The organism is Agromyces sp. NPDC056389, from assembly GCF_042262385.1.
Lineage (GTDB): Bacteria > Actinomycetota > Actinomycetes > Actinomycetales > Microbacteriaceae > Agromyces.
This window is the reverse complement of sequence record NZ_JBHJPN010000001.1, coordinates 506374-563430: the sequence shown is the minus strand read 5'-3', so window position 1 is coordinate 563430 and position 57057 is coordinate 506374. Positions and strand designations below refer to the sequence as shown.

Here is a 57057-nt window from a genome sequence, read left to right as displayed (position 1 = left end):
GGGGTCGAGGCCGTTGACGGGCTCGTCGAGGATGAGCGTCGACGGGTCGCCGAGCATGGCCGCGGCGATGCCGAGGCGCTGGCCCATGCCGAGCGAGAAGCCGCCGACGCGCTTGCGCGCCACGGACTCGAGTCCGGTGAGCTCGATGACCTCGCGCACCCGGCTCGCACCGATGCCGTGCGTCGCCGCCATCGCCAAGAGGTGGTTGTAGGCGCTCCGGCCCGTGTGCACGGCCTTGGCGTCGAGGAGGGCGCCGACCTCGTGCAGGGGTGCGCGGTGCGCGGCGTAGGGCTTGCCGTTGACCGTCACGTGACCGGCACTCGGACGATCGAGCCCGACGATCATGCGCATCGTGGTCGACTTGCCCGCGCCGTTCGGCCCGAGGAATCCGGTGACCTGACCGGGCCGGACGGTGAAACTGATGTCGTTGACGGCGGTCTTCGCGCCGTAGCGCTTGACGAGCCCTTCTGCCGTGATCATGCTTCAAGGCTAGGGATCGGGCGAGCGCGGGACATCCGTCTTGAGAATGGTTCAGGGCGGGCCGAGGTGGTACCGAAGTACCACTCGACCCGCCCTGAGCGGTCGTGCGGAGGTGCTACTGCGCGTCGCGCGCCTGCGCGGCGAGTGCGCGCTCGACGCCGGCGACATTCTCGACGACGAGACGGCGCAGCGCGGGCGCGGCGTCGGCGTTCGCGGCGAGCCAGGCGTGGCTCGCGTCGACGAGCTCGCGGTTGGCGAGCGGCGCCGGGTAGAGCAGGTCGACGAGCTTCTCGGCGATCGCGTAGCTGCGGCTCTTCCAGATGCCGTCGAGCATGCCGAAGTACCGCTCGATGAACGGCGCCAGCAGCGACTGGTCGTCGGCGCGCACGAAGCCGGTCGCCGTGGTGCGCACGACCGAGTTCGTCGCCGTGTCGACGTCGATGACCGACGCCCACGCACGCTGCTTGCCCTCGGCGGTCGGCGTCGCAGCGCGGGCGTGCGCGGCCGACTCCTGACCCGTGGCGGTCTTGTCCGACTCGAGGCGTGCGTCGATCTCCGCATCGCCCGCGCGGCCTGCGGCGACGAGCGCGATGAGCAGCTCCCAGCCGAGGTCGGTGTCGATGTCGAGGCCGTCGAGCGTGATCGAGCCGTCGAAGAGCCCCGCGAGGGCGTCGACGTGCGACCCGGCTTCGGCGACCGAGGCGAACGCCTTCACGAACTGGAACTGGGCGTCACTGCCGGCCGCGGCCTGCTGTGCGAGCTGCCAGAACCCGTCGGCGAGCGCACGGCGCGCGTCGGAGCGGTGCTCGGGGGCCACGTACGAGCTCGCCGCGAGCTGCGCGTTCGCGAGGATGATGCGCAGCGTCGTCGACTCGGTCTCGCTCGCGATGTTGCCGAGCACGAGCTCGAGGTAGTCGCTCGCGCTCGTCTCGGCGTCGCGCACGGCGTCCCACACCGAGCTCCAGACGAGGGCGCGTGCGAGCGGGTCCTCGATCTTCGACAGGTTGGCGATCGCGACCTGCTGCGAGGCCTCGTCGAGACGGATCTTCGCGTAGGCGAGGTCGTCGTCGTTCAGGAGCACGAGGTCGGGGCGTGCGAGGCCGACGAGCTCCGCGACATCCGTGCGTTCGCCGTCGATGTCGAGCTCGACCCGGTGCTCGCGCACGAGCGCGCCGTCGACGAGGTTGTAGAAGCCGATCGCGGCGCGGTGCGGGCGGATCGTCGGGTAGTCGGGGTGCGCCGACTGCAGCACGGTGAACGAGGTGATCGTGCCCGAATCATCCGCCCCGATCTCGGGGCGCAGGGTGTTGACGCCCGCGGTCTCGAGCCAGAGCTTCGACCAGGCCGACAGGTCGCGGCCGCTCGCGACCTCGAGTTCGCCGAGGAGGTCGGCGAGGGTCGTGTTGCCCCAGGCGTGCTTCTTGAAGTACGCCGAGACGCCGGTGAAGAACGCCTCGATGCCGACCCAGGCGGCCAGCTGCTTCAGCACCGACCCGCCCTTGGCGTAGGTGATGCCGTCGAAGTTGACGAGCACGTCTTCGAGGTCGCGGATCTCGGCGACGATCGGGTGGGTCGACGGCAGCTGGTCCTGACGGTACGCCCAGCTCTTCTCCATCGAGTTGAAGGTCGTCCACGCGTGGTGCCACTCGGTGGCCTCGGCGGTGGCGATCGTCGACGCCCACTCGGCGAACGACTCGTTCAGCCACAGGTCGTTCCACCACTTCATGGTGACGAGGTCGCCGAACCACATGTGGGCGAGCTCGTGCAGGATCGTGACGACCCGGCGCTCCTTGATCGCGTCGGTGACCTTCGAGCGGAAGACGTAGACCTCGGTGAAGGTCACCGCGCCCGCGTTCTCCATCGCACCGGCGTTGTACTCGGGCACGAAGAGCTGGTCGTACTTCGTGAACGGGTAGGGCACGTCGAACTTGCCCTCGAAGTACTCGAAGCCCTGCTTCGTCTTCTCGAAGATGTAGCCGGCGTCGAGGTACTGCGAGAGGCTCTTGCGGCTGAACACGCCGAGGGGGATGACCCGCCCGTCGGAGCTCGTGAGCTCGTCGCGTACGACGTCGTAGGGGCCGGCGATGAGCGCGGTGATGTAGCTCGACATGCGCGGGGTGGGCTCGAAGGCCCACGTGGCCGTCGAGACGTCGTCGGCGCGGCGGCCCGAGGGGTGCAGCTCGGGCTCGGGGGTCGGCTGGTTCGACACGACCTGCCAGTGCGACGGCGCGGTGACGGTGAACTTGAACGCGGCCTTCAGGTCGGGCTGCTCGAACACGGCGAACATGCGGCGCGAGTCGGGCACCTCGAACTGGGTGTAGAGGTAGACCTCGCCGTCGGCGGGGTCGACGAAGCGGTGCAGGCCCTCGCCGGTGTTCATGTAGCGGCCGTCGGCGACGACGACGAGTTCGTTCTCGGTGGCGAGGTTCGGCAGCTGGATGCGCACGCCGTCGCTCACCTCGGCGGGGTCGAGTTCGACGCCGTTCAGGGTGACCGAGTGCACGGTCGCCGTGATGGCGTCGATGAACGTCGACGCACCAGCGGTGGCGGTGAATCGCACGGTCGTCTGGCTGCGGAACACCTCCGGCCCTGTGGTGACATCGAGCACGACGTCATAGTCGCGCACCGAGACGAGCGCAGCACGCTCCTCGGCTTCGATTCGGGTGAGGTTCTCTCCGGGCACGTCTGCTCCTTCGGCAGTCATCGACGCGGCTCGTGGCCGCAGGCAACGTGCATCAGCCTAGCTCTCGGGCGGCCCGCGGTCACGGACGTGCGGCGATCGCGCGGTGATCGCGCGGTGATCACGCGGCGAACGGATGCCGCGGCTCAGCGCGTGACGATGGAGACGACCGCCGTGAGGAAGAACGGCAGTGAGGCGACCACCGCGACGGCGAGGAGGATCCGGCCCGTGATGACGCCCTGCCGCGAGGCGCGGACGGCGAGGAACCACGGCAGTGCCCGCGGGATCGCGAAGGCGACGAGCGCACCGGCGGCGATGACGACGCCGATGGGGAAGAGCACGACGGCCGGGGCGAGTGGCGCCGAGGGGCCGACCCACCGCTCGCGGGTGACGAGCGGAAGGCTGCGGCTGAGGCGGCCGGCGAACGCGGCGAGGAACGCGCCCTGCAGCAGGGCGAGCAGCGAGAAGGCGAGCACTGCGAGCCATCCGGGGCCGACGAAGTTGAAATCGAAGTTGTCGGCGCGGAGCGGATCGAGGAACGGCGCGAGCGTGACGAGCAGCACCGCGCCGAAGCTCGGCCCCGCGAGGCGACCGCGCGGCAGCCACGGCGCGACGAGCAGGAACAGGGCGGCCGAGAGCACCGAGGCGGGCAGCGCGCCGAAGAGGAGGTACGAGATCGTGCCATCGACGGTGATCTCGCCGACATCCGCTTGCGCCTCGGTGATGCCCCCGGTCGCATCAGGAGAAGCTGCGGCGAGGAGTCGCATGATCAGGCGCCCGCCCGCTCCCGTGATGAGCAGTCCCGATGCCGTGCCGATCGCCGTGAACACGGCCGCCCACCAGAGGAAGAGGCGAACGCCGTCGGTGTGCACCGCGAGGCGCGGATGCCGCTGGGTCGACCCGCTGTTCGCGGAGGCGAGCGTGTGCGGGATCGGCGGTGGCTGGAGACGCTCGCCCGACCAGATCACGGAGAGCACGATGCCGCAGAGCAGCAGGATGCCGCACACGACCATGACCAGCATGCGCCCTCGCCTCCCCGGTAGGTGCTCGCGAGCCTACTGTCGGCGTCGTCGGGCCCGCCGCCCCCAGAACGCGGCGCGACGGAACGCTGGCCGGCGTGCGGGTGGCGTCACCAGTCGGCGCGCGCGTAGTCCTTCAGGAACACGCCGGTGACGTCTTCGCCGGCCTCGCCGCGCACGATCGGGTCGTACACCCGCGCGGCGCCGTCGACGAGGTCGAGCGGGGCGTGGAAGCCCTCCTCGGCGAGCCGGACCTTCGTGGGGTGCGGCCGCTCGTCGGTGATCCAGCCCGTGTCGACGCTCGTCATGAGGATGCCGTCGGCGAGCATCTCCTTCGCGCTCGTGCGCGTGAGCATGTTCATGGCCGCCTTCGCCATGTTGGTGTGCGGATGCCCCGGGCCCTTGTAGCCGCGACTGAACACGCCCTCCATAGCCGAGACGTTGACGACGTAGGTGCGACGGGCCTCGGAAGCGGCCAGCGACGCCCGCAGGCGGCTCACGAGGATGAACGGGGCCGTCGTGTTGCAGAGCTGCACCTCGAGCATCTCGAGCGGATCCACGTCTTGCACGACCGCGCTCCAGCTGTTCTCGTGGTGGAGGTCGGGCACGAGGCCGCCGGCGTCGATCGCGGTGCGGTCGGCGAGCTTCGCGAGCGAGCTCGAACCGGGGGCGAGGGCGAGCGCGGTGAGGTCGTCGGCCGTCATCGTGCCCGCGAAGAGGCCCGAGGTGAGCACCGGGTGGCTCGACACGGAGTCGGCGAGCGCGAGCGGGTGCGCGTCGTTCGTGTGGCCGAAGCTCACGAGCTCGGGCATCGGGCCGTCGGGCAGCGGCGAGGACTCGGCCTCGACGAGGGGCGAGTACGAACCGGGGGAGCGGCGCACGGTCTGCGCCGCGTTGTTGATGAGGATGTCGAGGGAGCCCTGCGCAGCGACGTCGTCGGCGAGCGCGATGACCTGTGCGGGGTCGCGCAGGTCGATGCCGACGATCTTCAGGCGGTGCAGCCAGTCGCCGGCGTCGGGCATCGCGGCGAACCGTCGGGCGGCATCGCGCGGGAACCGGGTCGTGATCGTGGTGTGCGCACCGTCGCGCAGCAGGCGCAGCGCGATGTACATGCCGATCTTCGCTCGGCCGCCGGTGAGCAGGGCGCGCTTGCCCGTGAGGTCGGTGCGTGCGTCGCGCTTGGCGTGGCTCATGGCCGCGCAGCTCGGGCAGAGCTGGTGGTAGAACGCGTCGACGAGCGTGTAACGCTGCTTGCAGATGTAGCAGGGGCGCGCGACCTGCAGCTCGCCGGCGGTGCGCGCGTCGGTGCCGCTCACGAGGTCGGCGCCGCGGGTCTCGTCGTCGATGCGGGTCGGTGCGCCCGTCGCCGTCGCGGCGATCACGGCGCGGTCGGCGTCCTGGATGACGCGGCGCTTCTCGAGCCGGCGGGCGACCTTGACCGCCTTGAACATCTTCGCCGTCGCGTGGCGCACGGTCTCGAAGTCGGGGTCGTCCTGGTCGAGCTCGCTGAGCATGGCCAGCACCCGCAGCGTCGTCTCGAGATCGCGCGCGTCGATCGTGGGCGCGCTGACGGAGGCGGAGGCGTCGGAGGGCATCCGGCGATTCTACGGGCCGGAACCCCCGATCACCTGTGTGCCGCTGTGCGACGGGTGCGCTCGCCGCCGGAGTAGCGTGACGCCATGAGCACCAGCACCGACGCCTCGGCACCGACCGCCGACCGGTACCGTTCGTTCGCCGAGGTCGAGGCGCGCGGCATGTCCGCCATCTACGAGGCGTGGGCATCAGGCGTGGCGACGGATGCCGCGGTGCTCGCCCTCATCGACGAGCTGCCGCCGCAGAAGCGGCAGCCGAACCTCGTCTTCTCGGCCGCACGACTGCTCGGCGCCCCGAGCGGCGCCTATCCGGTGTTCGCCGAGTGGCTCGCCGAACATTGGAACGAGGTGCGCGACGTCGCGCTCACGCACGCGACCCAGACCAACGAGGCCGCTCGGTGCGCGCTGCACCTGCCCGTGCTGGGCGGCATCGAGGGCCCGATCGCGCTGCTCGAGGTCGGGGCATCCGCCGGGCTCTGCCTCTACCCAGACCAGTACAGCTACCGCTTTTCGGGGCATCGGCAGCTCGACCCCGTCGACGGACCGAGCGAGGTCGTGCTCGACTGCACGCTCCGCGGTGACGTGCCCGCGCCCGTTCCCGCAGCCGTGCCCGAGGTCGTGTGGCGCGCGGGCATCGACCTGCACCCGCTCGACGTGCGCTCGCCCGCCGACGTCGACTGGCTCGACGCGCTCGTGTGGCCCGAGCACGACGATCGCCGAGCCCGGCTCCGTGCCGCCGCCCGGATCGCCGCCCGAACCCCGCCGACGCTCGTCGGCGGCGACCTCAACGAACGACTCGTGGCGCTCGCCGCAGCCGCACCCTCCGATGCCACGCTCGTCGTCTTCCACACGGCGGTGCTCATGTACCTCGACGAGGCCGGCCGCGAGGCCTTCGTCCGGCGGGTGGGTGAGCTGCCCGGCCACTGGCTCTCGGTCGAGGGGCGGAGCGTGGTCCGCGGCATCCGTGTGCGCGACGACGTGCCGAACGAGAGCAGCGATCTCGTGCTCGCCCTCGACGGTGTGCAGCAGGCCTGGGCGCAGCCCCACGGGCGTGCGCTCACCTGGGCGCCGAATCCCTAGACTTGGCGCATGCGCATCCACATCGCGACCGACCACGCCGGCCTCGAATTCAGCCGCACGCTCGTCGATCACCTGACCAACGGCGGTCACGAGGTCGTCGACCACGGCCCGGCGGAGTACGACGCACTCGACGACTACCCGGCGTTCTGCATCAACGCGGCGCTCGGCGTCGCCCGTGACCAGGCGGCCGGCGTTCGCGCGCTCGGCGTCGTGTTCGGCGGCTCGGGCAACGGCGAGCAGATCGCGGCCAACAAGGTCCGCGGCATCCGCGCAGCGCTCGTGTGGAGCATGGACACCGCGATCCTCGCGCGCGAGCACAACGACGCCAACGTCATCTCGATCGGTGCGCGCCAGCACACGGTCGAAGAGGCGATCCGCTACATCGACGCCTTCATCGCCGAGCCGTTCTCCGGCGACGAGCGACACGTGCGCCGCATCGCCCAGCTCGCCGAGTACGAGACGACGGGCGACATCGCGGGCAAGGGCGTCGACGTCGAGGCACCGGCGGAGTAGTCGGGTGCCCGAGGGTCACTCCGTCCACCGCATCACCCGGCAGTTCGAACGCAACTTCGTCGGGCACGTCGTGCGCGCCTCGAGCCCGCAGGGCCGCTTCGCCGCCGGGGCCGCCGAGATCGACGGTCGGCGCATGACCGACGCCCGGGCCGTCGGCAAGCAGATGTTCCTCGGCTTCGAGGGCGACGTCTGGCTGCGCGTGCACCTCGGCATGTACGGCGCATGGGACTTCGCGGGCGAGATCCTGATGGATGCGACGATCGCCTCGGCGAACGGACGCATGGGCCAGACGAACCAGGCGGGCACGTTCCTCGACCGTCCGAACCCCGACGCGGTCGTCTTCGACTCGGCCGGCGAGAACTCGCTGCAGTCGATCGGCGCGCCCCGCAAGACCCGCCTGCGCATGTCGGAGTCCGAGAAGGAGAAGGACGCCAACGGCCTCGACACCTTCCCGCCCGAGCCCATCGGACAGGTGCGGGTGCGCCTCCTCACCGACACGATCTGCGCCGACCTGCGCGGCCCCACCGCGTGCGAGGTGCTCGACCCCGCCCAGGTCGAGGCCGTGGTCGGCCGTCTCGGCCCCGATCCGCTGCTCGACGACGGGCCCGAGGCCGAAGAGCGCTTCACCCGCACGATCCTGAAGAAGGCCACGCCGATCGGCCTGCTCCTCATGGACCAGAACGTGGTGGCGGGCATCGGCAACGTCTACCGGGCCGAGCTGCTGTTCCGGGCGAAGCAGAATCCGCACACGCCGGGCAAGCTCGTGCCCGAGGAGCACGTGCGCCACCTGTGGCGCGACTGGGCGAAGCTGCTGCGCGTCGGCGTCGAGACCGGGCAGATGATGACCATGGACGACCTCGACCCCGAGGCGTACCGCGCTGCGATGGCCAGCCGCGACGACCGCCACTGGGTGTACAAGCGCGAGGGCCTGCCCTGCCGGGTGTGCGGCACCAACATCGTGCTCGAGGAGATGGGCGCCCGCAAGCTCTACTGGTGCCCCTACTGCCAGGCCTGACCGAGCCCCGGCGGGCCTGACCGAGATCTGCCGGGCCCGACCGAGACATCCGCCGAAGGAGCCGCGATGCGCCAGAACCCCAGCTTCACCCTTGCGAGCGACGACGGGGTGAAACGCCTCGTGCGCGAGCACCCGTGGATGACGATCGTCAGCATGACGGATGCCTCGGGCCTCGTGGCCTCGCACTACCCGGTGCTGCTCGACGAGACGGCCGACGGCATCGCGCTGCTCACCCATGTCGGCCGGCCCGACGAGGTCGTGCACGAGCTCGGTCGCCACGAGGTCATGTTCATCGTGCAGGGGCCCCACGGCTACATCTCCCCGGGGTGGTACGACGCGAAGCCCGCCGTACCGACCTGGAACTTCGTCTCCGCCCACCTGTACGGCACGCCCGAGCTTCTCTCGGACGACGAGAACCTGCGTGTGCTGGAGGCGCTCGTCGACCACTTCGAAGATGCCATGCCCGAGCCGCGGCGCATGCGCGGCACGGCCGAGAACTCCGCGTACGCCGATCGCATCGCCGCGGGCACCGTGGGCCTCCGCATTCCCATCACCCGGTACGTCGCGAAGAACAAGATGAGCCAGAACCGGCCCGTCGAGACCGTGGAGCGCATCATCGCCGAACTCGAGGGCGACGGCCCCTACGCGAGCGCCGCGCTCGCCGCCGAGATGCGGCGTACGCACGAGGCGATGCGGGCGGCGCAGGCATGAGCGGGGCGAATCCTCTCGGTGCGACTGCGGGCGCAGCGGATGCCGTCGAGCCCGTGCTCCTCGCCGGTGCTCGGCTGCCCGGCACCGACGGGGTCGTCGACCTCCACCTCGCCGAAGGCCGGGTCCTCGCGGTGACGCCGACGGGGGAGGCCTCGCCCGGCGGCATCCGCCGTCTCGAACTCGACGGGCGCTTCGTCGTGCCGGGCCTCCACGACCGGCACGTGCACTTCTCCCAGTGGGCCATGGTCTCGCGCCGACTCGATCTCGCCGGTGCCGAGTCGGCCGCGGCGGTCGCATCGCTCGTCGGGGCATCCGTCGCCCGTGGCGACCGCGAAGTGATCGGCTTCGGCTATCGCGACGGGCTCTGGGCCGATGCGCCGACGCGCGACGTGCTCGACGCCGTCTCTGGCGAGGTGCCGGTGGTGCTCGTCTCGGCCGACCTGCACGCCTGCTGGCTGAACTCGGCGGCGCTCCGACGGTACGGCGTGAGCGACGACCTCGCCGGCTCCAGCGGCGTGCTCCGCGAAGACGACTGCTTCCGGCTCGTGCGCGAGATCGACGACGTGGCCGATGCCGTGCTCGACCGCTGGGTCGCCGATGCCTCGCTCCAGGCGGCGCGCCGCGGCGTGGTGGGCGTCACGGAGTACGAGATGCGCTGGAACCGCGACGACTGGGTGCGCCGGGTCGCCGGGGGCGTCGACGCCCTGCGCGTGTCGTTCGGCATCTACACGCAGCACCTCGATCGTGCGATCGCCGAGGAGCTGCGCACCGGCGACGACGTGCCGGGCACGGGCGGACTCGTCGCGGTGGGCGGCTACAAGGTCATCACCGACGGCTCGCTCAACACGCGCACCGCGTGGTGCTTCGACCCGTATCCCGGGCTGGGGCCGGGCGAACACCCCTACGGGCTCGCGACCGTGCCGTACGAGGAGCTCGTGCCCCTCATGCGCCGTGCCCATGGTGCGGGCATCACCCCGGCGGTGCACGCCATCGGCGACCAGGCGAATTCCCGGGTGCTCGACGCGTTCGAGGCCGTCGGATGCCGCGGCTCGATCGAGCACGCGCAGCTGCTGCGCCGCGACGATCTCGCCCGTTTCGCGCGGCTCGGCATCGTCGCGAGCGTGCAGCCCGAACACGCCATGGACGACCGCGACGTCGCCGAACGCTACTGGGCGGGGCGCACCGACCGGGCCTTCATGCTCGCCGACCTCGCGGCGGCAGGCGTCGAACTCGCACTCGGCTCCGATGCACCGGTCGCACCGCTCGACCCGTGGGTCGCGATCGCCGCAGCGGTGGGTCGCGCCCGCGACGGTCGCGAGCCGTGGCATCCCGAGCAGGCGATCGAGGTGCGCGCCGCGCTCGCCGCTTCGACCGGAGGGCAGGGCGCCGTGGTGCGCGCCGGCGGCCGCGCCGACCTCGCGGTGATCGAGCTCGACCCGTACGCGGCATCCGTCGACGAACTGCGAGCCATGCCGGTCGCGACCACGCTGCTCGCCGGACGCGTCACCCACTCGTCGGAGTAGCGATCTCATAAAATACTCGTCGGCTCTTATGAATTCCGCCAACTTCTCATAAAATGGGACGAGCGGTGTATGAAACCGCGCGAGGAGAGCCATGAGTGCGAACGACGACACCTGGCCGGCCATCGGTGCCGAGACGCTCGACTGGGAGAGCCGCTACGCCGAGTCGTCCGCGCTCGAGCGCTACAGCCTCCAGCCGCGAACCTACGATGCCGCGGTGCCGCCGATGATCGCCGAGCGTGCGCTCCGACCGAGCTCGCAGACCGCCGCGCTCGCGCGCGCGGCCGAGAGCGAGCTGATCCGCTTCGACGCGTCGCTGAACGACGAGATGACGGGGTTCGCGCCGTTGCTGCTGCGCTCCGAAGCTGCCGCGTCATCGCAGATCGAACACCTCTCCGCCAGCGCCCGGGCCATCCTGACCGCGGAGATCGGCGACACGAGCAAGCGGAACGCCACCGAGATCGTGGGGAACACCCGGGCGATGCAATCCGCGCTCGCCCTCGCCGACGAGCTCACCCCGGAGTCCGTGCGCAAGATGCACCGAGTCCTCATGGACGGCACGAACCACACACCGGGCGAGTGGCGTACCGAGCCCGTGTGGATCGGCACGAGCGCACGCAGCCCCGTCGGCGCCGCGTTCGTCGGCCCGCGGCACGAGCGGGTGCCCGGACTCATGGATGACGTCATGGCGTTCGCCCGGCGGAACGACCTCCCCGTTCTCGCCCAGGTCGCCGTCGCGCACGCCCAGTTCGAGACCATCCACCCCTTCACCGACGGCAACGGCCGCACCGGCCGCGCACTCGTGCAATCGATGCTCCGCGGCAAGGACATCACCCGTTCCGTCACCGTTCCGGTCTCCGCCGGGCTCCTCACCGACGTGAACGCGTACCACGACGCGCTCATCGCCTACCGAGCCGGCGACATCGGGCCGATCATCGAGCAGATGGCCATCGCCAGCGGCGATGCGATCGGCAACGCCCGGTCCCTCATCACCCGGCTGCGCGAGACGACCGCCGGGTGGCGCGAGACGGCGAAGCCGCGCAGCGGCTCCCAACTCGAGCGGGTGCTCGACTACGCAGCCCGGCAACCCGTCTTCACCGCGGCCACGGCGTCGGCGGGACTCGGCATCGGCACGACGAACGTCTACCCCCATCTGCGGAGGCTCGCAGAACTCGGCATCCTGAAGCAGAAGACCGAGTACAAGATGGGCCAGGTCTGGCGTGCCGACGAGGTGCTCGTCGCGCTCGACCAGTTCGCGGAGCGCGCCGCGCGGCGCCGGGGCTGACCGCGCGGCGAGGTCCCGGCGTGGTCGGCGGCGCCAGTACCCGGGGGAAAACCCCCGGCCCGATTCGGCTGCGCACCGGCTGTGACGGATCCGCGCCCCTCGCGAGGCTTGAACCATGCCAGCAACACGCCTTCGCCCCCCTCCACTCCGCCGCCCCCGCGCCGTGCTCGGCACCGCGCTCGCCGCAGTCGCCGCGGGCGGCCTCGTGGCGATCGCCTTCGCCGGATGCGGCGTCGTCGGACCCGGTCCGATCTCGACCGTGGGCAAGGTCGACTTCGGCACGCCGCTCGCGATCCCGCCGCTCGCGGAGTCCACCGTCGACGCCGACGGTACCCGCGTGTTCGCACTCGACGCGCGGGCGGGCACGACCGAGTTCACACCGGGGCAGCCGAGCGCCACCTGGGGGTTCAACGGCAGCTACCTCGGCCCGACCCTCGTCGCCGAGCGCGGCGAGCACGTGCGCGTCGACGTGACGAACTCCCTCGACGAGCCGACGACCGTGCACTGGCACGGCATGCACCTCCCTGCCGAGATGGACGGCGGCCCGCACCAGATGGTGGCAGCGGATGCCTCGTGGTCGCCCGAGTGGGATATCGACCAGCAGGCCGCGACGCTCTGGTACCACCCGCACCCGCACGGCGAGACCGAAGACCACGTCGCGAGAGGGCTCGCGGGCATGTTCATCCTGCACGACGAGCACGAGCGCTCCCTCGGCCTGCCGTCGGAGTACGGCGTCGACGACGTGCCCGTCATCGTGCAGGACTCGGGCTTCTCCGCCGACGGCGAGCAGGAGTCGAAGCAACGCGGCTACGCCGGAGGGCTCGGCGACGAGCTCATCGTGAACGGCACCCGCGGCCCGTACCTCGACGCCTCCGACGAACTCGTGCGCCTGCGGCTGCTGAACGCCTCGACCGCGCGCACGTATGCCTTCACGTGGAGCGATGCGCGCCCCGTGGAGCTGATCGCGACCGATGGCGGACTGCTCGAGGCATCCGTCTCGCTCGACCACGTGCGGCTCTCGCCCGGCGAACGCGCCGAGGTGCTGCTGCGCGTCTCGCCCGGCGAGCGCGTCGTGCTGCAGTCGAAGATGACTCCTGAGATCGCGGGACTCGTCGGACCGGTCGCCGACACCAACGGCGGCAGCGACGCCTTCGATGTGCTCGAGGTGCGCGCCGCGGAGACGCTCGACCCGGCCCCGACGGTGCCGGCGGTCCTCAACGCGATCGACGACGACGAGGCGGACGACGTCGCGATGACCCGCACCTTCACGCTCAACGACAGCTTCGAGATCAACGGCGAGGCGATGGACATGGGGCGCATCGACGAGACCGTGACCGTCGACACGCTCGAACGATGGATCGTCGACAATGCGACCCAGGTGCCGCACAGCTTCCACGTGCACGACGTGCAGTTCCGCATCGCGTCGATCGACGGCGGCGCACCGCCGCCCGAGCTCGCGGGCTGGAAGGACACGATCTTCACCGAACCCGAGAAGAAGTACGAACTGCTGATGCGGTTCGAGGACTACGCAGACCCCGACACGCCGTACATGTACCACTGCCACCTGCTGTGGCACGAGGACCAGGGGATGATGGGCCAATTCGCCGTCGTCGACCCCGGTCAGCGTGCAACGATGACTGAAGGAACCCACCATGAGCACTGACACCACGATCGCCGCAACGCCACCGGCGTCCGCCGCGACCACGGAAACCGCGCCGAAGCGCCGCGGCTACTGGTCGCTGTGGGCGAAGGTGCCCCGCGAGTTCGCCTTCCTGATCCTCACGATGCCGATCGCGATCACCGGGCTCGTCGTGCTCGCCACGACGTTCTTCACCGGTCTCGGCCTGATCGCACTCGTCTTCGGCATCTTCATCGTCGTCGCCTCGCTCTTCATCGCCCGCGGCTTCGGCACCCTCGAGCTCGTGCGGCTGCGCTGGGCCGGCCGCGCCGAGATCACCCGACCGGTCTGGGAGCGCCAGAACCGCGAGCAGGGCTTCTGGCGCACGATGTTCGCACCGTTCATCGACGGCCACTACTGGCTGTACATGCTGCACGGCATCGTCATCAACCCGATCATCAGCATCGTCTCGTGGAGCCTCACGGTCGCGTGGACCTCTGCGGCCCTCGGCGGCACGACGGGGTGGATCTGGCAGCGCTACATCCCCGACGGCCGCGGCGACCAGGACTTCTGGCTCTACGACGTCGTCATCGACTGGATGTTCCCGGGCAACACGCTGAACGTCGACCCCCGCGTCGGCGAAGCGGCGTTCGAGTTCATCCTCGGGCTGATCTTCCTCGCCACGCTGCCGTTCGTGTTCCGCGGCCTCACCCTGCTGCACGACGTCATCGCGCGGGGCGTGCTCGGCGCCTGGCGCTCGGAGGCGCTCGAGCGCGAGGTCGCACAGCTCGACGCGTCGCGCGGCGCCGCAGTGCAGGCTGAAGACGCGTCGCTCCGCCGCCTCGAGCGCGACATCCACGACGGTCCGCAGCAGCGCCTCGTGCGACTGCAGATGGACCTCGCCGCGATCGAGCGCAAGCTCGAGCGCGATCCCGATTCGGCGCGCGAACTGCTCGGCGAGGCCCGCGATCAGGCCCGCGAGACTCTCGACGAGCTGCGTGCGCTCTCGCGCGGATTCGCCCCGCCGATCCTGCAGGACCGCGGGCTCGCCGTCGCCCTGCAGTCGGTCGCGGCGCGCAGCCCGATTCCGGTCACGGTTGAGATCGACCTGCCGGCGGATGCCACGCTGCCCGCGTCGATCGAGCGCAACGCGTACTTCCTGGCCGCCGAGCTGCTCACGAACGCCGTGAAGCACGCCGAGGCGAGCAGCATCCGTCTGACCGTCTCGACGCGCGACACCGGCGCGACCGGGCACTGGCTCGACCTCTGGGTGACCGACAACGGGCGCGGCGGCGCCGCGCTCACCGCCGGGCACGGCCTCGCCGGCCTCCAGGAGCGCGTGCAGGGCCTCCGCGGCATGCTCGTCGTCGACAGCCCCGTCGGCGGCCCCACGACGATCGGCGCGCACATCCCGTTCGCGCCGCTCGCTGCGGGGGAGACGGCGATCCAGAGCTGACCCCGAGCAGCGGATGCCTCGTGGCCCACGCGGCCACGAGGCATCCGCTCGCCCGCCGATAGTGTGGGGGCATGACCGATCGCGCCCCACTCCGCATCGTGCTCGCCGAGGATTCGATGCTGCTCCGCGAGGGGCTCGTGCGACTCTTCGACGAGGCCGGATTCGAGACGGTGGCGGCATACGGTGAGGCCGATTCGCTGCTCGGAGCGCTTGACGAGACCCGGCCCGACCTGGCGATCCTCGACGTGCGCATGCCGCCGACGTTCCGCGACGAAGGGGTGCGGGCCGCCATCGAACTGCGGCGGCGCATGCCGAAGGTCGGAGTGCTGCTGCTCAGCCAGTACGTCGAGGGCACGTACGCGCACGAACTGCTCTCGTCGGGCGAGGGCGGCATGGGCTATCTGCTCAAAGACCGCGTCGCCTCGCTCGACGAGCTCGAAGACGCCGTCGAGCGGGTGAGCCAGGGCGGCACGGTGCTCGACCCGCAGGTCGTGCGCGAGCTGATCGCGCGCCGCAGCGACCCCCTCGAGACCCTGACACCGCGCGAAGGCGAGGTCATGACGCTCATGGCCGAGGGGCGCACGAACGCCGGCATCGCGAAGCAGCTCTTCATCGGCGTCGGCGCGGTCGAGAAGAACGTCACGTCGATCTTCCAGAAGCTCGGCCTCGAAGACTCGGGCTCTGATCACCGGCGCGTGCTCGCCGTGCTCACCTGGCTGCAGCGCTGACGCAACAGGTCGCCTCGGTCACGTCTTCGGGCTGCGCCGAAGCGGCACATGCGTACGGAACGACGCGATGTAGGAACGATAGCCCCGGCGCGTCCACGCGGCGAGCACGATGAGACCGGCGACGACGCCGAGGGTGAGTGCCAGCCAGATCGGTCCGCTGAGGGCCGCAACGAGGGCCCCGACGAAGAGCCCCACGACCGCGGCCTCCACGAGCGCGATGAGCATCATGCTGCTCGCGATCACCTGGCTGCCGCTGCCGCGATCACCGAAGTAGTGGTACGTGCGTCTGCTGCCCTCCATGTCGTCGTTCGGCGACATCAGCAGGTACGGTTCGAGGCCCGGGTCCAGATCGACGTAGGCGCCGCGCAGCCGGTTCATGGCGACGACGTACATGAGGTCCTCGGTCGCCGTGTTGAACACCCGCAGCGTCGTGATGAAGCCGAGCAGCACGAGCAGCAGCAAGACGCCGAGTGCGGCGACGCCGAACCAGCCGCGGAAGCCCGTGGCGTTGCCGAGCACGCCGAGCGTCACGAGGCCGGCCGAGACGAGCGTGAGGAAGATCGCGATGCGGGTGAGCACCTCGCTCTGCGTGGTCGATCGCGAGGCGAGCAGGCTCCAGTGCTCGGTGGCCAGCATCTGCGCGCGCAGGGACTTCTGCGCGTCGGTCAGTGGTGGGTCGGATGCCGCGCGCGAACCCGCGCCGGCGGCATCCGCCGAAGACGAAACGGGCCCGGGTGCATCGGCCGTCATACCGGCATTCTGCACCCGGGCCCGTCAGCCCGCCATCGTGCGTTACTTCACGGCGACGTGCGAGAAGAGGAACCAGCGGTCCTTGTCGAGACCGCGGCGGATCTCGATCACGACGTCCTGGCTCACGGGGTCGAGCTCGTCGAGACCCTCGATCGCCTCGGCGACCTTCTCGGCCGCGAGGTCGATCTGCGCGACGACATCGGCGATCGCCTCGTCGTAGGGCTGGAAGCCGAGCTTGGGGTTCACGGCACCGCTCTTGTCGGCGACGGACTTGAGGCGGCCGTCGACGGGCAGGCCCAGTGCCACGACGCGCTCGGCGGCGAGGTCGGCCCACTCCTGCGCGTGCGCCACGACCTCGTCGAGCAGCTCGTGCACCGCGATGAAGTTCACGCCGCGCACGTGCCAGTGCGCCTGCTTGCCGTTGACGGCGAGGGCGACGAGCTCCTGCACGACGGGAGTGAGGAACTGGGCGACGCCCGATGCCACGTCGGCGTTCGCGCCGGCCTTCGGGGTCTTGGGAGCGATCTTCGTGTCGGTCATGTGGTCCACCTTCCCTGAACGTATGTCGTGTTCAACGCTACGCGGGTGCTCGCATATTTCAAGGAAGGAGAGGCTGGGCTGATCTGGGGTTGACACGGGGCGTCATGTGCTGAGACATCAGCTGATGTCGATGGTGATGGGGTCGGTCGCGACCGGGCCCGGGCACTGCCCGGTGTCGGCGGTGCGGTGCCACTCGAGCTGTTCTGCAGCCGAGGCCAGCGTTGCGCCGGCAGCGTCGAGCACCTCGATCGTCACATTCTCGGGCGTGGAGTCGCTGACGTCGATGCGCCAGTGCCCCGCGCCGAGGTCGGTCGCGATCCAGAACGGCCCCTCCGTCGGCGGGGCCGTGAGCGCAGCATCGGCAGACGTCGAGCATCCGAGATCCGAGCACATCACGACGAGGTCGGCGTCGGCCGCGTGCGGTCCCGACAACACGACGTCGACCTGCGAAAGGTAGCCGATGGTGGGACACGCGTTGGGGAAGAAGCATCCCGACCCGCCGAGCGTCACGGCAGCGGTCAGCAACACGGCCGCGACCACGCGACCCATGAGGCGGCGGCGCCTGTTCACCGCGCGCATGGCGCCTCCCCGAGATCGCCCACGGGTCGATCTTCGCGTCGACGCGGAGCAGGCGGTGGAGATCGCGCAGTTCGTTGCCGAACCGTTGCCGGTCGTCGGGCTCGGCGAACCCGGGCGCGGAGCGGGTGAGGTCGGCCCGCCCCGGGGGGGGCGGGCCGGCGGCGGGCCTTGCCCCGATGCGCCGAGTGCCGCTGATTCGTTCGCGTGCGCGAGCGCCCACTCGAGCGCGTGGTCGGCGACCTCCTCCCAGCCGGGCTCGGCGCAGATCCAGTGCGAGCGGCCCGGGAACTCGACGTACTCCGTGAGCGCCGGCGACTTCGCGTAGTGCTTCGCGTTCGACTTGTTCACGCTCGGAGGCATGATGTGATCCTGCTCGCCGCCGATGAACAGCAGCGGAGCGCGGTCCTTCGCATAGTCGACCCATGTCTCCTGGTGGCCGGGCTTGAAGTTGGCGATGAGCCCGTACGCCCAGATCCAGTTGCCGGGTGCTGGGATCGCGAACTCCTCCCAGACCGCGTCGGAGTCCTCGCGCGAGAGCGTGTTGGCGAACGCGTAATGGAACTCCTCGGGCGTGAACGCGACCGCCCGGTGGAGGTTCGCGGGGTTCTTCAGCGCCGGGAACAGCGACTTCGCCTGCGAGAGCGGGGTCATCCGCACCCCCTCGGTCGGGGCCGAGTCGACGACGACGGCCGCAGCTCCGAGCCCGCGCGCGAGCAGCAGCTGCGTGAGCGTGCCGCCGAACGAGTGCCCCATGATGATCGGCGGCTTCGGCAGCGCCTCGATCTGGGCGGCGATGTGGTCGACCGTCTCGGGCACCGTGAGGTTCGCGATGAGGTCGGGGTTCTCGCGCAGCCCCTCGACCTCGATCTCGAATCCGGGATATCCGGGCGTGAGCACGGTGAAGCCCTTGGCCTCGAAGCGCTCCTTCCAGCCCCGCCAACTGCGCGGAGTCATCCAGAGGCCGTGCACGAGCACGATGGTGTCGGGAGCGTTGGAGCCGGTCTGGTCGGTCATGGCGGGGTCCTTTCGAGGTGGTGATCCGGTTCAGGAATCGATGAACGCGAGCAGGTCGGCGTGCAGCCGGTCGCGATCGGTGTCGGGCAGGCCGTGGGCGCCGCCCTCGTAGACGAGCAGGGTCGCCCCGTCGATGAGCTCGGCCGACCGCTCGCCGCCGACCTGGAAGGGAACGATCTGATCGTCGTCGCCGTGGATCACGAGCGTGGGCACGTCGATCCTCGCCAGGTCGGGCCGGAAATCGGTGGCCGAGAAGGCGGCGATGCACTCGTAGGCCGCCCGGTGCCCGCAGGCCATGCTCTGCAGCCAGAACGCGTCGCGCACGCCCTGGGAGACGTCGGTGTTGCGGTTGTGACCGAAGAACGGCCCGTCGGCGAGGTCGCGGTACAGCTGCGAGCGATCGGATGCCTCGTCGGCACGGATCCCGTCGAAGACGGCGATCGGCAGCCCGCCCGGGTTGTCGGCGGTTGCGAGCATGAGCGGCGGTACGGCCGAGACGAGCACGAGCTTCGCGACCCGCGCCGAGCCATGCCGGCCGACGTAGTGCGCGATCTCGCCGCCCCCGGTCGAATGCCCGACGAGCGTCAGGTCGGTGAGGTCGAGGTGCTCGATGAGGCACGCGAGGTCGTCGGCGTAGGTGTCCATCTCGTTGCCGTTCCACGTCTGGCTCGATCGGCCGTGGCCGCGCCGGTCGTGGGCGATCGCACGGTGCCCGTGCTCGGCGAGAAAGAGCGCCGCGGCCTCCCACGCATCGGCGTTCAACGGCCAGCCATGGCTCAGGAGCACCGGCGTGCCGTCCGACCCCCAATCCTTGTAGAAGATCTGCGCGCCGTCATCGGCGGTGACGTAGGGCATGGGCGCCTCCCGGATTCGGGGCGAGTCGCGCAGCTCGCGATTCGCGGATGCCTCGATGCTCGCGCGCACTGCTGCACCGGCGCACCACGTGGTGCGCGTAGTCGCGAGCATCGCGCGGGGGTCAGCTCGCGGGCATCCGTTCGGTCAGCTGCTTCCGCGAGGTGATGCCGAGCTTCCGGAACACCTTGCGCAGGTGGTAGTCGACGGTGTTCGCGCTGATGAAGAGCTCTGCGCCGATCTCGGCGTTCGTGCGGCCGACGGACGCGAGGCGTGCAACTGCATCCTCCTGGGGCGTGAGCCGGTCGAGGCCGTCACCCGTCTCGTGGGCGAGCACGTGCTCGCCGGTCGCCTCGAGTTCCCGGCGGGCCCGCGCCGCGAACGCCGGTGCACCGACGCGCTCGAAGATCGCGAGCGCTGAGCGGAGTTCGTCGCGGGCCTCGCGGCGGCGCTTCACGCGGCGCAACCACTCGCCGTACAGGAGGTGCGCGCGAGCGAGCTCGCCGGATGCCGTGGTCAGGGCGAAATGCTCGATCGCCTCGACGTATCGGGCCTCCGCCTCTTCAGGCTCGGCGAGCAGGGCCTCGGCTCTCGCCGATATGCCGCGGATCCATGGCGCGCCGCTCACCGCCGCGAACTCGGCGAGCCGATCGGCCGCGGCGCGCGCCGCCCGGACATTGCCGCTGCGCACGCCGGCCTCGACCAGATCCGGCAGCTGCTGGTACGTCACCTGCAGGAACTCGCGCTCGACCATCGGGCGGAGGCGCTCGTAGGCGTCACGGTAGTGGCCGTCGGCGATCTCGCGGATGCTGAGACCGGTCATCGTGATCGTCCAGACGCCGTCGAATCCGGTGAGGAGCGTCGCCTCGGCGATCTGCTCGACGAGTTCGGGAGGTGCCCCCGACCAGGCGAGGTAGGACGCGTTCACGACCTGCTCCGCGTCGTAGCCGATGGCCCGTCGCAACTCGCGCACCTGCTCCACGTACCGACCGGATGCCGCGGGGTCACCGCGGACGAGCTCGAGGAGCCCGAGCATCCACAGCGTGGTGTCGAGCACACGGAGGTTCCCGGCTTCCGTGGCGGCACGCACCGTGCGTTCGAGCAGCTCGACGCACGTGCGTTCGTCCCACAGGGCCATCGTCAGCGCGACGGCCTCGGAGCCGAGCTCGAGCAACTGCGCGTCGTTCGAGTCCTGGAGCATCGCAACCGCTGCACGCATGATCGGCACCGCCTCGCGGTACGGCCGCAGGATGTGCGCACCGAGGGCACGCAACGCGAGCGCCCGGCGCCCGTCGGCGACGCCCGCGCCGGTTGCGAGCCGCCGCCCGAGCTCCTGCAGGGTCCCGCCGCGCACGCCCGACTCGGATGTGAGTTCCGAATTGAAGGCGCCGAGCAGAGCTCGCTGCTCGAGCTCGGGCGCTCGCCCGTGGAACAGGCCGGCCGCTCGCAGCAACTGCGCGGTGCCGCCCCTCACGCCGTCGGGATCGGCGACGAACAGGGCGAGCATGGCGCGCAGCATGAGCACCCGCCCCTCGGTCACCGGATCGAGTGCAGTCGGGTCGATCCGGTCGAGCAGTTCGGTCGCGAAGCGTGCCGCGCCGGCGATCGCGGCGGCCTCCGCCGCGGCGATCAACCTCGCCTCCCGCTCCGTCCCAGGGCTCGACAGGTCGGCCGAGCGCGCCATCAGTCGAGCACGCGACACCGTGCCGCCACGCCCGCCCGCGGCATCCGCTGCCAGTTCGAGGCGGTCGGCGACCCCGTCGTCGATGCCGAGCGTGGCCTCTGCCGCGTGCCAGACCGCGAGATCAGGACGACCACGTGCCACCGCAACCGATTCGAGTGCCTCGTGCACGCGGCGACGCTCCGCCGCGGGCATCGCGTTGTACACGGCGGCGCGAACGAGCGGATGCCGGAACCGCACGCGGTCGCGCGAGGTGGCGAGTCCTGCGCTCTCGGCGGCGCCGGAGGCATCGAGCGACACGCCGAGCAGCCGTGCAGCATCGTCGATGAGCGTGGCATCCCCGGTCGATTCCGCCGCAACGATGCCGAGCCATCGGCGAGCGTCGGCCGGAAGGGCCTCGACCGCTCGAAGGTAGGTGGACTCGAGGCGCAGGCCGATCGGAACCGGTCCGAGCCCGAGTGAGGATTCCGTGAGCTGCTGTGCGGTGAACTCCCGCGCGAGGTCGGTGAGGGCGAGCGGATTGCCACCCGTCTCCTCGGCGAAGCGCATCGCGAGGTAGGGGTCGACCTGATCGGTCGCCGAGCGATTCAGCAAGTGCACGGCGGTCGGTGCGTCGAGCCCCGCGAGCTCCAGCGTGGCGATGCCGGCGGCCGCGCGATCGACCCTCGGGTCGGGGCGGGCGCTGAGGATGATCGCCACAGCCTCCGCCTTCAGTCGCCGTGCGACGAATGCGAGCACCTCGAGCGACTCGGGATCGGAGAGGTGGGCGTCGTCGACGACGCACACGAGAGGTTCGTGCTCTGCGGCGACCGCGAGCAGCGACAGCATGCCGAGGCCGACGAGGTATCGGTCGGGCGGCGGCCCTTCGTCGACGCCCGCTGCGATCCGCAATGCCGACGCCTGGCGACGCGGCAGGGCCGGTACGAGGTGCGTGAACGGCGTCCCGAGCCGCTGGAGCACCGCGTACGGCATGGCCGACTCGGCCTCGAATCCGTCGGAACGAACGACCCGCATGCCTGCGAGGTCTCGCGTGACCTCCTCGAGCAGGGTCGTCTTGCCGATACCGGGCTCTCCACGCACCAAGAGGGCCGAGCCGCGCCCGTTGCGCGCCGAACCGACGAGCATGGCGAGACGCTCCAGTTCTTCGCCACGGCCGAGGAACGAGGGCTGGATGTTGTCGATGGATACACGGTAGTAGAGCGCTCTCAGCGAGCGCCAGACCGAAGATCGCGAATCCGAACCTGTCGCGAGCCCGCTACCGCCGTCGCCGAGCGGCCTACCAGATCGTGCCGGCGCCGAAGAAGATCGAGAGGAACGCGAGCGAACCGAGGACGAGTCCGACGACCGCGAGGGGCAAGCCTCTGCCGCCCATCTGGTTCGCGCGAACGATGCCGATGATGCCGAAGACGATCGCCAGGATGTCGGAGGCGCCGCCGAGGAAGAGACCGATGAACAGCGGGATGGCGGTCGTGAGGAAGCCCCAGATGCCGAGGATGAGCGCAGCGATCGCGAAGCCGTTCTGTGGCGCGCTCTGCACCACGACGACGGAGGGTGCGGCCTGCTGCTGAGAGGGGCCCCAATTCGTGCCATCCCACCAGCGGAGGAGTCCCGTCGTGGGCTCGACGTGCCACCCGGGCGGTACGGCGGTCTGGTTGGTGTCGCTCATCGGGTGCCTCTCTTCTGGGGTGCGTCGCAACGTTAGTGGTTGCCGGCCTCCCGGCGCGATGGGCAGCGCTGTGCGCCCCCGATCGGGGGCATCGAGGCCGCCGTGACGGATGGCTTCGATGGAGTCGTTGGCGCGCGGCCGGCATGAACGGCCGCCGGCGAACTCGGGGGCTCGTCGCGCAGATACGACGAAACCCCCGGCTGGGCGGGGGTGTCGAGAGAGGGGATGACGGGAATCGAACCCGCGTGATCAGTTTGGAAGACTGAGGCTCTACCATTGAGCTACATCCCCGCGTACCCGCTGAGGGCACTGGATCATCGTAGTACACGATGACCCCCACCTCGTGACGCGCGCGGGCCCGCCGCCTCCTGCATGACTATCGCAGGGCTGCGATCGAGCGGATGGTCCCGCGCGCGAGCCGCAATTGGCGCTCGTAGGTCGCAGCGAGCACGACGAGCAGCACGCCGGCGATGCCGAGCCACAGCCACCACCAGACCGCCTCGTAGAGATCGGTGATCCACGGCCAGAGCTGCACGATCGCATGCACCAGCAGTACAGCTCCGCCGAGCAGCAGGGGCGCCTGCAGGCGGCGGACGGCGCCGACGACGAGCACGACCACGGCGACGATGCCGAGGGTCACGATGCGCCAGAGCTGGGGATCGGTGAAGTCGGCGAACAGCGGCGGCACGAGCAGCACGGCGAGTCCGGGGCCGAGTGCCGGCCAGCTGCCGAGTCCGGGTGAGCGGCGCATGCGGAGCCATCCGGCGCCGACGAGTGCGATGCCGATCGCGCCGGTGACGAGGTCGAACGGGTCGACCTGCCCCGATGCGAGCGCGATCACGCCGCCGATGACGAGGGCACCCAGCGTCGTCCACCCGAACACCGGGCCCGCCACTGGCCGAGCGGCGGTTGCAGCGGAGGCGATGTGCGCGAGCGCGAGCACGGCGAACAGCACTGCTGCGCGCAACACGGCCGACCGGCCGTCGACGATCTCGAGCAGCGTCGGCACGGTTGCGAGAGCGACGGATGCCGCGAGCAGCGCCTCGGCCAACCACGCCGGGTGAGACGCGGTGCGCGCCCACATCACCGCGATCGCCACACCTGCCGCGAGGGCGATGAGCGGCCAGAACTCGACGATGAGCACGCTGTCGGCGTTGCCGGTGGCGACGGCGGCACCGCGCACGAGCCCGGCTCCGGTGAAGGCGACCCACCCGGTGAGCACGCCGAGCAGCCGCACGGGCACGCCGCGTGCGACCTCGGGCAGGAACACCGCGGCGATCGCCACGACGATGCCGATCGAGACGAGCAGCAGGGCCCGCAGCTCGGCATCGCCCGCGGTGCCGATGCTCGGGAGCACCGCGATCGCCGCAGCCGTCGCGAACAGGGCGGTGCGGCCCTGCGCGGGGGCCTCTCCGCTCGTGCGTCGCCACGTGATCAAGAGTCCGGCGAGGGCGAGCGCCGCGGCGAGCGGCAGCGTGTACGCCTCGACATCGGTCGCTCCATCGCTCGAGCGCCACGCCCACACCGTCGCGACGCCGAGCGCGAGGCTCAGCCAGCCGAGATGCCGGCTCTGTGCTGCGCCGCCGATCGGATCACCCTCGAGCGCGGCGAGCACGATGGGCACCGGGGTCAGCAGCAGGAGCACGAGCCAGAGCTCGGCGGAGCCGAAGGATCCGGTGATACCGGAGACGAGTGCGACCAGGCCGACGACGCCGGTGGCGACCGCCCAGATGACGTGGGCACGGCTCGAGCGCGCGGGAACGACGTGGGCGAGCGCTGCAGCGAGCAGCGCCGCGCCGGCGATGCCGATGACCGCGAACTCCGCCCCGAACGCCTCGTCGACGACGACGGCGGAGACGAAGGCGAGCGCGAGCGGGGTCACCGCCGCGAACGCGATCCGCAGCGCTTCGGGCGCCCCGAGCCGCACCCACAGCACCCCGGCGATGACGAGGGCGCCTGCGGGCACCCATCGCCACGAGGCATCCGTCTCGAAGGCGAGGGCCCAGATCGAGATCACGGATGCCGCGAGCAGCGGCAGCACCGCGCAGAGGCGATCACCCGACCTGCCGAGCCGCACGACGGCGGCGACCACGAGCAGCGTGGAGGAGACGACGGCGAGCCACATCCACGGCTCGATCACCTGCACATCGTCGGGAGCCAGCCAGAGCGGGATCGAGAACACGGCGAAGACGAAGAGGCTCGACGCGATCGCGAGGTGCGCCGCTCCGACCGCGGGTGCAGCACCCGCAGGCCAGGCCCGGCGCGCGAGGACGCGCCCCGCGACAGTGAGCAGGATCACGAGTGCAGCGGCCCACGGCCACACCGGGGCGCTGGAGTAGCCCACCCACCACGCGAATCCGGCGCTGGCGACACCGCCGACAGCGAGGACCGCGAGGAGCCCGGGAACGGCGAGGCGACCCCGCAGCGGCGCGAGCGCGAGCGCGACGCCGGCCAGCACGAGGAGGATGACGGCGGCGATCGCGGGACCGGGGGAGACGCAGGCGACGGCGACGCCGCTCGCGAACGCTGCCGCGCTCGGGATCGCGGCCAGTGCGCGGCCGCGGCGCAGCAGAACGGAGACGACGAGTGCGCCGACCGCGACGACGACCGGCACGAGCACCGTGGCGAGGTCGTGATCGGGGGTGGTGGGCCGCAGCTGCTCGTCGAACGCGAGGTTCCACGGCGGCACGCTGCCGGCGAGCCTCGTCCAGACGGCGCCGATGCCGAGGAACACGCCGGGAAGCGCCGAGCAGGCCGCCACGGCGATCGCCGCGAAGCACGCCGCGAGCGAATCCCGTGCCGTCGTGCCCGCCAGCCGCGTGCCGGCGGCGAAGACGACCGCGACGACACCCGCCGCAGCAGGCGCGAGCCAGAGCGCGACCTCGCTCGGCAGTTCGGCGAAGATCGACAGGGTCGGTGCCAGGGCGAGGGTCAGGCCGAAGGCTGGAGCAGCGAGCCGGCCCCAGCCCGCGCTGAGTCCGTGCCGCAGCCGCACCGCGACGAGCGCGAGCAACCATGCTGCCGCGACCGCGAGGTACCACCACAGCTGGCTCCACGGCACCTCGGGCAGCGCCCAGTACGCAGGGAGGAGGGCGAGCGCTCCGGCGACGAAGCCCGCCGCCATCACGATGGTGCGCTCGACCTGGGCGGGCAGGAGCACCGCGACGGATCCGAGGACGGAGACCGCGAGGAAGCCCACCCAGAACGGGGTGCTGAGCTGGTCGTCGGGTGCTGCCTCGCTCGCGAGCAGGAAGACGCCGATCGGGGCGAACGCCGCCGCGGCGATGCCCGCGACTCGGATGCCGCTCGCCGCCCGCACGCCGACGAGCACCGCGGCGACGACGAGCAGTGCGCCGCCGAGGTAGGCCGACGTGCTGATGGTCTCGGTACCGAACAGCATGTTGGCCCGCACGATCCACACGTCGAGCAGCAGCAGCACGATGGCGACGGATGCCACGCCCTCTGCGGTGCCCGGAAGGCGGCGTGCCCGCAGCAGCCAGGCGACGCCGAGCACGAGCACGCTCGCGACGGCGATGATGATCGACCGCACCTCGAGGCTCGCGACGAGGTAGGCGACGAAGAGGAAGACGATCGCGGTGATGGAGATGAGCACGACGCCGAGCGTCAGGAGCAGCACCTGCACGCCCGAGCGACCGGAGCGGGGGGCGGCGGGCGAGGCGGGCGCGGGTGCGGGTGCCGGAGCCGCCGCCGGCACCTGCGCCGGAGCGGGAGTCGGAGCTGCTGCGGGGGCAGGCACGGCCACCGAGGCGACCGATGCCGCCTGTGCCGGGATCGAGATCGGTGAAGCCGACGGCGCGGTCACGGCCGCCGCCGGAGCAGCGTACGACGCGGCATCCGTCGCCCTTGCCGCCGCCCCGCGAACGCGTGCGGACTGCGCATCGCGCATCGCCGTGATGAGCGACTGCCGGTCGGCCTCGCGGTCGTGCAGGGCGCGCCCTGCGGTGAGCAGCTCGCTCGCGGCGGGCACCGAGAGGTCGAGGCCGCACGTGTCGCAGACCGCGCTGCGCAGAGCACTGAAGCAGGCGGGGCAGCGCGTCGTGTCGATCAGTTGCGCGGGGTCGGCCGGCCAGCGTCGGAGGTCGCGGGCATCTGCGGGGTGCTCGGGCATGGCCACACTCTGCCACGGCCGGGGGCGCGAGCGGCGGATCATCCACAACTCCATGTCGGGCTCGATCACGTGATGCACAACTGGGGCCTCACGCTGTGCAGTAGACTTTCGGGGGTCCATCCGTCTGACGCATGCTTCCGCATGCCCGCACGGCTGAATCGACGAGTTGAGTCGCGACTCGGGGCGTAGCTCAGCTTGGTAGAGCGCCCGCTTTGGGAGCGGGAGGTCGCAGGTTCGAATCCTGTCGCCCCGACGAGTTCCACGACTCGACACGAACTTCCACACAACAGGAGAACTTCCACATGCCGACCACTTCGGTTGAGAAGCTGAGCCCCACTCGCGCCAAGCTCACCATCTCGGTGACGCCCGAGGAGCTGAAGCCCAGCATCGCCCACGCGTACGAGCACATCGCCGAGCAGATCAACGTGCCCGGTTTCCGCAAGGGCAAGGTGCCGCCGCCCATCGTCGACCAGCGCGTCGGCAAGGGCGCCGTGCTCGAGCACGCCGTCAACGAGGGCCTCGACGGCTTCTACCGCGCCGCCGTCGCCGAGCACGAACTGCGCCCCCTCGGCCGACCCGAGGCCGACATCGTCGAGTGGCCCAGCGACAAGGACTTCTCGGGCGACCTGCTGCTCGCGATCGAGGTCGACGTGCGCCCCGAGATCGAGCTGCCCGCCTACGACGGCATCGAGCTCACGGTCGACTCCGTCGAGGTCGCCGACGACGAGGTCACCGAAGAGCTCGACCGTCTGCGCAGCCGCTTCGGCACGCTCATCACGGTCGACCGCCCCGCCAAGACCGGCGACTTCGTGACCCTCGACCTCGTCGCCAAGATCGATGAGAACGAGGTCGACACCGCCAGCGGCATCTCGTATGAGCTCGGCTCGGGCGACCTGATCGAGGGCATCGACGAGGCGCTCGACACGCTCTCCGCAGGCGAGACCACCACCTTCGCGTCGAAGCTCCTGGGCGGCGACCACGAGGGCGAGACCGCCGAGATCACCGTCACCGTCTCCGCGGTGAAGGAGCGCGAGCTCCCCGCAGCCGACGACGACTTCGCGCAGATCGCGAGCGAGTTCGACACGCTCGCCGAGCTGACCGACAGCCTCAAGGAGCAGGTCGCCCGCAATAAGTCGTTCGGCCAGGGCAGCCAGGCCCGCGACCTCCTCGTCGACAAGCTCCTCGAGCTCGTCGAGGTTCCCGTCGCGCAGGCCGTCATCGACGACGAGGTGCACCGCCACCTCGAGAACGAGAACCGCCTCGAAGACGACGAGCACCGCGCAGAGGTCGCCGAGTCGAGCGAGAAGGCGTTCAAGACGCAGATCCTGCTCGACACGATCGCCGAGGCCGAGAAGGTCCAGGTCAGCCAGGACGAGCTGACCCAGTACCTCGTGCAGGGCGCAGCCCAGTACGGCATGGACCCCAACGAGTTCGTGCAGATCCTCAGCCAGAACGGCCAGATCCCCGCCATGGTCGGCGAGGTCGCGCGCAACAAGGCGCTCGCGATCGCGCTCGGCAAGGCGAAGGTGTCGGATGCCGCGGGCAAGCCCGTCGACCTCTCCGAGTTCACCGCCGTCGCCGCTGCCGAGGCCGAGGCCGAGGCAGAGGTCGTCGACGAGGCTGAAGAGATCGTCGAAGAGGCCGAGGCCGCCGAGAAGCCCGCGCCGAAGAAGCGCGCGCCGAAGAAGGCCGCTGCGGCCGACGAGGCCGAGGCTGTCGCCGAGAAGCCCGCGCCGAAGAAGCGTGCGACGAAGAAGGCCGACGCCGAGTAATCGAGCATCGAAACGACAAGAGGGGCCGGGCGATTCGCCCGGCCCCTCCTGCATTCACGAGAGGATCTCGCATGAGCGACTGGCAGCAGCGGGTCGACGCCGTTTGGGCGTCCGCCGACGAGCTCGGCGACGCCGAGGTGATCGCCCGCATCGACGCCCTCGCCGCCGAGCGGCCGGCCGGTGATCCGCTCGCGCTCTTCGAGCGGGCGGGCGCCCGCGACTCGGCCGGCCTCGAGGCCGAGGCGGAGCCGCTCTACCGGCAGGCCATCACCGGCGGGCTCACGAGCTCCGAGCGCGTGCAGGCGCACGTGCAGCTCGCTTCGACGATCCGCAACCTCGGGCGCCCGCTCGAGTCCATCGCGCTGCTCGATGAGATCGAGCCGGAGTCCGGGGAGTTGCGCGACGCCGTGGTCGCGTTCCGTGCCCTTGCGCTGGTCGACGCGGGTTCGCCCGCGCGCGCGGCATCCGAGGCTCTCGCGGCCCTCGCACCGCACCTCCAGCGGTACCGGGTGTCGCTCGCCGCATACGCTGCGGAGCTCGCGGCATCCGCCTAGGGCGAACAGCCCCGTTCGCGCGCGTTGCACCGGATAGATTCGAGTGAACGCGACAACGGAAACGGAGCGACACATGGCCGAACCGACACCAGGCACCGGTGTTTTCGATCGACTGCTGAAGGACCGCATCATCTGGCTTGGCTCCGAGGTGCGCGACGACAACGCGAACGAGATCGCGGCGAAGCTGCTGCTGCTCGCCGCCGAAGATGCCAAGAAAGACATCTACCTCTACGTGAACTCGCCCGGTGGCTCGATCACGGCCGGCATGGCGATCTACGACACCATGCAGTTCGTGCCCAACGACATCGTCACCGTCGGCATCGGCATGGCGGCCTCCATGGGCCAGCTGCTCCTGACGGCGGGCACCAAGGGCAAGCGGTACATCACCCCCAACGCCCGCGTGCTGCTGCACCAGCCGCACGGCGGCTTCGGCGGCACCGCGAGCGACATCCAGACGCAGGCGCAGCTCATCCTCGACATGAAGAAGCGACTCGCCGAGATCACGGCGGCGCAGACGGGCAAGACCGTCGAGCAGATCAACGCCGACGGCGACCGCGACCGGTGGTTCAACGCGCAGGAGGCCCTCGAGTACGGCTTCGTCGACCACATCCGCGAATCGGCACTCGACGTTGCCGGCGGCGGCGGAACCCAGGCGTAGGCACGCGAGAGAAGAGAGAACGAGCGAATGAACATCCCTGCTTTCGGTGGCACCGCCTTCAACGGCGTCCAGGCACCGGGCTCGCGCTACATCCTGCCGAGCTTCGAGGAGCGCACGGCCTACGGCTACAAGCGCCAAGACCCCTACGCCAAGCTCTTCGAGGACCGCATCATCTTCCTCGGCGTGCAGGTCGACGACGCTTCCGCCGACGACATCATGGCGCAGCTGCTCGTGCTGGAGTCGATGGACCCCGACCGCGACATCATCCTCTACATCAACTCGCCCGGTGGCTCCTTCACGGCCATGACCGCGATCTACGACACGATGCAGTACATCCGTCCGCAGATCCAGACGGTCGTGCTCGGCCAGGCCGCCTCCGCCGCCGCGGTGATCGCAGCGGCCGGCACGCCGGGCAAGCGCCTCGCGCTGCCGAACGCCCGCGTGCTCATCCACCAGCCCGCCATGGGCGAGGCGGGTCACGGCCAGGCGTCCGACATCGAGATCCAGGCCGCCGAGATCATGCGCATGCGCTCGTGGCTCGAGGAGACGCTCTCGCGTCACTCGAACCGCACGCCCGAGCAGGTGCACACCGACATCGACCGCGACAAGATCCTGTCGGCCGGCGAGGCGCTCGAGTACGGTCTCATCGACCAGGTGCTCAGCTCCCGCAAGAGCCTGCCGGCGATCGCGCGATAACGCGTCGCACCGTGAACGCGGCGGATGACTGGCTGCACGACAGCCGGGCCATCCGCCGCGTTTCGGTGTACCCGGATGCCGCGATCGACCGTGTCGCGTGGCCGGCGAGCATTCCCGCGATCGATCAGTTGATCGGCGACGGCAGCATCGAATTCTCGCCGGGCCTGACGTTCCTCGTGGGCGAGAACGGCAGCGGCAAGTCGACCCTGCTCGAGGGCATCGCGACGGCATACGGACTGCCGCCCGAGGGTGGCAGCAACAACGGCGGCATGTCGACCAGGCCGAGCGAGTCGCCGCTCGCGGAGTGGCTGCGCATCGAGCGCAGTCCCTCGGCGCCGCGTTGGGGGTTCTTCCTCCGGGCCGAGACGATGCATGGGTACTACAGCTATCTCGAGGCGCTGCCCGACAGCCCCGATCGGCACCTGCACTCGCTCAGCCATGGCGAGTCGTTCAACGACCTGCTCGACAACAAGCTCAATCACCCCCAGTACCTCGCCGGGCTCGTGTGCCTCGACGAGCCCGAGGCCGCACTCTCGTTCTCGTCGATCCTCGGCTGGATCGCCGGGCTCGACCGCATGGTCGCCCGGGGCACCCAGATCATCTGCGCGACGCACTCGCCCGTGCTGGCCTCCGTGCCGGGCGCCACGATCCTCGAACTGGGGGAGTGGGGCATCCGCGAGACGACGTGGGAGGAGCTCGAACTCGTCTCGCACTGGCGCGGGTACCTCGACGATCCGCGGCGCTACCTCCGCCACCTCCTCGACTGAACGTCCCGGTTCGCGGCTCGCGAACGGCAAGGCGTGTCGAATCCTGCGGGCTACCCTCGATCGGCCCGATCTCGGGCTAGGCTCGGAACAGATTCGTCGACAGGGAGGGATTCGATGGCACGCATCGGAGAGAGCGCCGACCTGCTCAAGTGCTCGTTCTGCGGAAAGAGCCAGAAGCAGGTGCAGCAGCTCATCGCCGGACCCGGCGTCTACATCTGCGACGAGTGCGTGGAGCTCTGCAACGAGATCATCGAGGAGCGACTCGCCGAAGCCGGCGAGACCGAGGCCGGCGAGTTCGAGCTGCCGAAGCCGAAGGAGATCTTCGGCTACCTCGAGGAGTACGTCATCGGCCAGGAGGCCGCGAAGAAGGCACTCGCCGTCGCGGTCTACAACCACTACAAGCGCGTTCGCGCGCGCACCGCCCTGACCTCGGCCGACGCCCGCGATGACGTCGAGCTCTCGAAGTCGAACATCCTGCTGATCGGCCCCACGGGCTGCGGCAAGACCTATCTCGCGCAGACGCTCGCCAAGCAGCTCAACGTGCCCTTCGCCGTCGCCGACGCCACCGCGTTGACCGAGGCCGGATACGTCGGCGAAGACGTCGAGAACATCCTGCTGAAGCTCATCCAGGCCGCCGACTTCGACGTGAAGCGCGCCGAGACGGGCATCATCTACATCGACGAGGTCGACAAGATCGCCCGAAAGGCCGAGAACCCCTCGATCACGAGGGACGTCTCCGGCGAAGGCGTGCAGCAGGCGCTGCTCAAGATCCTCGAGGGAACGGTCGCATCCGTTCCGCCTCAGGGCGGCCGCAAGCACCCGCATCAGGAATTCATCCAGATCGACACGACCAACGTGCTCTTCATCGTCGCAGGCGCGTTCGCCGGACTCGAGGACATCATCTCCTCGCGAGCGGGCAAGCGCGGCATCGGCTTCGGCGCTCCGCTGCACAACAAGGAGGACGAAGCCGACATCTTCAGCGAGGTCCTCCCAGAAGACCTCCACAAGTTCGGACTCATCCCCGAGTTCATCGGCCGCCTTCCCGTCGTCGCGACGGTGACGCCCCTCGACCGCGAGGCCCTCATGGAGATCCTCACGGTGCCGCGCAACGCGCTCGTGCGTCAGTACCAGCGCATGTTCGAACTCGACGGCGTCGAGCTCGACTTCGAAGAGGAGGCGCTGCAGGCGATCGCCGACCTCGCGGTGCTGCGCCAGACCGGCGCCCGTGGACTCCGCGCCATCATGGAGGAGGTGCTCGGACCGATCATGTTCGAGGTGCCGTCCTCCACCGGCGTCGCCCGCGTCGTCGTGACGAAGGCCGCGGTGCTCGACAACGCCGCACCCACGATCGTGCCGCACACCAAGCAGCGTCGCACCGAGAAGTCGGCGTAACCCGGGCCGAGAGCGAGCGCCGCCCATCTTCCACACCGTCGTCGCGGGTGTCATCGCGGCCATCACCGGTTTCGCGAGTTCGTTCGCACTGGTGATCGCGGGGCTCATCGCCGTCGGGGCGACTGAGACGCAGGCGGCCTCGGGGCTCTTCGCGCTCTGCATCGCCACCGGCCTCCTCTGCATCGCGCTGCCGCTCGTCACTCGGATGCCGGTCTCGTTCGCATGGTCGACGCCCGGTGCGGCGCTCCTGGTCGCCGCCGCGGCGACCACGCAGCAGTTCGCCGCTGCGATCGGCGCGTTCATCGTCTGCGGCGTGCTCATCGTGCTCGCGGGCCTCTGGCCGGCACTCGGTCGGGCGATCACGAGCATCCCCAAGCCGATCGCGAGCGCGATGCTCGCCGGCATCCTGTTCCCGATCTGCGTCGCCCCGGTCTTCGCCGCGGTCGAGCAGCCGGCGATCGCCGTGCCCATGGTGCTCGTCTGGCTGCTGCTCGCACGACTCGCGCCGCGCTGGGCCGTGCCTGCTGCGATGCTCGTCGCAGTGATCGGCATCGCGGTGCTGGCGGGCCCGGCAGTGCTCGCGAGCGAGGCCGTGCGGCCGCAGCTCCAATTCGTGGCGCCCGTCTTCGACCCGTTCGTGATCGTGAGCCTCGGCCTTCCCCTCTTCATCGTGACCATGGCCGGCCAGAACGTTCCCGGCTTCGCCGTGATGTCGACCTTCGGCTACCGGCTCGCGCCGAGGCCTGTGCTCGTCGCCTCGGGTGTCGCCTCGGTCGGCGCGGCGTTCGCCGGCGGCCACGCGCTGAACCTCGCCGCGATCACGGCGGCGATCATGGCGAGCCCCGAGTCCAACCCCGACCCTCGCAGGCGCTGGGTGGCGACCTTCACCTCGGGCATCGTCTACCTGGTGCTCGGCGCGGGAGCCGGACTCGCCGCCGCCGTCGTGCAGGCGTCGCCACCGATCATCATCACCGCGGTCGCGGGGCTCGCGCTGCTCGGAGCCATGGTCACCGCGCTCACCGGCGCGTTCGAAGACCCGCGACAGCGCATCACGGCGATCGGCACGTTCCTCGTGACCGCGTCGGGAGTCGCCGTCGTGGGCATCGGCTCGGCCTTCTGGGGGCTCGTCGTCGGCGGTGTGCTCATGCTCTGGCTGGGGCGGGGCACAGCGTCCCCCGCCTCCCCAGCGCCCTCAGCGGGGTCTGCAGCGCCCCATTCAGGCGATGGCGGGCGCGACCGCGACGCCGAGCCCGCCTGATCAGTCGAAGACCCGCACGAGCTCCCAGCGATCGTCGTGCCGGCGAACGTCGAAGACGTGGGTCTCGCCGTCGTCGGCGCTCGCCTGGAACCGCCATCCGCTGATCTGCAGCGGCGGGCGCCCGGGGGAGACGTCGTACCGAGCCACCGGCGCCCACCAGTCGCACGGCCCGACGAGGGTCGTCGGAGTATCGGTCACCCTGAACCGGCGCGCCCGCCACACGAGTCGCTCGGGCCGGCCCTCGACGCTGGTCCACAGCTCGACGAACTCCTGCACGAGCGACATGGGCACCTCACCGATTCGAATGTATGTTCGATGGTAGCACCGGGTGATGGCATGCGAAACGCCGCCGTGCACGAGGCACGGCGGCGTTCGACGGAGTGGTTCGGCTCAGGCCAGATCGTCGTCGGTGCGCGCGCCGAAGACGATCTCGTCCCAGCTCGGCATCGAAGCGCGGCCCTTCTTCGAGCCGCCGCGGGCGCCTTGGTTGCTCGAGACGCCCTTGCCGCCCCAGATGCTGCGCGCGGCGGTGCCGGGCTTCTCTTCGGGCTGCTCGGATTCGGGGGCCTCCTGCACGGGTGCAGGAGCCGGCGCGGCCGGCGGGCGCTCGGGCTCGCTGCCCGCGGCTTCGCGTTCGCCGCGACGGCGGCGCAGTGCTTCGAGCAGGTCGGCGGTCTCGCCGAGCGTCTGCTTCGGTTCATCCGCTCGCTTGATGGCTGCTCGCGCCACTGCGGGGCTCGAGGCCTGGGGCGTGCGTGCGTACGGGAGCGGCTCGAGGTGCGGTGCGGTATCGAAGTCGCCGTGCTCGGGTTCCTCGAAGGTGAAGGCGCCGCTGTCGAAGCGGGACTCCTCTGAGTCGGGGCCGACGGCGCGGAGGCGGGGGATGAGCCCGCCCTTCATCTCGCCCTGCTGCGAGAGCGTGATCGCCTCGGAGTTGAGCGGCTGCAGCGCCTGTTTGCGCGGTTCGAAGCTCCAGCGGGCGTCGTGGTCGATGGTCTCGGCGGTGAACTCGAGCTTGATGATCCAGCCGCGCTCCTCGTCCTTCCAGCTCGCCCAGCGTTCGCCGTGCGCGCCGAGCTGCGCGAGTCGCTCGCGGATGACGCCGCCGAACGAGGGCTGCTCGTCGGACGGTTCGGACTCGGTCGTCACGTGCACGGGCACGGCGAGGGCCGAGGTGACCATGTGTTCGCGCTCAGCGAGAACCGGTCCCTCGAATCGACGGATGTAGTCGATGGAGGCGCCGGTGACCTGCGCGACCTCCTCGGCCGACATGCCGGCTCGGATGTGGGCCTGCACCTCGCGCGGCGAGGGTTTCGGGCCGACGTGCTGCTCGGGTTGCGCCTGACGGATGCGGGATTGCAGCACCTCGTCGATCTCGATTCGGAAGCGCGCTCCATCGTCGGAAGCGGCGAGCAACGCGCCGTTCTCGACTCCGATTACCTTGAGTTCTTGCATCGCGACAAGCCCTTCCGTGCTTTCGTCTCCGCCCAAGGATGCCACGTCCGGCTGGGTGCTCGTGGGAATAGGACGGGCGCGCCGGAAGTTGAGCACGGAGCAGCTGTGGAAACGCTGCGAAAGTGGTTTGCTAACGCCACCGATTTGATGCAGACTATGGCCGCCGAATCATCGGCGATGAAGAAATGGATGGGAATGGCAACGGATTACGACGCACCGAGGAAGACCGAAGACGACTCTGAGTCGATCGAGGCCCTCAAGGAGCGCGTCCCCGACAAGATGTCGGGCGTAGTGGATGTCGACGATGCCGATAACCCCGGTGGGTTCGACCTCGCTGGTGCCGATCTCTCCGACGTCGAACTCGACGTCGTGGTGCTTCCGCCGCAGGCCGACGAGTTCACCTGCGTGAACTGCTTCCTCGTGAAGCACCGTTCGCAGATGGACCACGAGACGAAGCTCGGACCGATCTGCTTGGAGTGTGCGTCCTAGACGCCAGGCTCGGTACCTTCAGGCCGTCGCGATCCATTGATCGCGGCGGCCAGTTCTTTCGGATGACGCGTCGAGACCAGCCAGTACGGCGTCGGGTCCGACGGGTCGGTGATCGGCACCCGCACGACGGGCGCCACCCAGCCGCGGATCACGAGGAACGCCCGTGCGTCCAGGCCCGTGCCGCGTTCGACGCGAGCCGCGGCATCCGTCGCACCGGTCGCGACGCCCGTGTCCGCCAGCGCGATCGAGGCGCGACCCGCTCTGAGGCGGCCGTCGGCCACCTCGACGACGGGCGCCGTGATGCTGAGCGCTGCGACCGTCGCTCCGTAGAGGATCACGCCGGTCGCGATGCCCGCGGGCATCGAGACGGGCGCCAGCACGAGGATGCTGGCGGGGATGAGCAGCAGGCTGGCGATGTAGATCCACGGCGTCGGCCAGAGTTTCTCGCGGTAGTCGGGCATGGCTCTATTCGACCAGACTTCTGCACTACCCTCGAACAGTGACCGATTCCGTCGATGTGCTGATCACCGCAGACCGCGTCCCGAACTACGCCCATCCGGGCGACGCGGGCGCCGATCTCCACGCATCCGAGTCCGTCGTGCTCGGCCCCGGCGAACGCGCCACGGTCGGCACCGGCGTCGCGATCGCCCTGCCCGACGGCTACGTCGCCTTCGTCGTGCCGCGCTCGGGCCTGGCCTTCAAGCACGGCATCACGATCGTCAACGCGCCCGGCACCGTCGATGCCGGCTACCGCGGCGAGATCAAGGTCGCACTGTTGAACACCGACGCCCGTGAGGCGCACACGATCGAGGTCGGCGACCGCATCGCCCAGATCGTCGTGATGCCGGTGAGCCGTGCTCGATTCGTCGAGGTCGAACGGCTGCCCGGCAGCCTGCGTGGCGAGGCAGGATTCGGCTCCACCGGTTTCGGGGAGCACAAGTCAGGAGTGAACGCGTGAGCGACATCGAAACCGGCGGCGACATCCCCGCCGAACAGCCCAAGTCCGCCCCCGAAGACCGCGCAGCAGCGGGTCCCTTCGACGAGGCCGAGGCGAACCCGGTTCGCCCCTACGTCGACCTCGGCGGCGTGAAGGTGCTGCCGCGCGACGGACTCCACCTTCGCCTCGAGGTCGAGGAGGGCACGAAGCGCGTCGTCGCGATCGGCCTCGACTACGCGAACTCGACGCTGCAGGTGCAGCCGTTCGCGGCGCCGCGATCGAGCGGCCTGTGGCACGAGATCCGCGCACAGATCGCCGACCAGATCGCCCGTCAGGGCGGCTCGACGACCGTGCGCGAAGGCTCCTTCGGTCCAGAGCTGCTCGCGCAGATCCCCGTCGCGGCAGGCGAGGGGCAGCCTGGGCAGATGCGCCTCGCGCGCTTCATCGGCGTCGACGGGCCGCGCTGGTTCCTCCGCGGCGTCATCGCGGGCGAGGCGGCCGTCGACCCCACTGCCGCAGCGAAGGTCGAAGACCTCTTCCGATCGATCGTCGTGGTGCGCGGCAGCACCCCGATGCCCCCGCGCGACCTCATTCCGCTGCGCATGCCCGCGTCCTCCGCGGGTGCGCCCACGGTGTGACGGCGATGACGGACGCCGACGGTTCGTCGCGCCCCGACGAGGGCGAGCGAGCGGATGACGCGGCGGAACGCCCGGCCGATGCGAACGGCGTCGGCGAGTTCGGTCGGCAGTTCGCCGCTGCCGCGGAGAAGAGTGGCCTCGGCGCGCTCGCGCGCGACGAGAAGCTGAGCGGTCGCGACCTCCTCACCGCGGTCGGCGGCGTGCGCGGCATCCTCGAGGCGCTGCTGCCCGGTCTCGTGTTCCTCATCGTCTACAGCGGGCTCACGAGCTTCGCCGGCCAAGATCCCCAGGCAGCGCTCGTTCCCGCCCTCGCGGCATCCGTCGGCCTCGCCGTGGTGTTCACGCTCGCGCGCCTCGTGACCAAGGGGCAGCCGACCCAGGCGATCGCCGGCCTCATCGGCGTGCTCGCCTCGGCGGCGCTCGCGCTCTGGTCGGGCGACGCCCGTGACAACTACGTGATCGGCTTCTACACGAACGCGGCCTACGCGCTCGCCCTGACCGTCTCGCTGTTCGTGCGCTGGCCGGCCATCGGCCTGATCGTCGGCTTCCTGATGGGAGACGGCGTCGCGTGGAGGCAGGACAAGCGCAAGTACCGCGCAGCCCAGTTCCTCACGCTCGTCTGGATCGGACTGTTCGTCGCGCGTCTCGCGGTGCAGCTGCCGTTCTATCTCGTCGACAACGTCGAGGCGCTCGGCGCCACGCGCCTGCTCATGGGCGTGCCGCTCTACGCGCTCGTGCTGGTCTTCTCCTGGCTCGTCGTACGGGCCGTCTACCCGTCATCGGCTCGCTCCGGCGAGTGATAGAGTTATCTCGACGTCAAGATAAATCCGCACACCGTGCGAGGCCTGTCGGCCGGCAAGTGGCTTAGGTTACCCTTGCTGGAACAGCCCCATGTCTGACGGAGAAGATGGAGTGCCGCCTGCATGTCCGGCGGCATCCGCGAAGGAGAGGACATCGTGTCTGCAGTGAACAGTTTCGGGGCGAAGGACACGCTCCGCGTCGGTGATGAGTCCTACGAGATCTTCCGGCTCGACACCGTGCCGGGCCATGAGAAGCTTCCGTTCAGCCTGAAGGTGCTGCTCGAGAACCTCCTGCGCACCGAAGACGGCAAGAACGTCACCAAGGAGCAGATCGAGGCCCTCGGCTCGTGGGTTCCCACCGCCGAGCCCGACACCGAGATCCAGTTCACGCCGGCGCGCGTGGTCATGCAGGACTTCACCGGTGTTCCCTGCATCGTCGACCTCGCCACGATGCGCGAGGCGGTCGTCGCCCTCGGCGGCGACCCCAACAAGATCAACCCGCTCGCGCCCGCCGAGATGGTCATCGACCACTCGGTGATCGCCGACCTCTTCGGCACCGCGAACGCGCTCGAGCGCAACGTCGAGATCGAGTACGAGCGCAACGGCGAGCGCTACCAGTTCCTCCGCTGGGGCCAGACGGCGTTCGACGACTTCAAGGTCGTGCCGCCGGGCACCGGCATCGTGCACCAGGTGAACATCGAGCACCTCGCGAAGGTCACGTTCACGCGCGAGGTCGGCGGCGTGCTCCGCGCGTACCCCGACACGTGCGTCGGCACCGACTCGCACACGACCATGGTCAACGGCCTCGGTGTGCTCGGCTGGGGCGTCGGCGGCATCGAGGCCGAGGCGGCCATGCTCGGCCAGCCAGTGTCGATGCTCATCCCGAAGGTCGTCGGCTTCAAGCTCTCCGGCGCGATCCCCACGGGCGTCACCGCGACCGACGTCGTGCTCACGATCACCGACATGCTCCGCAAGCACGGCGTGGTCGGCAAGTTCGTCGAGTTCTACGGCTCGGGCGTGGCATCCGTGCCGCTCGCCAACCGTGCCACGATCGGCAACATGAGCCCCGAGTTCGGCTCGACCGCGGCCATGTTCCCCATCGACGACGTGACCCTCGACTACCTGCGCCTCACCGGCCGCAGCGACGAGCAGATCGCCCTCGTCGAGGCGTACTCCAAGACGCAGAAGCTCTGGCACGACGCCGACAGCGAGCCCGAGTTCAGCGAGTACATGGAGCTCGACCTCTCGACGGTCGTTCCCTCGATCGCCGGCCCGAAGCGTCCGCAGGACCGCATCGAGCTCTCCGACTCGAAGAACGCCTTCGAGAAGGACCTCCTGAACTACGCGACCGTCGACCACGACCTGGTCGACCTCGAGGGCGCCGAGTCCTTCCCGGCGTCCGACCCGCCCGGGAACTCGCCCGAAGACGAGTACAGCCAGCACGAGCACCACCACAAGAGCCACGCCCCGGCGACGGCCTCGAAGCCGACGGATGTCACGCTCGGCACCGGCGAGCAGTTCGTGCTCGACCACGGCGCCGTCGCGATCGCCGCGATCACGTCCTGCACGAACACGTCGAACCCGTCGGTCATGCTGGCGGCCGGCCTTCTCGCCCGCAACGCGGCGAAGAAGGGCCTGAAGGCCAAGCCGTGGGTCAAGACGACCCTCGCTCCCGGCTCCAAGGTCGTCACCGACTACTACGAGAAGGCCGGACTCACCGACGACCTCGAGGCCCTCGGCTTCTACACCGTCGGCTACGGCTGCACCACCTGCATCGGCAACTCGGGCCCGCTGCTCGACGAGATCTCGGCCGCGGTCAACGACTCCGACCTCGCTGTCACCGCGGTGCTCTCGGGCAACCGCAACTTCGAGGGTCGCATCAACCCCGACGTGAAGATGAACTACCTCGCGAGCCCGCCGCTCGTGATCGCGTACGCTCTCGCCGGCTCGATGAACTTCGACTTCGAGGTCGACTCGCTCGGCACCGACACCGAGGGCAACGAGGTCTTCCTGAAGGACATCTGGCCCGACGCCGCCGAGGTGCAGCACACGATCGACACGTCGATCAACAAGGACATGTTCGTCACGCAGTACGCCGGCGTGTTCGACGGGGATGAGCGGTGGCGCTCGCTCGAGACGCCGACCGGCGCGACCTTCGAGTGGGACGCCGAGTCGACGTACGTGCGCAAGCCCCCGTACTTCGACGGCATGACCATGGAGACCACGCCCGTCACCGACATCGCCGGCGCCCGCGTGCTCGCCAAGCTCGGCGACTCGGTCACGACCGACCACATCAGCCCGGCCGGTTCGATCAAGGCCGACAGCCCCGCCGGTCGCTACCTGACCGAGCACGGCGTCGACCGCAAGGACTTCAACTCCTACGGCTCGCGTCGCGGCAACCACGAGATCATGATCCGTGGCACGTTCGCGAACATCCGCCTGAAGAACCAACTCCTCGACGGCGTCGAGGGCGGCTACACGCGCGACTTCACGCAGGCCGACGCGCCTCAGTCGTTCATCTACGACGCGAGCCAGAACTACCAGGCTCAGGGCACGCCGCTCGTCATCTTCGGCGGCAAGGAGTACGGTTCCGGCTCCTCGCGCGACTGGGCGGCGAAGGGCACGAGCCTCCTCGGCGTCAAGGCCGTCATCACCGAGAGCTTCGAGCGGATCCACCGCTCGAACCTCATCGGAATGGGCGTCGTGCCGCTGCAGTTCCCCGCGGGCGAGAGCTGGGCGTCGCTCGGCCTCGACGGCACCGAGGTCGTCTCGATCTCGGGTCTCGAGCAGCTGAACGACGGCGTCACGCCGAAGACCGTGCACGTCGTCGCCACGCCGAGCGAGCACTCCGCTCCCGGCAAGGCGACCGTCGAGTTCGACGCGGTCGTGCGCATCGACACGCCGGGTGAGGCCGACTACTACCGCAACGGCGGCATCCTGCAGTACGTGCTGCGTTCGCTCGTCTAGGCACTCGCGAGAGATTCGGGGCGGTCGGCATCTTGCCGATCGCCCCCTTCTCTGCCCGGCTTCGGAGGAAGCCCGGCGTAGACTCGTTCCGTTCAGCGGCACTGCCCGCAACCATTCGGAGGCAATTGCATGACCCTGCTCGAGACCATTTCGGGACCCCGTGATCTCGACGCGCTGAGTCCCGAACAGGTCGATCAGCTGGCGCGCGAGATTCGCGAGTACCTCGTCGAATCCGTCTCGAAGACGGGCGGCCACCTCGGCCCGAACCTCGGCGTCGTCGAACTCACGATCGCGATCCACCGCGTCTTCGAGTCGCCGCGCGACGCGATCGTCTTCGACACCGGGCACCAGTCGTACGTGCACAAGCTCTTGACGGGTCGGCGCGACCTCTCCACGATCCGCAAGACGGGGGGCCTCGCGGGCTATCCCCAGCGTTCTGAGTCCGAACACGACATCGTCGAGAGTTCGCACGCGTCGAGCTCGCTGTCGTGGGCCGACGGCATCTCCAAGGCCTTCGAGATGACCGGCCAAGATGACCGGCACGTCATCGCCGTGGTCGGCGACGGTGCGCTCACGGGCGGCATGACGTGGGAGGCGCTCAACAACATCTCCGACGACAACACGCGCAAGCTCATCGTCGTCGTCAACGACAACGGTCGCTCGTACGCCCCGACGATCGGCGGCATGGCCCGGTTCCTGAACACCGTGCGCACGAAGCAGACCTACCGCAACCTGCACATCTCGAGCCGTCGGGCGTTCGACCGTCTCGGCGCTCCGGCGAGTGCGTTCTACCGGGGCGTCCGCGGCGGCCTGCACGGCTTCCTCAGCCGCTTCACCGACAACGAGGCGCTCTACTCGAACCTCGACATCAAGTACATCGGCCCGGTCGACGGTCACGACGAGCACGCCATGGAGGCGGCGCTTCGTCAGGCGAAGGCCTACGGCGCCCCGGTGATCGTGCACGCGATCACCGACAAGGGTCGCGGGTACGAACCGGCCCGGCGCGACGCGGCCGACCAGTTCCACGCCGTCGGCCAGATCGACCCCGAGACCGGTGAGTCCCTCGAGACCGCTTCGGCGCCGTCGTGGACGAGCGTCTTCGCCGACGAGCTCATGCACCTCGCCGAGGGCAACGATCGCCTTGTGGGCATCACTGCGGCGATGCTCCGGCCGACCGGCATGCACCGAATGGCCGAGCGGTTCCCGAGCCGCGTGTTCGACGTCGGCATCGCCGAACAGCACGCCGCGACATCCGCCGCCGGTCTCGCATTCGGCGGCCTGCACCCGGTGGTGGCCGTCTACGCGACCTTCATCAATCGCGCGTTCGACCAGGTGCTCATGGACGTCGCGCTGCACAAGGCCGGCGTGACGTTCGTGCTCGACCGCGCCGGTGTCACGGGCCCCGACGGGCCGAGCCATCACGGCGTGTGGGACCTCTCGATCCTGCAGGTCGTGCCCGGCATCCGCATCGCCGCTCCGCGCGACTCGGTGCGGCTCGTCGAGGAGCTCGGCGAGGCCGTGGCCGTCGACGACGCGCCCACCGTCATCCGCTTCCCGAAGGGCACCGTCGGCGTCGACTTCGAAGCCGTGCGACGCACCGACGACGGCGTCGACGTGCTCGCCGAATCGGATCGCAAGGACGTGCTCATCGTGTGCGTCGGCCCGATGGCCGAGACCGGCCTCGAAGTCGCGAAGCGCCTCGAGGCGCAGGGCATCAGCGCCACCGTGGTCGACCCGCGCTGGGTCGTACCGGTGCCGCGCAGCATCATGGTCCTCGCCGCTGAGCACCGCCTCGTCGTCAGCATCGAAGACGGCATCCGCGTCGGCGGCATCGGCACGCGCGTCCGTCAAGACCTACGCGAAGCGGGCGTCGACACCGCGGTGACCGAGCTCGGCCTGCCCGACGAGTTCCTCGACCACGGCTCCCGCGGCGACATCCTCGAACGAGTGGGTCTCACCCCGCAGCACATCGCGCGCGACGTCACCGCCATGGTGCTCGGTTCGAAGCTGCCGCACGCTCGCAACGCCGGTGCGGACGTCTCGACCGATACGAGCCCGCAGCCGCGCGTCTGACGCTCACCGGCGTCAACCCGTGCGGTAGACGTGCTCGACCGCGCCATTCGGAAACGGCGTCGTTCGGTCGAGCGTGAAGCGCGGCGTCACCGTGGTGACGGGCAGGAGCGGCCTGCCACGGCCGAGTGCCACCGGTAGGTACGTGACGAGGAGTTCGTCGAGGCACCCCGCCTCGAGGAACTGGGCGGCGGTCGGTCCGCCGCCGACGATCCAGACGTTCCGCTCGCCGGCCTCCGCTCGCGCGGCGTCGGCGATCGGGAGCACCTCGCCGGACCCGAATCGGATGTCGGAGTCCGCCGGCGCCGGCAGCCGCCGGTGCGTGAGCACCCACGCGGGTCGGGCGCCGAAGTCCCAGTTGCCGGGCTGCTCCCGGAGGATCCACTCGTACGTCGACGCTCCGAGCACGACCGCGCCGACATCGGCGAAGAAGCGGTCGTAGTGCTCCTGAAACGCGTCGAAGCCGAACTGCAGCAGCCAATCGAGCCCATGCTGTTCGTCGGCGATGAATCCGTCGAGGCTCGAAGCGACGGAGTACTGGAACTTCGTCATGCTCCGAGCATAGAGAAGCGGCCCCCGGCACATGCCGAGGGCCGCTTCTACTGAGACTGCTCCGTGGCTACGCGCCGACACCCGTGATCGTCGGGTGGTGGAACGTGTCGCCGAAGACGCGCTCGGAGGCGCCGACCCGGTCGAGGTACGGCGTCAGGCCGCCCATCTGGAAGGGGAAGCCGGCGCCGAGAACCATGCAGAGGTCGATGTCCTCTGCGGCCGCGACTACCTCGCCGTCGAGCATGAGGCGCACCTCACGGGCCAGGCCGTCCTGCAGGGCGACGAGGATCTCATCGGCCGAGCGCGGGTTCTTGCCGCCCGCGACGAGCTTCAGGGCGCCCTTGTCGAAGCCCTTGACCTTGCCCTTGTCGTCCTTGTCGAGCAGCTTGCCGTAGTCGGCGAGCTTGTGCAGGTTCTCGCTGCGGTAGAACCGCTCGGGGAACGCCGCGTGGTGCGTGTCGAGCACGTGCGCACCGACCTTGAGGCCCACGAGGTCGAGCAGCGCCGACGGGGCCATCGGCAGGCCGAGCGGAGCGATCGCCTCGTCGACGGTCTGGAACGAGGTGCCCTCGTCGACCGCCCGCATCGCCTCGCCGAGCAGCACGGCGAGCAGCCGGTTGACGACGAAGCCGGGGGTGTCGGCCGTGATGACGGCGTTCTTGCGCAGGTTCTTCGCCGTCACCATCGCGGTCGAGAGCGTCGCCTCGTCGGTGTGCGGCGTCTTCACGACCTCGATCAGCGGCATGACCGCGACGGGGGTGAAGAAGTGGAAGCCCACCAGGCGCTCGGGGTGCGCGAGCTTCGCGCCGATCTGTTCGACCGACAGCGACGAGGTGTTCGTCGCGAGCACGGCCTCGGGGGAGATGAACTGCTCCACCTCGGCGAAGACGTTCTGCTTGATCTCGAGCTCTTCGAAGACCGCCTCGATGACCCAGTCGCAGTCGGCGAAGTCGGCCTTGTCGGTGGTGCCGGTGACGAGCGCCTTCAGGCGGTTCGCCTCGTCGGGGGAGATGCGACCCTTCTCGAGGAGCTTGTCGATCTCCTCACCGATGTAGGCCACGCCCTTGTCGACGCGTGCCTGGTCGATGTCGGTGATGACCACCGGCACCCGCAGTCGGCGCACGAAGAGCAGGGCGAGCTGGCTCGCCATGTACCCGGCGCCGAGCACGCCGACCTTCGTGACCTTCTTCGCGATCGCCTTGTCGGGCGCTCCGGCGGGGCGCTTGGCCCGCTTCTGCACGAGGTTGAAGGCGTAGATCGAGGCCTGGAGCTGGTCGCCGACGATGAGCTCGGAGAGCACCTCGTCTTCACGTTCGAAGCCCTCGGCCTTCGTGCCGCTCTTGGCGGCCTTCATGAGCTCGAGCGCCGCATACGGCGACTTCGGAACCGAGCCGATACGGCTCTTCAGCATCTTCGTGGCGATGGCGATCGCGGCGTCCCACTTGACGAGGCGCTCGACCTTGCCGGGCTCGTTCGGACGCTTCACCTTGATGCGGCCCGAGACGACGCCGTCGGCCCACTTGATCGAGTCCTCGAGGAACGCGACCGAGTCGAACTTCGCGTCGGCGATGCCGAGCTCCATCACGTCGTCGGCCTTCATCGTGCGGTTCTGCTTCAGCGGGTTCTCGATGACGACCTTGAGGGCGTTCTCGATGCCGATGAGGTTCGGCAGCAGGTAGGCGCCGCCCCAGCCGGGGATGAGGCCGAGGAAGACCTCGGGGAGGGCGACGGCGGGCACCGAGGCATCCACCGTGCGGTAGTCGGCGTTGAGCGCGATCTCGAGGCCGCCGCCGAGGGCGAGGCCGTTGATGAACACGAACGAGGGCACACCGAGTTCGGAGGCCTTGCCGAGTGCGAAGTGGCCGAGCTGGCCCATCTTGCGAGCGGTGTCACGGTCGGGGATCTCGGCGACCTTCGACAGGTCGGCGCCTGCAGCGAGGATGAACGGCTTGCCCGTGATCGCAACGGCGTGGATCTCGCCGGCTGCGGCGCGCGCCTTCAATTCGTCGAGGGTCTTCGCGTACTCGAGCAGCGACACCGGACCGAGCGTGTTCGGTCGGGTGTGGTCGCGGCCGTTGTCGAGCGTGACGAGGGCGAGCGTCTTGCCGCCGGAGATCGGCACGTCGCGCACGAACGAGTGCGTGACGACCTCGTCGTCGGAGAGGGCGGCGAGCGAGTCGAAGTCGATCTTCGTGTAGTCGGTCATCAGGCCTTCTTCGCCTTCTTGTCGTAGTTCGGGTTCTCCCAGACCATGGTTCCGCCCTGGCCGAGGCCGACGCACATGCTGGTGATGCCGTAGCGCACGTCGGGGCGCTCGGTGAACTGGCTCGCGAGCTGGTTCATGAGGCGCACACCCGAGGAGGCGAGGGGGTGGCCGACCGCGATCGCGCCGCCCCACGGGTTGACGCGGGCGTCGTCGTCGGCGATGCCGTAGTGGTCCATGAACGAGAGCACCTGCACGGCGAACGCCTCGTTCATCTCGAAGATGCCGATGTCGTCGATCGAGAGGCCCGCCTTGCGGAGCGCCTTCTCGGTGGCAGGGATCGGGCCGATGCCCATGATCTCGGGGTCGACGCCGGCGAAGGCGTAGCTGACGAGCTTCATCTTCGGCGAGAGGCCGAGTTCCTTCGCAGCGGCGCCGGAGGCGAGGATCGCGGCGGTCGCGCCGTCGTTCAGGCCCGAGGCGTTGCCGGCCGTGATGCGGCCGTGCGGGCGGAACGGCGTCTTGAGGGCGGCGAGGCCCTCGAGCGTCGTCTCGGGGCGCATGACCTCGTCGCGCGTCGCGAGTCCCCAGCCCTGCTCCGTGCGGATGGCGACGGGCACCAGGTCCTGCTGGATCTTGCCCGCGGCGTACGCCGCCGCCGTCTTCTGCTGGCTCGCGAGGGCGAAGCGGTCGCTGCGCTCCTTCGTGAGCTGCGGGAACCGGTCGTGGATGCGCTCGGCGGTCGCGCCCATGACGAGGGCGTCCTCTCCGACGAGGCGCTCGCTGAGGAATCGCGGGTTGGGGTCGACGCCCGAGCCCATGGGGTGGTGGCCCATGTGCTCGACGCCGCCGGCGATGGCGATGTCGTACATGCCGAAGCCGATCGAGCCCGACATCATCGCTGCGGCCGTCATGGCGCCCGCGCACATGCGGTCGATCGAGAAGCCCGGCACGGTCTTCGGGAGTCCGGCGAGGATCGCGGCCGTGCGGCCGAGGGTCAGGCCCTGGTCACCGGTCTGGGTCGTCGCGGCGATGGCGACGTCGTCGATGCGGTCCTTCGGGATGTTCGGGTTGCGCTCGAGGAGTCCGACGATCGCCTTCACGACGAGGTCATCGGCACGGGTGTTCCAGTACATTCCCTTGTCGCCGGCCTTGCCGAACGGGGTGCGGACCCCGTCGACGAACACGACTTCAGCTTGATCAGCCACGCTGCAGCTCACTTTCGGTCAGGATGCTTCGATCCTACGAACGCCGCTGAGGGGCGCTGAATCGCTTGACGGAATCTACGAAGCGTCGGAGGTGGCATCCTCGACGGATTGTGCCGCCTCGACAAATGCATCGGCGATTCTCTGTGAGGTTGCGGCAACCTGCCACCGGCGAGCACCGAGCGTCAGCAGCGCCTCGCCGACCGCATCGGCCGTGGCGTCTGCGGGCGGCGTCCACGCCACACGGCGCAGGTGGTCGGGGGTGAGGAGGTTCTCGACGGGCATGTTCATCTGCTCGGCGACCTCGGTCACCGCCGCCTTCGCGAGCCTGAGGCGTGCATCGGCCTCGGGGTGCCTGGCGGCCCACGCACGCGGCGGGGGAGGTGCGTCGCTCGGCACCCGCACCTGCGGGAGGTCGGTCGTCGCGAGCCCGCGCTCGACGGCGCCCCACCAGCGGTCGAGCTCGGTGCGGCTCGCGCGGCCGTTGAACTCGCGGAGGTCGGCGAGGGCGCGCCGGGTCGACGGCAGCGTTCGGGCGACGGCGAGGAGCGAGGCATCCGGAACCAGGCGACCGGGCGCGACGTCGAGCTCGGTCGCGAGCTCGTCGCGCGAGAGCCAGAGTTCGCGGGCCACGGCGAGGTTGCGCGGGCTTCGCATGGCGTGGATGCCGGAGAGACGTCGCCACGGCTCGGCCGCCGGTGGCTTCGCGGCGCGGTGCAGCACGGCGTCGAACTCCTCTGCCGCGAGCTCGGCCTTGTCGTCTTCCTCGAGCCGCGTGCCGAGTCGCTCGCGCACGTCGACGAGGAGTTCGACGTCGAGTGCCGCGTACTTCAGCCACGACTGCGGCAGGGGACGCGTCGACCAGTCGGAGGCCGAGTGCTCCTTGGCGAGCTTGATGTCGAGGAGCTCCTCGACGACCGACGCCAGACCGACGCGCGGCATGCCGAGGAGGCGCGCGGCGAGTTCGGTGTCGAAGATCCGCTCGGGATCGAGGCCGACCTCGCGGAGGCATGCGAGGTCTTGGCTCGCCGCATGCAGCACCCACTCCTCGGAACCGATCGCGTTCTGGAGCGCCGAGAAGTCGGGGATCTGCGGCGGATCGAAGAGGAAGGTGCCCGAGCCGCGCCGGAACATCTGGATCAGATAGGCCCGCTGCGAGTAGCGGAATCCGCTCGCCCGTTCGGCGTCGACTGCGATCGGCCCCTCGCCGTCGAGAAGCCGCCCCACCGCCTCATCGAAGGCGGCGGGGGTCTCGATCACCTGGAATTCATCCACGGTTCGTCCTCCGACGGGGCAGGGGAGTCACCCCTTCTGATCGGGGCGGCAGTCCTGCGAGCATGCACAACAACTCAGCCCAGCCTTCCACATGCGGGCCGATGGCCGAATCGAGGGGTGTCCATGACGCTCGCAGTTCGATCTGCGCGCCATCGCCCTGGCGGGCGAGCTCCCCGAAGCCGGTGGAGAGGATCTTCGTGGCAGTGCCCGACGCGGCGATGTAGCGCGCACCCCGGGCGTCGAGGGCGTCGACGAGCCATGACCAGGCGACGTCGGCGAGGAACGGGTCGAGGCCGATGTCGGTCTCGAGTGGGGCCTGCGCGAAGCAGACGATGCGGAAGCGGCCGCCCCACGCCTCGGGCTCGCTCTCGTCGTGCAGCAGCACGAACCGGCCGGTGCCGAGTTCGGAATCGTCATGGCGGCTCGGCGAGACGTCGGCCGAGAGCGCGACCGCGTTCGGCGCGAGGGAGCCCGGAGCCGGAATCTCCGAGATGCGCAGCTCCGTTCTGGGGGAGGCGGCCCTCAACGATGCGAGGGCGGCCTCGAACTCGGGAGGAAGCGGAGGCGCTGAGTCGGGCACGAGTGCAGACTAGAGTCTCGGATACGGGGGACGTCGGCGGCACGCCGCGCCACCGGCACACGGTGACTGCTTCGAGAGGAAACGGATGCGTCGAAAGCGCGGTGCAGGTGCCACGATGGCGATCGCGGCCGGCGCCGTGGGGCTCATCGCCGTGACGATCGGGGCGGCGACCGCGGCAACCGCGGTGTTCTTCGCCCGGAAGGTGGTGACGCCGCCCGAGAAGCGCGAGGAAGACGTGCGCATCACGCGCGTCGACCTCGCGGCGGGCGAGATCACCCTGCTCGGCTCGGAGGAGACGCGCATGCGCGGCCGTTACGGGCTCTGGTTCGACCACGACGCGGGTCACGCCAGGATCGGCGATGTCATCGACGACGGCAGCCGCGAGGTGCGGCGCAGCATCGAGTCCGTCGACTTCGGACGACTGGACCGGGCGACCCGCGGCCGCATCAACGGCTGGTACCACCTCGGCCCGTGGGAGCTCGAGATGCCCTACGAGAACGTCGTCGTCGAGACCGGGCTCGGCCCGGCTCCGGCTTGGCTCGTCACGGCTACGGATGACTCGGCGCGATGGGTGATCCAGGTGCACGGCCGTGGGGCGAAACGACCAGAGGCCCTGCGCGCGGTCCCGCCCGCGTACGAAGCGGGCTGGAACTCCCTCCTCATCTCGTACCGCAACGACGGCGATGCACCCGAGAGCGAAGACCGCAGGTACGGCCTCGGCGGCACTGAATGGGCCGACGTGGTCGCCGCGACGCGATTCGCCGTCGAGCACGGCGCCGAGGAGATCGTGCTCATGGGCTGGTCGATGGGCGGCGCCATCTCGCTGCAGGCCGTGCTGCGGTCCGAAGAGGTGCGTGAACGACTCATCGGTGTGATGCTCGATTCTCCCGCGATCGACTGGGCCGACATCCTCCGCTTCCAGGGGCAGTTGAACAATCTGCCGCCCGAGCTGGGCGACCTCGTCGTGCGGGTGCTCGGGGGGCCGTTCGGCAGCGGGCTCACCGGCATCGGTGCGCCCATCGACGTCGAGGAGCTCGATCCGATCGCCCGGGCCGACGAGTTCGACGTGCCCATGCTGCTCATGCACAGCGTCGACGACGGGTTCGTGCCGATCGACGGGTCGCGCCGCTTCGCGGCAGCCAGGCCCGACCTCATCGAGTTCGAGGTGTTCGAGGGAGCCCGTCACACGAAGCTCTGGAACGCCGAGCCCGAGCGCTGGACGAGCCTCGTGCGCTCCTGGCTCGAACGCCGGAACGAGCGTGCGGCCCATCTCGGCGACGAGGCCCAGATCGTCGGTTGACGTCGGCCGACGTCGATCGATCGGCGCGCGGCCGTCTTAAGCGGCGACGCGCTCGCGGACCTGCCGCTTGATGCGGCCGAGCATGCCGGTCATGCCGCGAACGCGGAGCGGGGAGACGGCCTCGCCGAGACCGAGCGACTGCGGGTAGTCGGCGGGAACGTCGAGCACCTCATCGGCGGTCAACCCGTCGAGCCCCTGCACGAGGATCGAGGCGAAGCCGCGAGTGGTCGGCGACTCGGCCGGTGCCGTGGCGTGCAGGTGGACCCGGCCGCCTTCGACCTCGACGAAGATGAACACCGGTGACTGGCACTCCTCGACGCGTTCGAACAGGTCGGGGTGGTCGGCATAGCGCTCGGGCAGCTCGGGCAGTTCGTTCGAGAACTCGAGCAGCAGTTGCAGGCGGTCGCGCACCCCGAGGGCGAGGAAGTCGTCGCGGGTCTCGGCGAGTCGTGCGGGCAGGGTCGTCGCGTTCATCGGGATCCATTCTCCCATGTCGTTCGGCGACCCCGCCCGTCGTCGCGTCAGCGGGTGGGCGCGTCGCCGCGTGCGTCGCCGGTGACGATCGGCACGCGCACGGCGCTGCCCCACTCGGTCCACGAGCCGTCGTAGTTGCGCACCTTCTCGAAGCCGAGCAGGTGGTTCAGCACGAACCACGTGTGGCTGGAGCGTTCGCCGATGCGGCAGTACGCGATGATGTCGTCGCCGTCGGCGAGGCCGACCTCGTCGCGGTAGATCGCGTCGAGTTCTGCGCGCGACTTGAAGGTGCCGTCGGCGGCGGCGGCACGCGCCCAGGGCACGGATGCCGCGGTCGGGATGTGACCGGCGCGCAGGGCGCCCTCCTCGGGATAGGCGGGTGCGGTCGTACGCTCACCGCTGTATTCCTCGGGGGAGCGCACGTCGACGAGCGGATTGCCGAAGTGGGCCAGCACGTCGTCCTTGTACGCGCGCACGACGCTGTCGTCGCGCTCGACGACGGGGTACTCGACGGGCGTCACCGCGGGAGCTGCCGTCGTGAGCTCGCGGCCCTCGGCGATCCACAGGTCGCGGCCGCCGTCGAGGAGGCGCACGTCCTCGTGGCCGAAGAGGGTGAAGACCCAGAGGGCGTAGGCGGCCCACCAGTTGTTCTTGTCGCCGTAGATCACGACGGTCGTGTCGCGGGCGATGCCCTTCGAGCCGGCGAGGGCGGCGAACTGCTCGCCGTCGACGTAGTCGCGCACGACGGGGTCGTTGAGGTCGAGGTGCCAGTCGATCTTGACGGCGCCCGGGATGTGCCCGGTCTCGTAGAGCAGCACGTCCTCGTCGGATTCGACGACGACCAGCCCCGGTTCGCCGAGGTGCTCGGCGAGCCATTCGGTGGTGACGAGACGCTCGGGGTGCGCGTACTCGGCGAGCTTCGCTGCGGCGTCGAACTCGGCGGACATGGGGTACCTCCTGGGATCGCCTGGTCGGGCGGGGTGTTCGGGGGAGCGGACTAGGCTGATCACCTGTCCACCACGAATCTACGCGGCGAACGGGGCGAAGTCAGCAGCCCCGTCATCCGATGCAACAGATGCACACCGGGAGCTCCTCCAGCATGACCACGGCATCGAGCCAGCCACTCATCCGTCTCGTCGAGAGGAACCCGTCGATCTCCGGCGCCGAGATCGCAGCAGAGCTCTCTCCGCCGCCGCAGTTCGAGCACGCGTCGTTCGAGTCGTACCGGCCCGACCCCGACTTCCCGTCGCAGCAGGCGGCGCTCGACCGATTGAAGGAGTTCGCGGGCGCCTGGCGTGCGGCGCAGCGCCCTGGCGGATTCTTCTCCCGTAAGCGCCCCGCACGCATCGAGCTGCCGGGCGTCTACCTCGACGGCGGGTTCGGCGTCGGCAAGACCCACCTGCTCGCCGCGCTCTGGCACGTGGCGCACGGCCCGAAGTACTTCGGCACCTTCATCGAGTACACGGCCCTCGTCGGCGCCCTCGGCTATCAGCCGGCCGTCGAGCTGCTCCGGGGCGCGAAGCTCGTCTGCATCGACGAGTTCGAGCTCGACGACCCGGGCGACACGATGCTCATGACGCGGTTCCTCGGTGAACTCATGGCGGGCGGCACCCGGGTCGCCGCGACCTCCAACACGCCGCCGAACGCTCTCGGCGAGGGCCGGTTCGCCGCCTCCGACTTCCTCCGCGAGATCCACGCGCTCTCGTCGAACTTCGAGACCCTCCGCATCGACGGACTCGACTACCGTCGCCGCGACACCGAGGGTCACGCCGAGTCTCTCGCGGGCGACGCCGATGTCGCGCGCACGGCGGCAGCCCTCGCCGAACGAGGTCACCGCGTCTCCCTCGACGGCTTCGACGATCTCATCGCGCACCTCGCGACCGTGCACCCCTCGAAGTACGTCAAGCTCGTCACGGGGCTCGAGTTCATCGCCCTCGAGGGCGTGCACGAGCTCACCGACCAGAACGCGGCGCTGCGGCTCGTCGCCTTCATCGACCGCGTCTACGACGCCGAGGTGCCGATCATCGCGAGCGGCCTGCCGCTCGACGAGGTCTTCGCCGCCGACATGATGTCGGGCGGCTACCGCAAGAAGTACCTCCGGGCGATGTCGCGCATGATCGCGCTCACGACCGGCGAACTGCCACCGCACGACTGAACCCGGCGCGAGTTCCCGCTCACGCGTTCCCGCGCGCGCGCGATTCACATCGCTTCACCGGCGCTGCGAAACGTGCTGTTTACCTGCGGGCTCCGCACGTAACAGACGCGAAACAGTAGACGGTCCCGCTCGAAACGTCCTCTCGTGAAACTTGGCGACACAGGTTCCCCCGCCTGTATTCCTGAGAGAGGTTCGAGATGGATCAAGGCAACACCGCGTTCCTGTTGATCATGGCGGCCCTGGTGCTGCTCATGACCCCCGGACTCGCGTTCTTCTACGGCGGACTCGTGAAGGCGAAGAGCGTCATCAGCATGATGATGATGAGCTTCGGTGCGATCGGCCTCATCGGCGTCCTGTGGGTGCTGTACGGCTACGCGATCGCCTTCCCGGGCGCTGAGGGTCTCGTCGCCCCCTGGTCCATCGACTGGTCGGCCATCGGCCTGACGAGCCTGCTCGAGACGCCCGAGGGTGCCGCATACCCGCCGCTCGCCTTCGTCGCCTTCCAGGCGACTTTCGCGATCATCACGGTCGCGCTCATCTCCGGCGCCATCGCCGACCGTGCGAAGTTCGGCGCGTGGATGGTCTTCGCCGCCGTCTGGGCGACGATCGTCTACTTCCCGGTCGCGAGCTGGGTGTTCAACTTCGGTCTCGACCCCGAGACCGGCGACTTCGCGTACGGCGGCTGGATCACCTACGGCATGCAGGAGGTCTTCGGCACTGGGGCGCTCGACTTCGCCGGTGGCACCGCGGTGCACATCAACGCCGGTGCCGCTGCGCTCGCCCTTGCGCTCGTGCTCGGCAAGCGCGTCGGCTTCTCGAAGGGCGCGCACGTGCCGCACAACCCGCCGTTCGTCCTGCTCGGTGCCGGCCTCCTGTGGTTCGGCTGGTTCGGCTTCAACGCCGGTTCGGAGCTCGCGGCAGACGGCACAGCCGCCCTTGCCTGGGTCAACACGCTCGCAGCCCCGGCAGCTGCGCTGCTCGCCTGGCTCCTCGTCGAGAAGATCAAGGACGGCAAGCCCACCTCCGTCGGCGCCGCGTCGGGCGCAGTCGCGGGTCTCGTCGCGATCACCCCGGCCTGCGCCTTCCTGACGCCCGGATGGGCGATCCTGCTCGGCGTCATCGCCGGTGCTGTCTGCGCCCTCGCGATCGACCTGAAGTTCAAGTGGGGCTTCGACGATTCGCTCGACGTCGTGGGCATCCATCTCGTCGGCGGACTCATCGGAACCCTCTACCTGGGCCTGTTCGCGACCGACAAGGGCCTCTTCACGGGCGGCGACGGCACGCAGCTCCTGGTGCAGGCGATCGCGGCGCTCTCCGTGCTGGCGTACTCGTTCGTGCTGGCGTATGTCATCGGCTTCATCATCCAGAAGACGATGGGCTTCCGAGTGACGAACGAAGACGAGATCGCAGGCGTCGACACCGTGCTCCACGGTGAGGACGCGTACAAGCTCGAGACCGTCTGAGCCTGACGGATCACCGCGAGGGCGGTGGGGTAGTGTGCCGGTGTGTCAGACACCAATCGCTTCCTCACCGCCCTCGTCCGCGTCGTCGGGGCGCTGCTCGGGTCTGGGGCATCACGGTCGTCGGTCGGCCAGTCAGGCCCGCAGACGGGCCGTACGACGCGAACAGCGGATGCCCCCGAGCGGTCGTCGACCTCGACCGACACGCTGTCTCCGGGGCAGGCGGGGGAGTCCGCCACGATCGAGGTCGACCCGCGGCGGTTGCGCGGCGTCGATCTGGGCTATGCGCCGTCGCGCGACGGCGAGCCCGATCCGGGCGAGGTCGTGTGGACCTGGGTGCCGTACGAGGAGAACGACGGGCGCGGCAAGGATCGGCCCGTCGTCGTCGTCGCGGCATCCGGCGCAGGTGACTACCTGGCGGTGCAGCTGACCAGCAAGGCCCACGACGGCGATCGCGACTTCGTGTCGCTCGGCGCCGGGGCGTGGGACGGCGAGGGGCGACCGAGCTGGGCTCGAATCGACCGGGTCTTCCGAGTGCGCGCAGGCGGCATGCGCCGCGAGGCGGCGTCGCTCGACGCCGAGCGCTACGGCCGCGTGGCTGCCGCGCTCGATGCGCGGTACGGCTGGCGCTGACGCGTTCGCGAACGGGCTCGCACTTGAGAGAGCCCGTCCGTGCTCGGCGGCGCTCGTGTCAGGCGCGTGGTGGCCGATGCAGGCCGAACGGCGACCCTTGGTCGTCGCGGCAGAGGCGGAACTCGCCGAATGTGGCTGCAGTCTCCTCGTCGTCACCACCGGGGAGTGATTCGATCGTGCCCCCGAGTCGTTCGACGGCGGCGACCGCCGCGTCGAGGTCGTCGACCCTGAAGAAGACGTACGGCGCGGCGCCCGGGTCGCCGCCGTGGACGCCTGCGGGCACGCCGGCGCCGGAGATGGCGTAACCATCGCCGCCTGGCCCCGATTCGAACGACCAGCCGAAGAGCTTGCCGTAGAAGCTGCGTGCGGTCATGGCATCCGCAGCCCCGAACTCGATGAACGACACTTCGCCTGACATGGTTCCCCCTCGCCTCGACGCGTGGACACGGCACACGGTAGTCGGCGGCGGGAGCGGCCACAACGGGTTGACCCGGTGACCGGCGCAGTTCCCGGAAACGAAGAAAGCCCCCTGTGGAGAGGGGGCTTTCGTGGGCGATGCCGGGCTCGAACCGACGACCTCTTCCGTGTGAAGGAAGCGCGCTACCAGCTGCGCCAATCGCCCATGTGGGATTCGCGAGTCACACGAGGTGACCGCGGACTCGATACTAGCCGACCGCACGGGGTGAATGCACATCGAGCGATCGCGGGGCGGTCGGAGTGGGCCCGGAGCAGCCTCGAACCCCCTCGACACGCCCGGGATGCGGGCGTGGATTCGGCCCGTGATCAGCGCGAATCCGCTGCCCGACCCCGTCAGTTTGTGAATCGTTCAGGGAATCAGTTAGAGTCTTCATGCACGCAGAAATGCGAGCAACGCGGATGTGGCGCAGTGGTAGCGCATCACCTTGCCAAGGTGAGGGTCGCGAGTTCGAATCTCGTCATCCGCTCTGATCAGGATGGGGCGAAAGCCCCATTCCTGTTCTTTTGGTGGTGAACCCAGACACGGTGGATTGGCCGAGAGGCGAGGCAGCGGCCTGCAAAGCCGTATACACGGGTTCGAATCCCGTATCCACCTCCAAGCTGAGAACTTCCATTCTCGACTTGGGCGATTGGCGCAGCGGTAGCGCGCTTCCCTGACACGGAAGAGGTCACTGGTTCGATCCCAGTATCGCCCACACACAGCCCCCGGTTCGCCGGGGGCTTTTTCGTGTCCGCCCGGCTTCGCCGACGTCTGCCCGGCCCGGTGGAGGCACCGGGCCGGGCAGACGTCCGCGTCACGTCCGGAAGCTCACCATGGCGACGGCGCCGCCGGTGCGACCACGGGAGGCCGGTCGTCGCACGTGATCGTGTTCGGCAGTTCCCACGGGGCGAGCCAGGGGCCCGTGGTGTTCACGCCGCTCGAGTCGTTTCCGCCGAGGTCGACGATCGAGAACTCGGAACCGGTGGGCGGGAAGTTGAACGACCCGCAGTTGTTCACCCCGACGGCGCCCACGTTGCGGGCGTCGACGTTCTCGAAGCTCGCGGAGCCAGCCACCCTGGCGCTCAGCACCGAGGTGCCGGTGCCGTCGATTCGGGTGTCGGCGAAGTGCACGCCGTCGATCCGGTAGAGATCCTTCACCGGCCAGTCGGCGACGAGCATGATCGCGTTGTAGGTGCTGTCGAGGAAGTGATTGCCCACCACCTGGATGTCGGCTTCGATCGACTGGTCGAGCGCGTAGAGCCAGATGGCTCCGAGTCCGATGTTCCAGTTCAGCTCGTACGTTCCGGCTCGTACGGTGGTGTTGTCGGTGATCCACAGATGACCGGTGAACGCTTCGGCGCCGAAGCGCGAACCGATGTGGATGCCGCTGCCCTCGCGGATC

At 69.8% G+C, this 57057-nt stretch carries 49 protein-coding genes and 6 tRNA genes (2 of these 55 cut by a window edge); 30 read left to right on the top strand and 25 right to left on the bottom strand.

All coding sequences use genetic code 11. The features are described from left to right. The 4 genes from ACFCVM_RS02725 to ACFCVM_RS02710 all read right to left on the bottom strand — a co-directional run. Positions 1 to 480: the 5' portion of an ABC transporter ATP-binding protein gene (locus tag ACFCVM_RS02725; RefSeq protein ID WP_375833537.1), read on the bottom strand. The gene continues 432 nt to the left of window position 1, outside the view; only the first 480 of its 912 coding nucleotides appear in the window; the start codon lies at positions 478 to 480; its stop codon lies off the left edge, out of view. 115 nt (positions 481 to 595) lie between these two features. Next, the gene (gene pepN / locus ACFCVM_RS02720) at positions 596 to 3163 is read right to left on the bottom strand and encodes an aminopeptidase N (protein ID WP_375833535.1); all 2568 of its coding nucleotides are present in this window, start codon (positions 3161 to 3163) and stop codon (positions 596 to 598) included. A 143-nt stretch (positions 3164 to 3306) separates the two neighbouring features. Beyond that, positions 3307 to 4182 carry a hypothetical protein gene (locus tag ACFCVM_RS02715; protein WP_375833533.1) on the bottom strand — a complete coding sequence of 292 codons (876 nt, stop codon included), beginning with the start codon at positions 4180 to 4182 and terminating at the stop codon, positions 3307 to 3309. Between the two features lie 107 nt (positions 4183 to 4289). Beyond that, entirely contained in the window at positions 4290 to 5774 is a 1485-nt protein-coding gene (locus tag ACFCVM_RS02710; RefSeq protein ID WP_375833530.1) for an SDR family NAD(P)-dependent oxidoreductase, read from the bottom strand. A gap of 84 nt (positions 5775 to 5858) precedes the next feature. Between ACFCVM_RS02710 and ACFCVM_RS02705 the strand changes: the two genes are divergently transcribed. The 9 genes from ACFCVM_RS02705 to ACFCVM_RS02665 all read left to right on the top strand — a co-directional run bounded on the left by ACFCVM_RS02705 (position 5859) and on the right by ACFCVM_RS02665 (position 15697). Then, on the top strand, positions 5859 to 6851 hold the full coding sequence (locus ACFCVM_RS02705; protein WP_375833527.1) for a DUF2332 domain-containing protein: 993 nt from the start codon (positions 5859 to 5861) through the stop codon (positions 6849 to 6851). A gap of 9 nt (positions 6852 to 6860) precedes the next feature. After that, on the top strand, positions 6861 to 7364 hold the full coding sequence (locus ACFCVM_RS02700; RefSeq protein WP_375833524.1) for a ribose-5-phosphate isomerase: 504 nt from the start codon (positions 6861 to 6863) through the stop codon (positions 7362 to 7364). Between the two features lie 4 nt (positions 7365 to 7368). Further along, positions 7369 to 8379 carry an Fpg/Nei family DNA glycosylase gene (locus ACFCVM_RS02695; protein WP_375833521.1) on the top strand — a complete coding sequence of 337 codons (1011 nt, stop codon included), beginning with the start codon at positions 7369 to 7371 and terminating at the stop codon, positions 8377 to 8379. 66 nt (positions 8380 to 8445) lie between these two features. Continuing rightward, positions 8446 to 9090: an FMN-binding negative transcriptional regulator gene (locus tag ACFCVM_RS02690; protein ID WP_375833519.1), complete on the top strand. Its 645-nt coding sequence runs from the start codon at positions 8446 to 8448 to the stop codon at positions 9088 to 9090. Continuing rightward, positions 9087 to 10613: an amidohydrolase gene (locus tag ACFCVM_RS02685; RefSeq protein ID WP_375833516.1), complete on the top strand. Its 1527-nt coding sequence runs from the start codon at positions 9087 to 9089 to the stop codon at positions 10611 to 10613. Before ACFCVM_RS02690 ends, ACFCVM_RS02685 begins: the two co-directional genes overlap by 4 nt. A 91-nt stretch (positions 10614 to 10704) precedes the next feature. Continuing rightward, complete coding sequence (locus ACFCVM_RS02680) at positions 10705 to 11895, top strand: Fic family protein (RefSeq protein WP_375833514.1); 1191 nt, start codon at positions 10705 to 10707, stop codon at positions 11893 to 11895. A 115-nt stretch (positions 11896 to 12010) separates the two neighbouring features. After that, on the top strand, positions 12011 to 13558 hold the full coding sequence (locus ACFCVM_RS02675) for a multicopper oxidase family protein (RefSeq protein ID WP_375833511.1): 1548 nt from the start codon (positions 12011 to 12013) through the stop codon (positions 13556 to 13558). Then, positions 13548 to 14969, top strand: a complete 1422-nt coding sequence (locus tag ACFCVM_RS02670; protein ID WP_375833509.1) for a sensor histidine kinase — start codon at positions 13548 to 13550, stop codon at positions 14967 to 14969. The genes ACFCVM_RS02675 and ACFCVM_RS02670 overlap by 11 nt, the downstream gene beginning before the upstream one ends. A 71-nt stretch (positions 14970 to 15040) precedes the next feature. Beyond that, positions 15041 to 15697 carry a response regulator gene (locus tag ACFCVM_RS02665; RefSeq protein WP_375833506.1) on the top strand — a complete coding sequence of 219 codons (657 nt, stop codon included), beginning with the start codon at positions 15041 to 15043 and terminating at the stop codon, positions 15695 to 15697. A gap of 18 nt (positions 15698 to 15715) precedes the next feature. On the opposite strand, the gene ACFCVM_RS02660 is transcribed toward ACFCVM_RS02665, so the two are convergent. The 8 genes from ACFCVM_RS02660 to ACFCVM_RS02625 all read right to left on the bottom strand — a co-directional run bounded on the left by ACFCVM_RS02660 (position 15716) and on the right by ACFCVM_RS02625 (position 26908). Continuing rightward, positions 15716 to 16447, bottom strand: coding sequence for a hypothetical protein (locus ACFCVM_RS02660; RefSeq protein ID WP_375833504.1), 732 nt, complete (start codon positions 16445 to 16447; stop codon positions 15716 to 15718). A gap of 42 nt (positions 16448 to 16489) precedes the next feature. After that, positions 16490 to 16987: a Dps family protein gene (locus ACFCVM_RS02655; protein ID WP_375833501.1), complete on the bottom strand. Its 498-nt coding sequence runs from the start codon at positions 16985 to 16987 to the stop codon at positions 16490 to 16492. A 117-nt stretch (positions 16988 to 17104) separates the two neighbouring features. Beyond that, a complete protein-coding gene (locus tag ACFCVM_RS02650; RefSeq protein ID WP_375833498.1) occupies positions 17105 to 18580 on the bottom strand; it encodes an alpha/beta hydrolase in 1476 nt (491 codons plus the stop codon). Between the two features lie 30 nt (positions 18581 to 18610). Next, on the bottom strand, positions 18611 to 19435 hold the full coding sequence (locus tag ACFCVM_RS02645) for an alpha/beta fold hydrolase (protein ID WP_375836636.1): 825 nt from the start codon (positions 19433 to 19435) through the stop codon (positions 18611 to 18613). 121 nt (positions 19436 to 19556) lie between these two features. Then, positions 19557 to 22286 carry an AAA family ATPase gene (locus tag ACFCVM_RS02640; protein WP_375836634.1) on the bottom strand — a complete coding sequence of 910 codons (2730 nt, stop codon included), beginning with the start codon at positions 22284 to 22286 and terminating at the stop codon, positions 19557 to 19559. Positions 22287 to 22389: 103 nt separating this feature from the next. Further along, a complete protein-coding gene (locus tag ACFCVM_RS02635; protein ID WP_375833496.1) occupies positions 22390 to 22779 on the bottom strand; it encodes a DUF2510 domain-containing protein in 390 nt (129 codons plus the stop codon). 220 nt (positions 22780 to 22999) lie between these two features. Then, positions 23000 to 23070, bottom strand: a tRNA-Gly gene (locus ACFCVM_RS02630). An 85-nt stretch (positions 23071 to 23155) separates the two neighbouring features. Beyond that, positions 23156 to 26908 (bottom strand): SCO7613 C-terminal domain-containing membrane protein, encoded by a 3753-nt coding sequence (locus ACFCVM_RS02625; RefSeq protein ID WP_375833494.1) that lies wholly within the window; start codon positions 26906 to 26908, stop codon positions 23156 to 23158. A gap of 179 nt (positions 26909 to 27087) precedes the next feature. Between ACFCVM_RS02625 and ACFCVM_RS02620 the strand changes: the two genes are divergently transcribed. The 8 genes from ACFCVM_RS02620 (at position 27088) to ACFCVM_RS02585 (ending at position 34005) form a co-directional block, all read left to right on the top strand. Next, a tRNA-Pro gene (locus ACFCVM_RS02620) sits at positions 27088 to 27161 on the top strand. Between the two features lie 49 nt (positions 27162 to 27210). After that, positions 27211 to 28680, top strand: a complete 1470-nt coding sequence (tig, locus tag ACFCVM_RS02615; RefSeq protein WP_375833492.1) for a trigger factor — start codon at positions 27211 to 27213, stop codon at positions 28678 to 28680. 71 nt (positions 28681 to 28751) lie between these two features. Next, positions 28752 to 29234, top strand: coding sequence for a tetratricopeptide repeat protein (locus tag ACFCVM_RS02610; RefSeq protein ID WP_375833489.1), 483 nt, complete (start codon positions 28752 to 28754; stop codon positions 29232 to 29234). A 73-nt stretch (positions 29235 to 29307) separates the two neighbouring features. Beyond that, positions 29308 to 29892 carry an ATP-dependent Clp protease proteolytic subunit gene (locus tag ACFCVM_RS02605; RefSeq protein ID WP_056650900.1) on the top strand — a complete coding sequence of 195 codons (585 nt, stop codon included), beginning with the start codon at positions 29308 to 29310 and terminating at the stop codon, positions 29890 to 29892. A 27-nt stretch (positions 29893 to 29919) separates the two neighbouring features. Then, on the top strand, positions 29920 to 30588 hold the full coding sequence (locus ACFCVM_RS02600) for an ATP-dependent Clp protease proteolytic subunit (RefSeq protein WP_375833486.1): 669 nt from the start codon (positions 29920 to 29922) through the stop codon (positions 30586 to 30588). 11 nt (positions 30589 to 30599) lie between these two features. Beyond that, positions 30600 to 31355 carry an AAA family ATPase gene (locus tag ACFCVM_RS02595; RefSeq protein WP_375833484.1) on the top strand — a complete coding sequence of 252 codons (756 nt, stop codon included), beginning with the start codon at positions 30600 to 30602 and terminating at the stop codon, positions 31353 to 31355. A gap of 114 nt (positions 31356 to 31469) precedes the next feature. Beyond that, a complete protein-coding gene (gene clpX / locus ACFCVM_RS02590) occupies positions 31470 to 32747 on the top strand; it encodes an ATP-dependent Clp protease ATP-binding subunit ClpX (RefSeq protein ID WP_375833481.1) in 1278 nt (425 codons plus the stop codon). Positions 32748 to 32772: 25 nt separating this feature from the next. Then, on the top strand, positions 32773 to 34005 hold the full coding sequence (locus ACFCVM_RS02585; protein ID WP_375836632.1) for a benzoate/H(+) symporter BenE family transporter: 1233 nt from the start codon (positions 32773 to 32775) through the stop codon (positions 34003 to 34005). Here ACFCVM_RS02585 and ACFCVM_RS02580 read toward each other — a convergent pair whose 3' ends face one another. Together ACFCVM_RS02580 and sepH are read right to left on the bottom strand one after the other, a co-directional pair. Next, positions 34006 to 34290 carry a hypothetical protein gene (locus ACFCVM_RS02580; protein WP_375836630.1) on the bottom strand — a complete coding sequence of 95 codons (285 nt, stop codon included), beginning with the start codon at positions 34288 to 34290 and terminating at the stop codon, positions 34006 to 34008. 105 nt (positions 34291 to 34395) lie between these two features. Further along, entirely contained in the window at positions 34396 to 35460 is a 1065-nt protein-coding gene (sepH, locus tag ACFCVM_RS02575; protein ID WP_375833478.1) for a septation protein SepH, read from the bottom strand. Positions 35461 to 35655: 195 nt separating this feature from the next. Here sepH and ACFCVM_RS02570 point away from each other — a divergent pair, with 195 nt between their 5' ends. Next, a complete protein-coding gene (locus ACFCVM_RS02570) occupies positions 35656 to 35949 on the top strand; it encodes a DUF4193 domain-containing protein (RefSeq protein WP_056009399.1) in 294 nt (97 codons plus the stop codon). Here the strand turns inward: ACFCVM_RS02570 and ACFCVM_RS02565 are convergent. Continuing rightward, positions 35946 to 36410, bottom strand: a complete 465-nt coding sequence (locus ACFCVM_RS02565) for a DUF3093 domain-containing protein (protein WP_375833475.1) — start codon at positions 36408 to 36410, stop codon at positions 35946 to 35948. The genes ACFCVM_RS02570 and ACFCVM_RS02565 overlap by 4 nt on opposite strands. A 38-nt stretch (positions 36411 to 36448) precedes the next feature. Here ACFCVM_RS02565 and dut point away from each other — a divergent pair, with 38 nt between their 5' ends. From dut to dxs, 5 genes are all read left to right on the top strand, one after another. Beyond that, positions 36449 to 36907 carry a dUTP diphosphatase gene (gene dut, locus ACFCVM_RS02560; RefSeq protein ID WP_056009395.1) on the top strand — a complete coding sequence of 153 codons (459 nt, stop codon included), beginning with the start codon at positions 36449 to 36451 and terminating at the stop codon, positions 36905 to 36907. Beyond that, positions 36904 to 37524 (top strand): DUF3710 domain-containing protein, encoded by a 621-nt coding sequence (locus tag ACFCVM_RS02555; protein ID WP_375833472.1) that lies wholly within the window; start codon positions 36904 to 36906, stop codon positions 37522 to 37524. Before dut ends, ACFCVM_RS02555 begins: the two co-directional genes overlap by 4 nt. 5 nt (positions 37525 to 37529) lie before the next feature. Then, positions 37530 to 38324 (top strand): DUF3159 domain-containing protein, encoded by a 795-nt coding sequence (locus ACFCVM_RS02550; RefSeq protein WP_375833470.1) that lies wholly within the window; start codon positions 37530 to 37532, stop codon positions 38322 to 38324. 156 nt (positions 38325 to 38480) lie between these two features. After that, a complete protein-coding gene (acnA, locus tag ACFCVM_RS02545; RefSeq protein ID WP_375833469.1) occupies positions 38481 to 41291 on the top strand; it encodes an aconitate hydratase AcnA in 2811 nt (936 codons plus the stop codon). 129 nt (positions 41292 to 41420) lie between these two features. Beyond that, positions 41421 to 43364 (top strand): 1-deoxy-D-xylulose-5-phosphate synthase, encoded by a 1944-nt coding sequence (dxs, locus tag ACFCVM_RS02540; protein WP_375833466.1) that lies wholly within the window; start codon positions 41421 to 41423, stop codon positions 43362 to 43364. Between the two features lie 12 nt (positions 43365 to 43376). Here the strand turns inward: dxs and ACFCVM_RS02535 are convergent, their stop codons facing one another. The 5 genes from ACFCVM_RS02535 to ACFCVM_RS02515 form a co-directional block, all read right to left on the bottom strand. Further along, positions 43377 to 43913 carry a dihydrofolate reductase family protein gene (locus ACFCVM_RS02535; RefSeq protein ID WP_375833464.1) on the bottom strand — a complete coding sequence of 179 codons (537 nt, stop codon included), beginning with the start codon at positions 43911 to 43913 and terminating at the stop codon, positions 43377 to 43379. 67 nt (positions 43914 to 43980) lie between these two features. Then, entirely contained in the window at positions 43981 to 46119 is a 2139-nt protein-coding gene (locus tag ACFCVM_RS02530) for a 3-hydroxyacyl-CoA dehydrogenase NAD-binding domain-containing protein (RefSeq protein WP_375833461.1), read from the bottom strand. Beyond that, positions 46119 to 47324: a thiolase family protein gene (locus ACFCVM_RS02525; RefSeq protein WP_375833459.1), complete on the bottom strand. Its 1206-nt coding sequence runs from the start codon at positions 47322 to 47324 to the stop codon at positions 46119 to 46121. The genes ACFCVM_RS02530 and ACFCVM_RS02525 overlap by 1 nt, the downstream gene beginning before the upstream one ends. Before the next feature lie 75 nt (positions 47325 to 47399). Further along, complete coding sequence (locus tag ACFCVM_RS02520; protein ID WP_375833456.1) at positions 47400 to 48596, bottom strand: ribonuclease D; 1197 nt, start codon at positions 48594 to 48596, stop codon at positions 47400 to 47402. Next, on the bottom strand, positions 48589 to 49176 hold the full coding sequence (locus tag ACFCVM_RS02515; protein ID WP_375833453.1) for a DUF3000 domain-containing protein: 588 nt from the start codon (positions 49174 to 49176) through the stop codon (positions 48589 to 48591). The genes ACFCVM_RS02520 and ACFCVM_RS02515 overlap by 8 nt, the downstream gene beginning before the upstream one ends. Positions 49177 to 49261: 85 nt before the next feature. Here ACFCVM_RS02515 and ACFCVM_RS02510 point away from each other — a divergent pair, with 85 nt between their 5' ends. Next, positions 49262 to 50476 carry an alpha/beta hydrolase family protein gene (locus tag ACFCVM_RS02510; RefSeq protein WP_375833450.1) on the top strand — a complete coding sequence of 405 codons (1215 nt, stop codon included), beginning with the start codon at positions 49262 to 49264 and terminating at the stop codon, positions 50474 to 50476. A gap of 36 nt (positions 50477 to 50512) precedes the next feature. Here the strand turns inward: ACFCVM_RS02510 and ACFCVM_RS02505 are convergent, their stop codons facing one another. Beyond that, positions 50513 to 50950: a SufE family protein gene (locus ACFCVM_RS02505; RefSeq protein WP_375833448.1), complete on the bottom strand. Its 438-nt coding sequence runs from the start codon at positions 50948 to 50950 to the stop codon at positions 50513 to 50515. Positions 50951 to 50997: 47 nt separating this feature from the next. Beyond that, complete coding sequence (locus ACFCVM_RS02500; RefSeq protein ID WP_375833445.1) at positions 50998 to 51897, bottom strand: sulfurtransferase; 900 nt, start codon at positions 51895 to 51897, stop codon at positions 50998 to 51000. Between the two features lie 152 nt (positions 51898 to 52049). Here ACFCVM_RS02500 and zapE point away from each other — a divergent pair, with 152 nt between their 5' ends. From zapE to ACFCVM_RS02485, 3 genes are all read left to right on the top strand, one after another. Then, on the top strand, positions 52050 to 53105 hold the full coding sequence (gene zapE / locus ACFCVM_RS02495) for a cell division protein ZapE (protein ID WP_375833442.1): 1056 nt from the start codon (positions 52050 to 52052) through the stop codon (positions 53103 to 53105). Between the two features lie 197 nt (positions 53106 to 53302). Continuing rightward, a complete protein-coding gene (locus tag ACFCVM_RS02490) occupies positions 53303 to 54568 on the top strand; it encodes an ammonium transporter (RefSeq protein WP_375833439.1) in 1266 nt (421 codons plus the stop codon). A 42-nt stretch (positions 54569 to 54610) separates the two neighbouring features. Next, complete coding sequence (locus ACFCVM_RS02485) at positions 54611 to 55198, top strand: type II toxin-antitoxin system PemK/MazF family toxin (protein ID WP_375833436.1); 588 nt, start codon at positions 54611 to 54613, stop codon at positions 55196 to 55198. A gap of 58 nt (positions 55199 to 55256) precedes the next feature. Here the strand turns inward: ACFCVM_RS02485 and ACFCVM_RS02480 are convergent, their stop codons facing one another. Both ACFCVM_RS02480 and ACFCVM_RS02475 read right to left on the bottom strand, forming a co-directional pair. After that, complete coding sequence (locus ACFCVM_RS02480; RefSeq protein WP_375833434.1) at positions 55257 to 55616, bottom strand: VOC family protein; 360 nt, start codon at positions 55614 to 55616, stop codon at positions 55257 to 55259. A gap of 131 nt (positions 55617 to 55747) precedes the next feature. Next, a tRNA-Val gene (locus ACFCVM_RS02475) sits at positions 55748 to 55820 on the bottom strand. Positions 55821 to 56070: 250 nt separating this feature from the next. On the opposite strand from ACFCVM_RS02475, the gene ACFCVM_RS02470 reads away from it, so the two are divergent. The 3 genes from ACFCVM_RS02470 (at position 56071) to ACFCVM_RS02460 (ending at position 56370) form a co-directional block, all read left to right on the top strand. Beyond that, positions 56071 to 56142 (top strand) — tRNA-Gly (locus ACFCVM_RS02470). Between the two features lie 57 nt (positions 56143 to 56199). Next, positions 56200 to 56273: transfer RNA gene (locus tag ACFCVM_RS02465), tRNA-Cys, on the top strand. 25 nt (positions 56274 to 56298) lie between these two features. Further along, positions 56299 to 56370 (top strand) — tRNA-Val (locus tag ACFCVM_RS02460). Between the two features lie 113 nt (positions 56371 to 56483). Here ACFCVM_RS02460 and ACFCVM_RS02455 read toward each other — a convergent pair. Continuing rightward, positions 56484 to 57057, bottom strand: partial view of a glycosyl hydrolase family 28-related protein gene (locus tag ACFCVM_RS02455; protein WP_375833432.1) — the end only. 1481 nt of this gene lie beyond the right edge of the window; the window shows 574 of its 2055 coding nt (coding positions 1482-2055); the start codon falls outside the window, past its right edge; it ends in the stop codon at positions 56484 to 56486.

Excerpts from the sequence above, each read along its gene's own strand:
- ACFCVM_RS02660 (WP_375833504.1), bottom strand. The coding sequence starts at position 16,447 with ATGACGGCCGATGCACCCGGGCCCGTTTCGTCTTCGGCGGATGCCGCC.
- ACFCVM_RS02670 (WP_375833509.1), top strand. The coding sequence starts at position 13,548 with ATGAGCACTGACACCACGATCGCCGCAACGCCACCGGCGTCCGCCGCG.
- ACFCVM_RS02570 (WP_056009399.1), top strand. The coding sequence starts at position 35,656 with ATGGCAACGGATTACGACGCACCGAGGAAGACCGAAGACGACTCTGAG.
- ACFCVM_RS02655 (WP_375833501.1), bottom strand. The coding sequence starts at position 16,987 with ATGACCGACACGAAGATCGCTCCCAAGACCCCGAAGGCCGGCGCGAAC.
- clpX (WP_375833481.1), top strand. The coding sequence starts at position 31,470 with ATGGCACGCATCGGAGAGAGCGCCGACCTGCTCAAGTGCTCGTTCTGC.
- ACFCVM_RS02675 (WP_375833511.1), top strand. The coding sequence starts at position 12,011 with ATGCCAGCAACACGCCTTCGCCCCCCTCCACTCCGCCGCCCCCGCGCC.
- ACFCVM_RS02705 (WP_375833527.1), top strand. The coding sequence starts at position 5,859 with ATGAGCACCAGCACCGACGCCTCGGCACCGACCGCCGACCGGTACCGT.
- zapE (WP_375833442.1), top strand. The coding sequence starts at position 52,050 with ATGACCACGGCATCGAGCCAGCCACTCATCCGTCTCGTCGAGAGGAAC.
- ACFCVM_RS02565 (WP_375833475.1), bottom strand. The coding sequence starts at position 36,410 with ATGCCCGACTACCGCGAGAAACTCTGGCCGACGCCGTGGATCTACATC.
- ACFCVM_RS02690 (WP_375833519.1), top strand. The coding sequence starts at position 8,446 with ATGCGCCAGAACCCCAGCTTCACCCTTGCGAGCGACGACGGGGTGAAA.
- tig (WP_375833492.1), top strand. The coding sequence starts at position 27,211 with ATGCCGACCACTTCGGTTGAGAAGCTGAGCCCCACTCGCGCCAAGCTC.
- ACFCVM_RS02550 (WP_375833470.1), top strand. The coding sequence starts at position 37,530 with ATGACGGACGCCGACGGTTCGTCGCGCCCCGACGAGGGCGAGCGAGCG.
- ACFCVM_RS02510 (WP_375833450.1), top strand. The coding sequence starts at position 49,262 with ATGCGTCGAAAGCGCGGTGCAGGTGCCACGATGGCGATCGCGGCCGGC.
- ACFCVM_RS02605 (WP_056650900.1), top strand. The coding sequence starts at position 29,308 with ATGGCCGAACCGACACCAGGCACCGGTGTTTTCGATCGACTGCTGAAG.
- ACFCVM_RS02680 (WP_375833514.1), top strand. The coding sequence starts at position 10,705 with ATGAGTGCGAACGACGACACCTGGCCGGCCATCGGTGCCGAGACGCTC.
- ACFCVM_RS02700 (WP_375833524.1), top strand. The coding sequence starts at position 6,861 with ATGCGCATCCACATCGCGACCGACCACGCCGGCCTCGAATTCAGCCGC.
- ACFCVM_RS02530 (WP_375833461.1), bottom strand. The coding sequence starts at position 46,119 with ATGACCGACTACACGAAGATCGACTTCGACTCGCTCGCCGCCCTCTCC.
- ACFCVM_RS02490 (WP_375833439.1), top strand. The coding sequence starts at position 53,303 with ATGGATCAAGGCAACACCGCGTTCCTGTTGATCATGGCGGCCCTGGTG.
- ACFCVM_RS02685 (WP_375833516.1), top strand. The coding sequence starts at position 9,087 with ATGAGCGGGGCGAATCCTCTCGGTGCGACTGCGGGCGCAGCGGATGCC.
- ACFCVM_RS02500 (WP_375833445.1), bottom strand. The coding sequence starts at position 51,897 with ATGTCCGCCGAGTTCGACGCCGCAGCGAAGCTCGCCGAGTACGCGCAC.
- ACFCVM_RS02535 (WP_375833464.1), bottom strand. The coding sequence starts at position 43,913 with ATGACGAAGTTCCAGTACTCCGTCGCTTCGAGCCTCGACGGATTCATC.
- ACFCVM_RS02600 (WP_375833486.1), top strand. The coding sequence starts at position 29,920 with ATGAACATCCCTGCTTTCGGTGGCACCGCCTTCAACGGCGTCCAGGCA.
- ACFCVM_RS02715 (WP_375833533.1), bottom strand. The coding sequence starts at position 4,182 with ATGCTGGTCATGGTCGTGTGCGGCATCCTGCTGCTCTGCGGCATCGTG.
- dxs (WP_375833466.1), top strand. The coding sequence starts at position 41,421 with ATGACCCTGCTCGAGACCATTTCGGGACCCCGTGATCTCGACGCGCTG.
- ACFCVM_RS02610 (WP_375833489.1), top strand. The coding sequence starts at position 28,752 with ATGAGCGACTGGCAGCAGCGGGTCGACGCCGTTTGGGCGTCCGCCGAC.
- ACFCVM_RS02505 (WP_375833448.1), bottom strand. The coding sequence starts at position 50,950 with ATGAACGCGACGACCCTGCCCGCACGACTCGCCGAGACCCGCGACGAC.
- ACFCVM_RS02625 (WP_375833494.1), bottom strand. The coding sequence starts at position 26,908 with ATGCCCGAGCACCCCGCAGATGCCCGCGACCTCCGACGCTGGCCGGCC.
- ACFCVM_RS02645 (WP_375836636.1), bottom strand. The coding sequence starts at position 19,435 with ATGCCCTACGTCACCGCCGATGACGGCGCGCAGATCTTCTACAAGGAT.
- ACFCVM_RS02710 (WP_375833530.1), bottom strand. The coding sequence starts at position 5,774 with ATGCCCTCCGACGCCTCCGCCTCCGTCAGCGCGCCCACGATCGACGCG.
- ACFCVM_RS02665 (WP_375833506.1), top strand. The coding sequence starts at position 15,041 with ATGACCGATCGCGCCCCACTCCGCATCGTGCTCGCCGAGGATTCGATG.
- ACFCVM_RS02650 (WP_375833498.1), bottom strand. The coding sequence starts at position 18,580 with ATGACCGACCAGACCGGCTCCAACGCTCCCGACACCATCGTGCTCGTG.
- ACFCVM_RS02580 (WP_375836630.1), bottom strand. The coding sequence starts at position 34,290 with ATGTCGCTCGTGCAGGAGTTCGTCGAGCTGTGGACCAGCGTCGAGGGC.
- sepH (WP_375833478.1), bottom strand. The coding sequence starts at position 35,460 with ATGCAAGAACTCAAGGTAATCGGAGTCGAGAACGGCGCGTTGCTCGCC.
- ACFCVM_RS02635 (WP_375833496.1), bottom strand. The coding sequence starts at position 22,779 with ATGAGCGACACCAACCAGACCGCCGTACCGCCCGGGTGGCACGTCGAG.
- ACFCVM_RS02480 (WP_375833434.1), bottom strand. The coding sequence starts at position 55,616 with ATGTCAGGCGAAGTGTCGTTCATCGAGTTCGGGGCTGCGGATGCCATG.